The sequence below is a fragment of the Psychrobacillus lasiicapitis genome (genome assembly GCF_006861795.1).
Lineage (GTDB): Bacteria > Bacillota > Bacilli > Bacillales_A > Planococcaceae > Psychrobacillus > Psychrobacillus lasiicapitis.
In genome coordinates this window covers 1-57,671 of record NZ_VDGH01000005.1, presented here as the reverse complement: position 1 = coordinate 57,671, position 57,671 = coordinate 1, and the positions used below count along the sequence as shown (strand labels likewise).

Here is a 57,671-nt window from a genome sequence, read left to right as displayed (position 1 = left end):
AATGGGCAACCCTTAAAAGGCGAGCATGTCATTTTTACTGGAATACTAAGATCCTCAGACGCAGTCGATTTAACATTTCGATTAGGAGGCAATCCAGTAATAGCTCCTTTAATCACGACACAGGAAATCGTTGCGGTAGATGACAAACAGAAATTACTTGCGTGTTACGAATATGATTGGTTCATTTTTACGAGTCAAAGTAGTGTGCATGCATTCTTTTCAAAAATAAAAGAATATGAATTAGATGCATCTTCCTTTAAATCTAAAATTGCAGTTGTTGGTTCAAAAACGGCATGTGCAATAGAAAGTTTAGGTTTTCAAGTAAGTTTTACACCCACTGTTTTTAGTGCAGATGTATTTGTACAAGAGTTTCCTGCAGTTTCTGCAGCACATGAAAATTGTCTGTTCTTTAAAGGCAATCTGGCAAAAAATACGATAGTTGATGGGTTACCAAATGTAATTGATACATGGACAATATACGAAACAGTGGAAGTAGATGAAAACTCGGAACAAGTACGAGCACTACTAGAAAGCGGTGAGGGATGTTCGATTATCTTCACAAGTCCGTCTACTGCAAGTGTATTTCATCGAAGTATAGGCATTCATACAGGTTATGATCGATTCACCATATGTACTATTGGTCATATTACGAAAAACTATTTAGAATCATTAGGGGCGACTGTACAAGTCATGCCAAAGACATATACGTTATTAGATGTAGTAAATAAATTAGCAGAGTGGAAAGGAAGAGCACAATGACAGAATTAGTATTTCAACGTCACCGTCGTTTAAGAAAAACAGCTGGTATAAGAGCAATGGTCAAAGAAACATATTTACATAAAGAAGATTTAATCTACCCGATTTTCGTAATGGATGGGGAAAATATTAAAAACGCAGTAGCTTCTATGCCTGGTGTTTTCCAATTTTCTTTAGATCGTCTAGGAGAGGAAATAGATGAAGTAGTATCACTAGGTATCCCCTCTGTTATTCTATTTGGACTTCCTGCAGAAAAAGATGCAGTTGGAACACAAGCGTATCACGATCACGGCATTGTTCAAAAAGCAATCCGTTTCATAAAAGAACGTCATCCTCACTTGGTAGTCATTGCGGATACTTGCCTATGTGAATTTACAGACCATGGTCATTGTGGTGTAGTGGATGCAGACGAACGAATTTTAAATGATCCTTCTCTTGATTTATTAGCTAAAACAGCAATAAGCCAAGCAGAAGCAGGTGCAGATATTATTGCCCCTTCAAATATGATGGACGGATTCGTTACGGCTATTCGTCACGGTTTAGATGCTGCTGGATTCGCAGATGTGCCAATTATGTCTTATGCGGTGAAATATGCTTCAGCATACTATGGTCCATTCCGTGAAGCAGCAGATGGAGCGCCAAAATTCGGAGATCGCAAAACGTATCAAATGGATTATTCTAATCGTATGGAAGCAATCCGTGAAGCATCATCTGATATCGAAGAGGGTGCGGATATGTTAATCGTGAAGCCAGCACTTTCTTATCTAGATATTATCCGTGATGTGAAAAATAACTTTGACTTACCGATCGTTGCTTATAATGTAAGCGGGGAATATGCGATGGTCAAAGCAGCTGCGATTAACGGCTGGATTAACGAAAAAGAAACAGTACTAGAAACGTTAACAGGAATGAAACGTGCCGGAGCAGATATCATCTTAACATATCATGCAAAAGACGTTGCACGATGGTTGGAGGAGAAATAATGACAAAATCATATGACTTATCTAAACAAGCGTTTACAGAAGCAAAAGAATTAATGCCAGGTGGTGTTAATAGCCCAGTACGTGCATTTAAATCCGTTGATATGGATCCAATTTTCATGGAAAGTGGAAAAGGTGCCATTTTAACAGACATCGATGGCAATGAATACATCGATTATGTATTGTCATGGGGACCACTTATTTTAGGCCATACAGAGCCAAATGTAGTGAAAGCGATTCAAGCTGTTGCAGAAACAGGTACAAGTTTTGGTGCTTCGACTTTAATCGAAAACAAGCTTGCTAAACTTGTAATGGACCGAGTTCCTTCTATCGAGATGGTTCGTATGGTTTCTTCTGGTACTGAAGCGACAATGAGTGCACTTCGCCTAGCTCGTGGATACACAGGGAGAAATAAAATATTGAAATTTGAAGGTAGTTATCACGGTCATGGGGATAGCCTACTTATTAAAGCGGGTTCTGGAGTCGCTACGCTTGGTTTACCAGATAGTCCTGGTGTTCCTGAATCGATTGCGAAAAACACGATTGCGGTACCTTATAATGACATAGAGAGCGCGCGTCACGTATTCGAGAACTTTGGTGATGATTTAGCAGCAGTTATTTTAGAGCCTGTAGCAGGAAATATGGGTGTCGTACCACCAGTAGAAGGATTTTTAGAAGAGCTTCGCGAGTTAACAGAGCAAAATGGTACTTTGTTAATCTTTGATGAAGTAATGACTGGATTCCGTGTTGGTTATAATTGTGCGCAAGGTTATTTTGGAATTACACCAGATTTAACATGTCTTGGAAAAGTAATTGGCGGCGGTCTGCCTGTTGGTGCTTTTGGTGGTAAACGCGAAATTATGGAGCTAATTGCTCCAAGCGGCCCTGTATATCAAGCGGGTACACTTTCTGGGAATCCACTTGCAATGACAGCTGGTTATGAAACACTTTCTCGTTTGAATGAAGGATCCTATGAATATTTCATTAAACTGGGTGACCAATTAGAAAAAGGATTCCGAGAAGCAGCAACCAAATATAATATTCCACATACTGTGAATCGAGCAGGTTCGATGATTGGGTTCTTCTTTACAAATGAAAACGTCATTAATTTTGATACAGCGAAAACATCTGATCTGGAGCTATTCGCTAAGTATTTCCGTCTAATGGCAGAAGAAGGAATTTATCTACCACCTTCTCAATTTGAAGGTTTATTCTTATCAAGTGCCCATACAGAAGAGCATATCGAAAAAACAGTACAAGCATTCCATACAGTATTTGAAAAATTAGCTAGATAATAACGAGGGGCCTTGCAATGCAAGGTCCTTTTTTATCTTATTAGGGATAGAAAGCGGATGGTCTGTTATTATATAGAGATACTGTGACGTAGATAGTTGATGAAGTGTCCACTGGATTTCTGCTATAGGGCGGACGCTTTCCACGGGGTGAGTGTTGAGCCATCGCCGACGCTAGCGATGTTTCATCTACTCACTCATCCCGTAGGAGTCGCCGCCCCTCCGCTACAATCCATTAAGAATAACGCTATCTAATTGATGTCCCTGTTTAACAAATCAAACTTCTTGAGGGATTTTCCAACTAAACTTATGTTATGAAAAAATGGTTGCTTTCAGGGATAATTTGGTTGTTTTTAGATTGCTACTGGTTGCTCTTAGACTAGAATTGGTCGCTTTCAACAGTCGTTTGGTTGCCCTTATCCATTTATTGGATTCATACACTCAAATAACGTTGATGTTTTTGTTTTTTAGCAAGTCGATGCTAAATATATAAACTATTACCATTGATTTTCGCTACAGACGGCGGGGATGGCTCATCGCTCACCCGGCGAAAAGTGGACGACTGCAGTGAAAATCGCGGTCGACACCTGCTAAAGATTTACCAAACAGTTTCCCTATAATGCGAAACAAAGTTAGCCCGTTAGTTTTTTAGTCTAACTTATTTGACATAATATGATTACTAAAATATAATTGCTTACGAAAAGTAATCAAAGAAGAATACTATAAATGATAATGCATTTTAGTTACGAAGAAAAGAGGAATTAACATGGTTAATATACAAACCGTTACAAACGATGCTATAAATGTTTTAAAAGATAAAATACAAGTACTTAAGGCAACGGAAGGGTCTATCTACTTAGTTGGTCCGATTCGCCTGCCTGTTAACTTACACGGAGAAACAGTTATTTTTAAATGGTATTGCTGGTTAAATAGCAAGGAAGAAACAGAAGATATCGGACAAATTATAGATAACTTATCTTCTGCTAATTTGGCTGAATATCAACAATCGAGTGTTCTCGTTTATGGGGATTTCCAGCAAGATGAAGAGGCGTTAATTCGTATGCATTCCATTTGCCATACTGGCGATATTTTTGGAAGCAAACGTTGTGATTGTGGCTTCCAATTGAAACAATCCATGCAAATGATTGTGGACAATGGATCAGGCGCATTATTTTATTTAGCAAATCACGAAGGTAGAGGAATTGGCTTGTTTAGTAAGGCAATGGCTTATATCCTTCAAGAAAATGGTTCGGATACAGTTGAAGCAAACGAAAAACTAGGTTTTGTCGATGATTCAAGAAATTATAGCGATGCAATTGAAGTGTTAAAAGCATTGCGTTCTAAACCAGTAACATTAATCACAAACAACCCGAAAAAGTTAAAAGCATTGCAAGATGCAGGTCTTCCAGTTTCTGGCCGTACTCCTTTATGGGGCGATGTTTCGGAATATAATGAGTCATACTTACAAACGAAAATCAACCGCTCTGGGCATTTGGAGGAAGCAGGTACATTCCTACATGACTAATCATACGTTTTATATGAATTTAGCGCTTCAAAATGCACAAGCGATGAAAGGACAAACAGATCCGAATCCACTCGTTGGAGCAGTGATTGTAAATGATAATCGCATCGTTGGAGTAGGGGCACATATGAAGGCGGGCGAACCTCATGCGGAAATTCATGCGATTCAAATGGCAAGAGACAAAACAAAAGGGGCTACCATATATGTAACGCTTGAGCCTTGCTCTCATCATGGGCGAACTGGCCCATGTGCGGAGGCAATCGTAAAAGCTGGTATACAAACGGTAGTCATTGCAACGCTCGATCCGAATCCTATCGTATCTGGACGAGGAGTCAAAATCTTGGAAGATGCGGGTATTGAAGTTCTTGTTGGTGTAGAAGAAGAGTCTTCTCGCAAGATGAATGAAGTGTTTAATAAATTCATCGTAGAAAATAAACCGTTCGTTACACTAAAATCGGGTATTACATTAGACGGGAAAATTGCTTCTCACACTGGTCATAGTAAATGGATAACATCAGAAGAGGCTAGACACGACGTACATCATTTACGCAATGAGCATATGGCCATATTAGTAGGGGTTAACACGGTAATCGCAGACAATCCTGAACTAACTACTCGAATCCCAAATGGACGAAATCCACTTCGAATTGTACTGGATTCTTCCTTGAAAATACCCCTAAAATCGAAATTAGTTACTGATAAGCTTGCAGATACGTGGATTTTCACAAGCGCAAGCTATGATGAAGAAAAGAAAGAGGCTTTAGAAAAATTAGGTATTTCTATATTCCATACTTCTAATCCAAAGCACGTAGATCCACTTGAAGTCGTTACCATCTTAGGAGAAAAATCGATTTCTTCTTTACTTATAGAAGGTGGAGGCACGATTAATGCTGCATTTTTGGAAAACCAATTAATCGATAAGGCCATTATTTATATTGCCCCAAAATTAATTGGTGGTATAAATGCTCCTTCGTTTATGGGAGGCACCGGTATCGAAAGTATGGGCGATGCAGTAGAACTAGTGGATACGGAATTTTTTAAAATCGGAAAAGATTTTAAGTTTGTCGGATATCCAGTTTATAAAAGAGGGATTACAGAATGAGATTTGGATTTGATATTGACGATACATTGATTAACCTTCGGGAGCACGCTTTCCATGTTTATAATAAAAAACTCAATCAAAACATTGCGCTTGAAATTTTTCATGCGTTAAATAAAGTGGAAATACACGAGCCTTTTGGTATGACTGCAGAGGAAGGCTCCAAGATGTGGAACAGCTCTTTAGAAGAAATATATTATACTAATTGTCCACCTTATTTAGGTGCAGTAGAATTGTTACAGCAATTAACGAAAGAAGGACATGAAATTTTTTATATTACTGCTCGTCCGCCTGAACATCGGGAACGAACAAAAAAATGGCTAGAAGAACAAGGTTTTCCGGTGAAAAATGAAAATTTCTATTGTGGAATGAAAGATCAAGAAAAAGTAAATATTATTAAAAAATTGCAGTTAGATTATTATTTCGATGACAAACCAGATGTATTAAATACACTGGCTAACTGTGAAACGAAAGTATTTGTGAAAACTCAATCCTATAATGAGCATCTAACCATTCCAAGATTTTCGGATTGGTCCGAATGGAAACAGCTAATAGGGGAAGCTGAAAATTTAAGATAATTGCTAAAATATCGCTGTTCTATTCGTACCTTCTTTTTCATAAGTTGTCCTATATGAAGGAGGATGACAAATGGAAGTGAAAAATTGGGATGTAAAAGAACAGTTTCTTTTTCCTGCAAGCTTCGGTGTGCCAAAAGATATAAGAACGGTGGCAGTTACTCCACAATTTGAACAACAAGAAACAGAAGAATCGATCCAAATAGTGGGGATCTATCATATTACCTGTCATGTTGAGTTCGAAGAAGGTGAACATGCACATCATGCAACAAGTGAAATTACAGAAATTGAAGATTTAGATGTACAAGGCGAAGTTGGTTATTTTGAATATGCCGTACCTATGAGTATAGATATTCCAAAAGAAAAAATACGGGCGGGCAGTTCACCTACTTTGAATGTTCAACATGTGAATGCGAAAACCACAGAGCATGCAGCAATTGAAATTGCATGGTCTGTTAATTGCGAATTTGAAGGTCCCAATGAGGAAGCAGTAGAGATCGAAATTGAGATTGAAAAGAAAATAGAATTGGAACCTATATCGGAAGAAAAAGATGTAAAAGAAAAAAATACAGAAGACACGAAAGAAAACGAAAACACTGCAAGAGAAGAGTCTGAACTTCAATTCATTTTAGATTTAGCTGATGGCTACTCCAAGGTTTCCTATCCATCAAATTATGTCTCTGTAAAACAGAAAACAGATGAGGAGTAGTAAAACAAGTAATAGAAAATCCCAAGTGGTAGGTACGATTAATACACGTATTAGCTGAAAACCACAAATAGGAATAATGAAACCTTTGCAATAAAACCGTGTTTTGCGCAACCAATCAGGTAACAAATAAGGGTTATAGCCTTTTCTTTTCATAATATTCTCCTTTCACGAGACTTGACTTGACGACATATGATAAGATTAGGTACAATATTGACATCTAAATAATGATGCAATGATTGGGAAGAGTAAAATGACTTGGTTATCAAAAGAAAGGAAACAACTTGCTGAAATGTTTCTGTTAACTACCATTTGAAGGTAGCCCATGAGCAGCATTTGTGAACTTACAGTAGCAAATGCCGGTTTGAAGCCGTTATCGAATTGAGAGCGTGATGCGCATTTTTTGGCATCTGCGAATAAAGGTGGTACCGCGAACAAACTCCTTCGTCCTTTAATGACGAATGGAGTTTTTTTATATTCTTTTAATTAGGAGGAACAACAGATGACAAATGAAACGACGATGCCAACTAAGTATGATCCACAGTCGATTGAAAAAGGTCGGTATAAATGGTGGCTCGAAGGAAAATTCTTTGAAGCACACCCGGAAAGCGACAAAAAACCTTATACAATCGTAATTCCACCACCAAATGTAACTGGAAAATTGCATTTAGGGCACGCTTGGGACACTACTCTACAAGATATTCTAACGCGTATGAAACGTATGCAAGGATACGATACACTTTGGTTACCTGGTATGGACCATGCAGGTATTGCTACACAAGCGAAAGTAGAAGAAAAGCTGCGTTCAGAAAATATTTCTCGCTATGATTTAGGGCGTGAAAAGTTCGTCGAAGAAACATGGAAATGGAAAGAAGAATATGCTGGTCATATCCGTGCACAATGGGCAAAGCTTGGTCTTGGTCTAGACTATTCACGCGAGCGTTTTACATTAGATGAAGGCTTATCAAATGCTGTAAAAGAAGTTTTTGTTAAGCTGTACAATAAAGGACTCATTTACCGTGGTGAATACATTATTAACTGGGATCCTGCAACTAAAACAGCGCTTTCTGATATCGAAGTAATTCATAAAGATGTACAGGGTGCATTCTATCATATGCATTACCCCCTAACAGATGGTACTGGTTCTATTGATATTGCAACAACAAGACCTGAAACAATGCTTGGTGATACTGCAGTTGCCGTACATCCTGAAGATGAACGCTATAAACATTTAATCGGTAAAACAGTTAAGCTACCTATCGTTGGCCGTGAAATTCCAATCGTTGGAGACGACTACGTAGATATGGAATTTGGTAGTGGAGCAGTAAAAATTACACCTGCACACGATCCGAACGACTTTGAAATCGGAAATCGTCATAATTTAGAACGAATCTTAGTGATGAATGAAGACGGTACGATGAATAAAAACGCAGCATCCTATAACGGAATGGATCGTTTTGAATGTCGTAAGCAAATCGTCAAAGATTTACAAGATGCAGGTGTTTTATTCAAAATTGAAGAGCATCTTCACTCTGTAGGACATTCAGAACGTAGTGGAGCAGTTGTAGAGCCGTATTTATCCTTACAATGGTTCGTTAAGATGCAGCCACTTGCAGAAGAAGCAGTTAAGTTACAACAAGCAGAAGAAAAAGTAAACTTCGTACCTGACCGCTTTGAAAAAACATATTTAAATTGGATGGAAAATATTCATGATTGGTGTATCTCTCGCCAATTATGGTGGGGACATCGAATTCCAGCTTGGTACCATAAAGAAACAGGCGAAGTGTATGTTGGACACGAAGCCCCAGCAGACGCTGAAAACTGGGATCAAGACGAAGACGTACTAGATACTTGGTTCTCTTCTGCATTATGGCCATTCTCAACACTCGGCTGGCCGGACGCTGAAAACGAAGAGTTCAAAAAGTATTATCCAACAAATGCACTTGTTACCGGTTATGATATTATATTCTTCTGGGTTTCTCGTATGATTTTCCAAGGGGTTGAATTTACAGGAACTCGTCCATTTGATGACGTTTTAATCCACGGACTAGTTCGAGCAGAAGATGGACGTAAAATGTCTAAATCACTTGGTAACGGTATAGACCCAATGGATGTAATCGACCAGTACGGTGCCGATTCTCTACGTTATTTCTTAAGCACTGGTTCATCTCCAGGGCAAGATTTACGATATTCTACAGAAAAAGTAGAAGCAGTCTGGAACTTTGCTAATAAAATCTGGAATGCATCTCGCTTTGCATTAATGAATATGGACGGCTTAAAATTTGAAGAAATCAATCTAGATGGTAAAAAATCAGTTGCCGATGCTTGGATTTTAACTCGCCTAAACGAAACCATCGAGCAAGTAACAAGACTTTCTGAAAGATATGAATTCGGTGAAGTAGGGCGTGCGCTATATAACTTCATCTGGGATGATTTCTGTGACTGGTATATTGAAATGTCTAAGCTCCCATTAAACGGAGACGATGAAGAAGCGAAGAAAATGACTCGCTCTGTATTAGCATATGTTTTAGATAATACAATGAGACTTCTTCACCCATTCATGCCATTTATTACAGAAGAAATTTGGCAAAACCTGCCGCATGAAGGGGAGTCTATTACAGTAGCTCCTTGGCCAACTGTAAATGAAGCCCTTTCCAATAAAGAAGAAGCAGCTAGCATGAAACTACTTGCAGAAATTATTCGTTCTGTACGTAATATCCGCTCAGAAGTACAAACGCCAATGAGTAAAAAAGTGCCGTTATATATTTCTGCAAAAGACACAGAAACGCTAGCAGTACTAGAAGCAAACGCAAAATATTTAGAGCGCTTCTGTAATCCAGAACCGCTTGTAATCGGGCAAGATTTAGAAGCACCTGGTCAATCGATGTCTGCTGTTGTAACTGGAGCAGTTTTATATCTTCCACTTCAAGGATTAATCGATATCGATGCAGAAAAAGCTCGACTAGAAAAAGAATTAGAAAAATGGGCAAAAGAAGTGAAGCTAGTTCAAGGAAAACTATCCAATGAACGCTTCGTATCCAAAGCTCCAGAAGCAGTTGTTGCCGAAGAACGTGCAAAAGAACAAGATTATCTAGAAAAACACGCAACTGTGTTAAAGCGTTTGGAAGAACTGAAGAATTTATAAGAAAAAAGAGTGAGTGGGCGTAAAATATGCCTGCTCACTTTTTTTGTTGGAACTTAAGCTAGTTTAGTTGGAAAATTTGGAGGTTTTGTTGGAATTTTGGATCATTTAGTTGTAAAAATGGCGTGTTTAGTTGTAATTTCCATAATCCCGGAAAAAAGAGCGCAGCCAATTATCAATTGGCGCGCTCTTTTTCAGTTAATTTTTTATTTATATGATTCATAATCGGTATAGCAATGTCCTCACCGGTCGTTGCGAAATAGGACCTTGCTCCAACCGGATCTTCGATTTCATTGAACAGCCAAGTGCCATCTGGTAGCAGTAGAAAGTCTATTCCGATGTAATCACTTTTCAATGCTTTAGCGATTTTTTGAACATCTGCAGCTTGTTCACTATTTAGTATATATTTTTCGACTGTACCGCCAAGTGTAAAGTTAGATTTGAAGCTATTTTCAGCACCGATGCGTTTCACTGCACCAACAACTTCATCGCCTAACATAAATACACGCACATCTGTTGCGTTTGTTTCGATATAGGTTTGTGCGATGATTGTTTGGGCCTCGTGTTTTTCTAGGAAGAGCAGCGCATCTTCTTTTGTTTGACTAAGCTCTACTTGTGTTCCACCGTATCCATCAACCGTTTTTAACACAGTTGGGTAATCGTTGATATCGGAAATACTGTGTATTCTCTTTGTTGGGACAGTGGCTATTCCTAGAAGCTGGACGAGCTGAATGGCTTTTAATTTATCGTTAGCAATCACGTTAACTTCTGCACGATTAAACATTGGGATCCTGCGTTGTTCTAATTTCTTAGCAAGCTTTGGATTCCTGGTTCTAAAAAAGATGAAGTCAGCTTCCGGAATTGCTGGATTTTGATCATCTATAACGGTTAGAGTAATTCCATGGCTCTTTGCAGCCGTTATTAGTCGATCTATAAAACTTTTATTTCGCTCTATTTCTTTTAATTCATAAATCAATAAGCCGTTCATATTGTAACCGCTCCAACTTTCGAAAGTATATAACTAATCATATAATCTCCAACATTAATACCGGTTACATTATAAAGATTACGAATATGGGCAACGCCGTTTACTTCACATACTAATGGCTCGTCATCGTCGCCAAATAACAAATCGACTCCCGCAAATTCCGCATTTAATGCAGCAGCAGCTTGAATGGCTACTTCTTTTTGTCTTTCCGTCAAAATAATAGGAGAGGCAGTTCCACCGTTTGTTATGTTGGCACGGAAATCTGTTTCAGATTGGCGATGCATGCAAGCGACAACTTGACCGCCTACAACATTCACGCGTATATCTCGTCCACGACTATTCTCTATAAATTGTTGGAATACATACTCGATTCCTCTAAGTTCTTCCACTTTCTCGTAAAATTGCTCTCTAGTTTCGATTAGGTAGACACGCATTCCAAATGATCCATGTGCTTCTTTTATGATCATAGGAAGCTTTAATTTTTCTATCACTTGTTCATAATAACCTGTATGCACAATCGAAAATTCGGGATACACTTTCGGTGCGATAATTGTTAAGGGCATTGGCACCAATGCTTGTGCTAAAGCAAGATATTGCTGCGCTTTATTGTCACAAATTTCAATGACATTCGGATCATTAAAAACAGGAATGCCTTGGTTTTTCAAATATTTGGCCAGCAATATATCTTTATCAAGAAAGACGACAAAATCTGGTCTCGTTGATAAGTATTCCTGGACATTAATAAGCAGCTCATAGTTCTTCACTAATATTGCTTGGATTCCTTGTTTTTCAGCAGCTTCTTGAAGGAGGAGCGCTTGTTCGATAAATTTATCATGAGTAAGACTACCGTTGTATACAATCCAACATGTTTGCATAATGAAAGACCCCTTCGATTGCGTGTTATAATGGTGTTCATAAGAAGTTTAGCACGAAAAGAACAAAGACGAAAGTAGGGTAATGTACGTGGAAATAACTAATTTTAATATATACAAAAAAAAGTGGGATATAGAGAGTGAAACAGTGATAAAACCAGGGCTTGCATCCATACAAAAAGCATTAAAAAAACTCGGAAATCCACAAAATAAGCACCGTGTTATCCATGTGGCTGGTACAAATGGTAAAGGATCAACCATTGCCTTTTTAAGTGCACTTGCAAAAGAACATGGTCTGACTTATGGAAGCTTTAATTCACCAAGTATCGTGGATGTGCATGATCAAATTCAGCTAAACGGGCAAAACGTAACGGAGCAACAGATGGATGAGGCTTTCCGGAAAATGCAAGCGGCGGAGATAAGTGGCATGTTAACTGATTTTGAATTATTAACTGTCGTTGCATTTCTCGTTTTTGAACAAATCCAGCTAGATTTTGTTTTTATCGAGACGGGCATGGGGGGGAGATGGGACAGTACAAATGTTATGGACCAATCTATCGCCGTAATTCCGAGCATATCCATCGATCATACGAATTTTTTAGGAGATACAATCGAACAAATAAGTTGGCATAAAGCAGGAATTATAAAACCGAACAGCAAATTAATAATAGGTGCACTTCCAGAAGGTGCAAAACATATTGTTCAGGAAGTTGCTAGTGAACAAAACGCACGTATATTGGAGCTTGGAAAAAACTTTTCTGTACAAGAAAATACGTATACATTTGGCAAGATTACTTACAATGATTTACAACCTCAAATGTTAGGTAAACATCAATTATCGAATATGGCATTAGCAATCACGGCACTAATAGAAAGTGATGTCCCTTTAAAGGAAAGCATTGTTCAACAAGCGGTAAAAAAAGCTAGCTTACTGGGTAGAATGGAAAGAGTAGAAGAAGACATCTATTTTGATGGTGCACATAACGAGGCAAGTATAGATGCATTAGTAGAAACAATCAAAGATGTATTTCCGAACAAAAATGTCCACTTTGTCGTTGGCATCTTGAAAGACAAAGATTATATATACATGCTAAGAAAATTAGAGGGAGTTGCCACTTCTTTTCAGTTTGTGGACTTTCATCATGAACGGGCGCTTCCGGCTAACATTTTATACAGCCACAGTCAACATAGTGAAAAATGTATTACTAAAGATATAAACAAAATACATTTTAAAAATAAAGACAATTCTGATATAACTATTGTCACAGGTTCTCTATATTTCCTTACAGAAATAAGAGCAAAAATAGTTAATTGGTAATTTAAAAATTCTATAAATTCCGTGGTACAATAATATGCAAGTAGTAGATGTGCTATTTGGATTAGTTAAAATATACTAATGAGGTGGAAAATAGTTCTATGAATATTTCGGATAAGGCAAAAAAGAATATTTATATTTTATGGCTATTAGTGGTGCCTCTTGGGACATATTTAGCTTTTGAATACGCACCTATACGGCAAATCGATTGGGGAACTTTGTCTTTATTAATTGTTTTGGGATTACTGACGACTATTTTTCCTTTTTTTATTTCTGGAACTACTATGTTTCTTGTGCAGTGGGTTACGTTAGTAGTCTTTTTGAATTATGGTATATTTGCAGAATTGCTAGTTATGCAATTATTTTTAATACCAATTGCTTATCATATGAAAACGAATCGAGAGAATGCGTACCGGATCGTTTATAGTTCCTTTATGTTTTTTTTAGTTTCTATTCTATGTGGGACCATTACTCATGTTCTCGGATTTGATTTAGGCTCGCTAGTAGTGAAGGATGTATTAATTTACGGTTCTATTTATGCTTTTTTATACGTACTTCTTAATCATCTATTTTTATATGTGCGCGATGTAGTGACAGGTCTTAAGCCTAAATTTTTCACGAAAGATTTTGGATGGGATCTAATAGGATTACTGATGACTTTGCCTTTTGGCTTAAGCTTATATTTTCTTCAAAGCTATGTAGGGACAAGTGCATTTGCACTGCTCGGAATCCCCTTTATATTAATCACTCTATTAATAAGGCTTTATAGCGATTCGGAAAAAGTGAATAGTGATTTGAACAAAGCTAGTGAATTTGGACATGAATTAGCGGAGCGGATGACCAGTAAAGAGATTATCGATATGTTCATCGAAAGAATTGCTAATATGTTCCCCATAGATGCTGCTTATATAGTGGATGATTTATATGGAAGCTTTGAAATTTTACGAGCTATTGAAGATGGAGAAAACAAAGACCTACATTTTGCTCATGAAGAGCTGGAACAAAGCCTTGCAGGAATTGTTTATGAAAAAGGGGTTCCTACCTTGTACAATAAACAAAGTGAATGGCTTCACATAAAACCTCCATTTCTAAGTTTAGAGATGCAAAGTGTGATGTGTGTGCCAGTTTATCGCAATAAAAAAATAGAAGGTGTCTTAGTCTTAGCATCTCGCAACAAATATTCATTTGAAGCATATCAGCTTAAAATCGTACATTTACTCTGCTCTTATTTTGCTGTTTCTGTAGAAAAGGCGAAATATGTTAGAGAAGCACTTGCTAAAAGTGAACGTTGTGAATTAACGAAATTGCATAATTACCGATACCTAGATAGGCAACTAGAATCAGATATGGAAAAATTATCACTCGGTCAGCATAGTAGCTTGTCTCTCATCATGATGGATATCGATAAATTCAAGGCAGTCAATGATACGTTTGGCCATCATAGCGGAAATCTCATATTAAAAGAATTTGCCCAAATTATAAAAAGGGAAATAGGTAGTAGCGGTACGGTTGCAAGATATGGTGGAGAAGAATTTGTCGTCTTACTTCCAAATTATACGAAAACAGAAGCATTCCATGTCGCCGAACAGCTTCGACTAAAAATAGAACAAACTCCATTCATCGTCCAATCGGATTTAGACCAAACGGCTGGTGAGCAAATCATTTTCATTACGGCTAGTATCGGAATTTCAACTGCACCAGAAGACAGCGACGAAGGCATGTCACTTCTACGAAATGCGGATCGGGCGTTGTATACGGGTGCTAAGCAGGCGGGTAGGAATCGAGTTGCGGAGTATGTAAGGTAAATGTTATAGTGAAATAGAACCAATAACCAATTAGATTATGCTAATTGGTTTTTTTTAATACCTATAAATGCAAACCATAGGAAAAAGGAATGAAAACACAATGAAGTTTAGTGCTCGTTTAAATACAAAGGGATTAACTCTTATTGAAATACTAGTATCTATTATTTTAATTACTATTATTATCACTACATTCTTTTCATTATTTATACAGTCTGCTAGAACCAGTAAAACTTCAGAAGAAGTGGTGGATGCAACTTATGTAGCACAATCGGAAATGGAACAAATATACGAGATTAGTAGAAATGGAGATTATAACTCTGGTATTGATGAAATAAGAAAAAATCTAAGATATAAACAACTTACATCTACTAATCCTGGTGAACAGAAGTTTACAAAAACGATTGATGGTTTATACATTTATTTAAAATTAAAGAAGCATACTTATCCTGGAATGTCTTATTTAGTAATAGAAGTTTTTGAAACAGAGAATGGAACACGTCCTAGAGCTAAAATGGAAACGATTTTAGAATGGGGGTCATAAATTATGCGCAAACACTTGAATAATGGTAAAGGCATCACGCTCGTAGAACTTCTTGCAGCTATTGTGCTTGCTAGTATAGTAATGTTGATAGTTTATAGTGTGTTAATGTCTGGCACCAAACAATACAAAAGTCAACTTGAGAAAAACAATCAACTAACCGATATATCTTATGCTTTAAAAATGATTACAAAAGATATAAGAAAAACTGAAGATCCTCAAATAATCAATAATAGTAAAATAGAGTTAAATGGTATCAACTACTCTCTTGATGGTAATACAATTAATAGAAATGGTGTTGTCATAGCTAGTTCCATTAAACGCTTTCATGTGACAAGCGAAAACAATAAGTGGATCATCGAAATAGAAAGTTCTAATGGAGTAGGAGTAGAAAAGACTGAAAAAACTGAAGTTTATCTAAGGAAAGGTGATGAGTAAGTTTGAAATTCATAAGTTTCAAAAAGGCTTGGAATTTAGATTCAAATGGTTTTACACTTTTAGGTGTATTAATGATATTAGTTCTTTTTAGTGTTTTAGGGGTAAGTATATTAGTAGTGACTAATAATAGTTTGAAATTATCAGGGAATGAACGCACTGATCAATCCACTTTTTATATAGCTGAAGCCGGAATTGTTGTAACTAGGAAAGATATGGAGGATAAATTGCAACAGGCATACGAATATGCATATCAAAAAACTATAGACGACTATAAAAAAGCACAAGATGAATATTATAAACGCCCTTTAAAAGATCAAACAGGATTTAATTTTAACTTTGCAACTACATTAGAAGATTACTATTTAGCTAAGATAAAAAAAGACTTGCCCGAATCTTGGATAGTAAAATCGGATAGCATTAACTTTAAAGATAGATTCAATTTTGAGGAGAACTACAATGAAAATGATGTTAAAACCAATCAAACCGCAACAGTAACCATCACCAGAGAAAAGGAAAATAGTGAGGCTCTTGAGTATAAACTCACATCGGTTGGTTCAATCGGTGATAAAGAGCGAACCGTTAAACAAAAACTAATCGTCAATTTAAAAGTTGGAAATCTAGGAGATCCTGGAACTCCAGAGATACCGGGCACCCCAGGAACACCAGGACATGGGGGAGGCCTAGTTGAAGGTTTGCCCGAAAATACAGCAATAATGGTGAAAAATGAAATTAAGATAAAAAGTTCAACTGTAACAGGGAATATAGCAACTTTGAAACCAGGTGCAAAAAGTATAACGATTGACTGGGGTGTCCCTACTATCAATGGCTCCTTTTACGTACCTAGCGGTTCAGAAACGACTGCTTTAACGCAACCCGCCTATATGGGATTTTCCCCTCAAGTAAATGGTACTAATATGGGAAGCTTACCGGAACTACCTACGTTTCCGGCCATTCCAAGCTATAAGCTATCTAGTAACTATATTTCGCCTGACTACGGATCTTCTAATTTGAAAGTGCAGAACAATACTTCGATGGGAACTTTAAAAGTATCTGGAAGTCATATATTGACCATAGATATAGGTGATAGCGATAAAGAAATTGTACTAGATAATTTGGATATTAGTGGTAGCGCTCAAGTAATAATAAAAGGAACCGGCAAATTAACTATGTATGTAAAAAATAAATTTTATGTAACAGGGAGTGGGAAATTTAATGTGGAATCTTCTAATAAAAACACAGAAATCTTTTACTCAGGAAGTGAAGTGTTGGGGAAAAACTTTGGAGGAGGGGCAGAAATATATGCTTCTCTATATGCCCAAAAGGCCAATGTAGAAATTGCTTCTAGTACTCGAATTTTTGGAAATATTCTCTCCGGTGGTAACTCATTTATTGTAAGAGGTGAGGGGAAAGTTGGTCCTTCTTTATACTTCGCTCCTAATGCACATTTCGAAGTTAGAAATAGTGGAAAAGTGACCGGAACAATTATTGGTAATTCGATAAGCATGGAAGGTGAGGGTTTAATACATTTTGGTGAACCACAATATAATACATGGGTTCCTGGAACTCCGGGTACACCAAGTACCCCTGGTACGCCTCCAACCCAAGCTACGAATCCAGATTTAACCAAAAGAGAGCCTTTGATTGAAATTTAGTCAGAAGCTATTTCATGAAATATAAAAAACATTTATTGGAATTAATATACATGTTAAATAGGTATATAAGACTTATTTCCATTAAGTTTATACCTCTAAAGTGCTAAGTAGATTTTATTTATTTATAAATTTTATGTTAATGTATGAAAAAAGTCATATACAATGAAGGTAGCATTATTGTATTATAATTACAGCGTTTGAAAAATAAAATTCAATAAAAGAAAAGGTCTTGATCGGAGGAATGATGATGAAAATACTTACGAAAATTATTACTCTTATCTGTTTAGTTACGCTCTTTTTCTATTTGTTTTTGTCAGAAAGTAACATTGCATTTTTAAAAGTAGATGCAAAATCAGATGGTTCAACGATCGGTGGAATAGAAATAGAAGATTTAGATAAAAAAGAAATAACAAGTCGTTTAGGACTAGCGATTGAAGATTGGAAGAGAGACACTAAGTTAGTTTTAGAAGGTAAAGGAATTAATTTAACTTTAGATACTAATTATTTCATTTTTGATGTAGAAGCTTCTGTAAATCAATACCTAAACGCTTCGCAAAAGCCTTGGTATGCATTTTGGAAAACAGATTCAATAGTACATATTCCTCTTCAAATAACAATAGATCCTAAATTGTTAACATTGATTGAAGAAAACTCGTTATTAAACAAAGAAAAAACTATTGAAAACATAAAAGCCCAAGTTGCTGTACTATCTAAAATACCTATTGAAGCAGTTTTAGTAGATTTAACAGCCTTAGAATCAGAGCGTATTGCATTTTCACTTGAAGAAGTCTCTATTAATACAATTGGTTTATCAGAAATTATTGCAGCATTAAATGAACAGGTTATTTCTACAGGTGATGTCTTTTCTTTTTTTGAAGAAACGTTGGAAATAAGTGGTGTATATAATGATGAAACTGCAGATTTTGTCGCTTCATTGTTGTATAGCACAATTTTACAAACTGATTTTGAAATTGTAGAGAGACACTCTCAAGGAGTTGTGCCAACATATTTAGAACCGGGAATAGAGGCAAATATCGACTTAAATGCTAACAAAGATCTAAAGTTTATAAATAAGAGTAACCCGGCAGTATTAAAAGTGAGTTTAAAGGATTCAAGCTTATTAGTTGAGTTATACTCTCTTCCTGCTGAAACGGTGGGTAAGTATGAAGTTCGTGATACTCAAGTTGTGAAACCAAGAACAATTTATCGATATTCTTCTGATTTAAAAGCCGGAGAAGAAAGTCTTATTCAAGAAGGTAGCCCAGGATTGAAAGTAACTGTTTATCGAATTATATCTGATAAAAAAGGACCTTATGAAAATGAAGAAATTGTTAGTCAAGATTATTATTCGCCGACTCACCGAATAATATTAAAATCTTCGTTAACACCTGAACTAACTCCTGTAGTCGACCCTGATTTGGAAATCGATTTAAATGCAGATGGTTTACCAGATGTGGAAAACGGTAATTCCGATAGTAATAAATCAGGTAATAATAACCCTGATAACAAAAGCTCAGATAATAGTGGCGCTGATGAAGATATCAATACAGGTGAAGGATCAGGAAAAACTAATTTAGAGGATGATTTGGATTCGTTACCAGAGGGTAGCTATTATGATAAGGCAGGAAATATCATTACACCAAAATAAATGTATCAAATGGTTAGGATGAGACGTCGTGAAAACTAATACTCGTAAACTACTTGGGGATCTACTAGTTGAGTCAGGAATTATAGACAATGAGCAGCTGCAATTTGCATTGTCCCATAAAAATAAAAATGAAAAATTAGGAGATTATTTAATCAGTGAAAACTTAATCACCGAACAGCAGCTTATCGAGGTGCTTGAGTTCCAGCTAGGTATACCCCATGTCAATCTAAATCAGTATTCTATTGAACCGGAGCTTATACAGTTAGTTCCTAAAGAATTGGCTAAACGTGCAAATGTAATGCCACTTAAGAAAAATAAAAATAGACTTTTGATAGCGATGGCTGATCCAATGGATTATTTTGCTATCGAAGAAGTGCGAATGGCTACAGGTTGTCAAATAGAAACTAGTATTGCTGCAAAAGATGATTTATATCGAACGATTACGAAATATTATGATTTACAAGAATCAATGGATCAAGCGTTGGTAGATATGACACCAATTGAAATAGAAAATGACAACCAAATTACTGATGAAGATTCACCGATCGTTCGCTTAGTGAATCAGATAATCGCAAATGGTGTAGCGCAACGGTCGAGTGATATCCATTTTGATCCACAAGAAACAGAGTTAAAGGTTAGATATCGCATAGATGGAATGCTCAAAACGGAACGTGCATTACCAAAATATATGCAAAATGTCATAATTGCTCGTATTAAGATTATGGGCAACCTCAATATTACTGAAAATAGAATACCTCAAGATGGGCGTATTAAAACGACGGTAAATATGAGAGCCATTGATATCCGACTTTCGACACTTCCTACAATTTATGGCGAAAAAGTAGTTATGCGTATTCTGGATATGGGTAATGCGTTAAATGATTTAAATAAATTAGGCTTTAATGAAAAAAACTTATTAGCATTCAATAAAATGATTGAACATCCAAATGGAATCGTGTTACTGACTGGGCCAACAGGATCCGGTAAATCTTCCACTCTATATGCAGCTTTAAATAAACTAAATAATGAAAACGTCAATATTATCACAGTCGAAGATCCAGTCGAATATCAATTGGAAGGTATCAATCAGATTCAAGTGAGAGAAGAAGTTGAGCTTACTTTTGCTGCTGGTCTTCGATCCATCTTACGTCAAGACCCTGATATTGTAATGGTAGGAGAGATACGCGATTTAGAAACAGCACAAATTGCTGTCCGAGCTTCTTTAACAGGACATTTAGTTTTAAGTACACTTCACACAAACAGTGCTGTTGAATCGGTTTCTAGATTAAGAGATATGGGTATTGAACCGTTTTTGCTTTCTTCTTCATTGGTTGGAATAGTTGCACAACGATTGGTAAGAAAAGTATGTAGAGACTGTGGGGAATATAGGGAACCGAATGAACGCGAAAGAGAGATTTTCGAAGAGCACGGTATGACAGTAGAGAAAGTTCGACGTGGAAAAGGTTGTCCAGCTTGTAATAAAACAGGATATCGTGGAAGAATCGCTATTCATGAGGTATTAATGGTAGACGAAGTTGTTAAGGAGACAATTTTAACTGGAAAAAGTCCAACTCATCTGAGAGATTATATGAAAGAAACAGGGTATTTAAGTTTACTAGAGGATGGGTTATTAAAAGTAAAAGAAGGGCTTACGACAACAGAAGAAGTGCTTCGTGTAGCTACAGTTAATTGAGGTGAGTAATATGGAATTGAATATCATTCAATTATTAGAAAAAACCTTTCATGATAAAGCTTCTGATCTTCATTTAACAGTAGGAGTAACGCCAGTTTTTCGCGTAAATGGAAAGCTAAAATCATATGGTGAGTATTTATTGAAAGATATAGATACGAAAAGAATGTTAGAGGATTTATTATCTTCTGTCAAAATGGAAGAGTTTGAATTAAAGGGAGAAATTGATTTTAGTTATGCCTTGCCAGGACTATGTCGTTTTCGGATCAATGCCTATCATCAACAAAATAATATTGCAATTGCCATTAGGATGATCGAATCTAAAATTCCTTCTATTGAAGCGTTAGGTATGCCAAATGTACTTTACACACTTGCAGGTAAACCTCAAGGGCTTATTTTAGTGACAGGTCCAACTGGTTCTGGTAAATCAACAACACTAGCTTCGATGATAGATTATATTAACTCTACTACATCCAAGCATATTATTACGTTGGAAGATCCGATTGAATATGTGCATACACATAAAAAGTCTATTATCAATCAGCGTGAAGTTGGTTCGGATACACAAAGTTTTTCAAATGGTTTAAGAGCAGCCTTACGACAAGATCCAGACGTTATTCTTGTTGGAGAAATGCGAGACTTAGAGACAATCTCCACAGCAATTACAGCTGCTGAGACTGGACACCTAGTAATGGCGACACTCCATACAAGTAGTGCGCCTACTACAATTGATAGAATAATTGATGTGTTTCCGCCTCATCAGCAAGGGCAAATAAGAATACAGTTGGCAAATGTCCTGCAAGGAATTGTATCACAACGTTTGTTTATTAGAAAAGATGAAAAAGGTCGTGTAGCTGCTACAGAAATTCTGATGCAAACACCATCTGTTGCTAATCTTATTCGAAATGAAAAAGTACATCAAATACAAAATGTCATGCAAACGAGCCGAGCTCTCGGGATGCACACACTAGAATCATCTATTCAGCAATTAGTCTCAACAAGCAAGATTTCGCTAGAATCTGCCCGACCTTATATGAACGTTGGTGAATATTAATGGTTGTCTATAAATATGTCGGTAGAACCTCTAGAGGGACAGTAAAAAAAGGAATTGTGGATGCGACCAACAAACAAACGGCGATCACCAGACTTCGTTCTCAAGGTATAAATCCGCGAGAAATAGAAGAGTCGAAAAGCATCCTTCATAAAGAGTTAGCTTTAGGTGGTAAAGTTAAAAATCAAGACTTTGTTATATATAGTCGACAATTTGCCACGCTTATTAGAGCAGGGGTTTCGATACTAGAATCTACTAAAATTTTAGCAGAGCAAACTTCTAGTAAACCATTAAAAAAAGGACTGCAGGATGTAGAAGAGGATGTTCGGTCAGGATTATCTTTTTCTGATGCAGCAGCTAAAAATCCAAAGGTCTTTCCAGCTTTGTTTGTAAATATGATCCGCGCCGGAGAAGCGACCGGTAACTTGGATGAATCATTAGAGAGACTAGCTTTTTCTTATGAAAAACAGTTTAAACTAAAGAAAAAAGTTCAATCAACGTTAGCTTATCCTGTTGTTTTACTTTTTTTAACGATAGTAGTTTCCGTATTTTTGATGCTAACAATTGTTCCACAATTTGTTTCGATGTTTGAGGATATGGGCGCTGAATTACCAATGATCACAAAGATAGTAATGGGGATAAGTGAATCACTACAGTCATCTTGGTATATATATACAATTCTTTTCTTGATTATAGTTATTGTTTTCAACTACCTATATAAGAAAAACGAACAATTTAATTATTCGGTTCATTTACTACTTTTAAGGCTACCTGTATTTGGAAAGTTGCTGCAAAAGTCAGCAATTGCTCGTATGACAAGAACCCTATCATCTTTATTTAGCAGTTCCGTTCCTATTTTACAGGCACTGACTATTGTAGAAAAAGTAATTGGAAACCCAGTTGTAGGTAAGGTAGTTAAGGATTCAAGGACAAGCCTGGAAAAAGGGAGTACATTATCCGCCCCACTAGCAAAAAGCTGGATTTTCCCCCCTTTAGTTACACAAATGACTTCCATAGGGGAATCTACTGGTTCTCTCGATTATATGCTTGAAAAAATAGCGGATTTTTATGAGGATGATGTTGACCGGACTGTAGATACGTTGAAATCGTTAATCGAGCCTTTAATGATTGTCTTCCTCGCTGCAATTATAGGAACAATTGTAATGGCTATTATGATACCAATGTTTAGTATGTATGAACAAATCTAATATTTTTCATTTGAAGGAGGTGAAATTTGTGATAAATGAGATGAAAGAGCCAAATGAAATGACAAATAAAGGAGCTAATTATATGAAAAAAATGAGAAAGTTATTAAAAAATGAAAAAGGTTTGACACTAATTGAATTACTTGCTGTAATCGTAATACTTGCGATTGTGGCTGCGATCGCTGTACCGGCGATAGGGAATATTATTGAAAATAGTAAATTTAATGCTGTGAAGGCAGATGCAACTAATGTTTTAAGTGCTGCTCAATTATATTTTACTGATGATCAGACGAAAACGACTGTTACAGTAGCCGAATTAAAGACAGCGAATTATTTAGAATCTGAAGGGAAGATTCCTACGGATGCTAAAGTTGATAAGGCTAACCCTAATAAACTTACTACTCCTACGGCATTCGTTTATTCCAATAGTAAAAAGATAACTTTTACAAACGCAACACTCAAAATGATTAATGATGATACTCAAAAAGGTAGTGATGCAGGCGATAAAACTATTCCAAAACCGGGTGCATAGAAAATTTGAACCATCTAATTTTATATCTTCTACAGCAGCTTACCGCTGCTGTAGTCCCTTAGTTTTATCTTTGAGCAAATGAATACTTCATTTTCTGAACCATAAAACTAATTACAGCTAAATATGGGGGAGAAGAATATGTTTAAAAAGAAAGTTAAGCGGTATGTTGCTTTAGATTTAAATGAATACATACTAAGAGCAATAGTGATGACTGGTAACGATATTGCGCAGTCAGCTGTTTATGAGTACCCTTTGGAGAAAGGTATTTTTGATGGGGATATTTTAGAAGATGAAATGGCGTTGTATGAAACGTTGAAGACACTCATCCATGAGTGGGGTATTAAGCGTTATGATGTCCGCTTTTTTGTGCCAGACAGTACTGTGATGATGAAAACTTTTGAGCATCCTACCGATGTAACGTCAGCGAAATTAAAAGGATATGTGGAGATGGAGCTGGGACAAACGATTCACTTGCCTTTCTCTCAACCTCTAATTGATGTTTATGATTTTAAGCCTAATGATGGAGAGGCGGTTTTGTTTGCTGCACCTTCCGAAGAAATTAACAAATTAGCTGGATTATTAGACGATCTACATTTAGAACCAGTTACAGCAGATGTTAGAGCATTAGCTACAATTCGTTTTTTAGACAAGACGATTGATTTGGAAGAAAATAAGAGCTATTTAATAACTGAATGGTCTATTTCAGGTGTTTCGATCAGCATATATACGGGAGGAAATGTTGAATTCCTTCGCTATCAATCTATTGATACATTTAAAGAAAAGTGGGAAAGTAGAAGTGAAAAGGATGAAATCAGTTTTGTTTATGATGGAGAGATTGAAGAGTATCGCACGCAATTGATCGATCAAATTGCTGAGATTGAAAGAATTCTAAACTTTTATCGTTTCTCTTTATATAAGGGAGAAAAAGCGGTAGATGAAATAATTACAATGGGAGACTCGCCGGAAATGGATTATATTGCTTCTGAGATGTCGGCAAATTTTGTCACACCTGTTACATATATAGATGATTCTCAAGTACAAAAATATCATCCTAATTTGAAGTCTAAGCATATTCCACTTATTGGACTTATATATAGGGAGGCTTGATGATGGTTCCAGAGATAAATTTATTGCCTAAAAGGGAGCGGCAAAAGTCCAATTCTATTTTATTGCTCGTTATTAGTTCAATATTAATTCTTACAATTCTTGTGTTGTTCTTTATTCAATATTTAACCGTAAAGAGAGATATAGAAACCCTTATTGCTGATGAAACTTATTCGACGGCAGAAAGAGATGACCTCACACAGGTAGTAACCGATTTAAAAGTGTCCGGACAAGGGGATCTGCAGACCTCTGTGACTTTTGCTGAACGTGTTTCCTATCCTGTGAGTCCTTTACTTATAGAAGTGAATGCATTACTCGAGCCACATACATATTTACGGCAATATGAATTTGTAGAACGAAGTATCCATATCTCTGTAGATGTAGAAACGATGAAGAGTCTGTCTTTATTCGTGGATAAACTACTAATTAGCGATTATTTTTCGGATGTAAAGGTAGAGAGTGTCACGAACTTTGAGCTATCTAACTCGGAGGAAAATACAGAAAAAAAATATGAGATTATTCCACGCTACTCAGCAATCTTAAATTTAGATATTGATCAAACTTACTTGGAAAATGGAGGTGTCACTCCATGAATGAACTAGTTAGCAATAAAAGAACGGCCTTTATATTAATCGTTGCTCTTGTGGTCGTTTTGTTAGGGGCAGTTTACTATTTTGTCCTGCAACCGTTAAAAGATGAAAGAGCATCGAAGGAAATAAGTGTACAGGTTTTACAGGGTGAGGTTGCTGCTTTGAAGGAAGAATATTCTTCTGCTCAGTTGGAGGAAGATTCCTCAGAGAATACATTCTTCTTAAAAACGCAGGTTCCATTGACCCGTGAATTAAATGAGCTTATTCGTTCGATAGAAGAGGTCGAATTACTAAGTGATTCGAAAATTCTCTCTGTGGAGTTTAATAATTATGATGGAACGCTAGAAGAGTCTCAATTGTTACCGGAAACTCCAGAGGAAAACGCGGAGACTGAAGTAGAAGGCAATGATGTATCAACAGAAGAAACAACAACCGAAGGAACGACCGAAACAACGGAAGAAATGACAGATGAAGCAGCATCGGATGAAACTACAACAGATGAAACGTCCGAAGAACCGCCCGTTTCTCCTGTTGCTGAAGTTGTTCTTCCTGAAAAGTTAAAATTGATTACCTTCAATATTTCTATTTTAGCCAAAAATTATGATCAGCTTGTTTTGTTCGTAGAAGAAGTAGAGAACTTAAAACGAATCTATCGCGTTGATCAGATTATTTTGTCAGCACCTGGTGAGGAACAGCTTTTAAATGAGGATCAAGAGGACGATATAGCTGCTACGATACAGCTGACTACTTTTTATCATGACGAACAAGCAGCAATAGCGGAGAATGGGAATGACTAGTCTGTACACAATATTATTTTTCATATACGGTCTAATATTCGGTTCCTTTTTCAACGTAGTTGGCCTCCGTGTACCAAAAGGGGAATCGATTGTAAAGCCACCTTCGCACTGTACGGTTTGTGATCGAAACTTAACTGCTGTGGATTTAGTTCCTGTGTTTTCTTATCTATTTTTGAAAGGGAAATGTAGAGGGTGTGGCACAAAGATTCATTGGATTTATCCGGTGATGGAACTGGTGACTGGTTTATTATTTGCATTTGCATATAGTCAGTTAGGCTTTTCTATAGAGCTAATTGTTGCGATATTATTTATTTCTATGCTTGTTATTATAACTGTATCTGATTTAGCGTATATGCTTATTCCAGATAAGATATTGCTTTTCTTTTTGATTCCTTTGATCATTGCCCGCGTTTTTTCGCCGTTAACTCCTTGGTGGGAGAGTTTGTTAGGAGCTGTGGTCGGTTTTGGGGTATTGTTTTTAATCGCCGTGCTGTCAAAAGGCGGTATGGGCGGCGGGGATATTAAATTATTTTTTGTTATAGGAATGGTGTTAGGGTTTGTTCCGACTTTATTGACATTATTTTTAGCTTCTATTATTGGAACCTTTTTTGGTATCATTGCTTTGAAAAAAGCGAAAAAAGGACGGAAAACGCCGATCCCATTTGGACCATCGATTGCGATTGCCGCAATTATTTCTTATTTTTACGGAGAAACGATTGTCGATTGGTATGTGAATTTGTTTTTTTAACACGATAAATTTTTAGGACGAGCCGACATAGGTCTCGTCTTTTTTTAGGTTGTTCGTGATATGGTTGTGAAAAAAGAGGTGACGTTATGCCGATTAGAAGGCGAAATCCAAGAAAGAAGATAATATTAGCTGGTATTCAAGGGCTTGTCATTGGGGTTGTTGGTGTTTTACTATTTGGTTTTATTCTTAATTTAGCAAATGATAAAAAAGTAGAGGTTGCCAAGGAAGAAGATACGACACCGGCAGGGGCACAAGCACAAGGAGAAAAAGTGGAGGTTGCTGCAGATGGCGTATTATCATTTCATGTAAAACAATATGGTATGTTTTCTTCAAAAGATAGTGCAATCTCCTTTATGGCAACGCAGCCTTCTTTAGAAAAAGCAGGGATCGTTCAGGTCGAAAACCAGTTTTTTGTGTGGAGTGATTTGTTTTTAAATGACGTGCCTACTCCACAATCGGAGTCTCTTCCTAGTTTCAACAAAACGGTGCATGTTTCTACTAGTGGTTGTGAAAATCCCAAAGTAAAAAAACTTGTTAATATTTTACAAGAAGATAATATTTCGAAAAACTTTTTTGAGTCGATTGCCAAAAAAGAAGATTATCCTGATGATCTAATGACGATAGTGCAAGCTGTATCAGCAATTTCGGATGTTTCTTCTGTTATGAGATTACATGTTTTTACTCATTATGCAGAACAGAACACATGTGTAAAATTGAGTTTCTAATCAAAATATCGAGCAACTCTCTCATTGTTCTATTTTTAAAACAATTTCCCTTTTTCCAATTTTTCTGTATGCTAATGGAAAGGAGGAATTTAAATTGAAACTAACAACTGATTATTCATTTATACTAGCGAGTGAGTCGCCAAGAAGAAAAGAGTTATTTAGTAGATTAGCTATTCCGTTCGACGTACAGCCTGCCAAAATTGAAGAAGTGGCAGAAGGGAAACTTACGCCGGAAGACATGGCAATTTCTATTGCGTATAAAAAAACGGTGCCAATTGTTGAAAGTAATCCAAATGCTATTGTTATTGGTGCTGATACGATTGTCTATTTAGAGGAAGAAGTATTAGGGAAACCGGCTAGTAAGGAACAAGCAAAAGAATACTTACTAAAGCTTTCGGGTCGCACGCATCATGTAGTGACAGGCGTCTCCATTCAGGGAGCAGGGACAAGTATCAGTTTTGCAGAAACCACGCTTGTGACATTTTATGAACTAACAGAGGAGCAAATAGATGCTTATGTAGCTACCGGAGATTCAATGGACAAAGCAGGTGCATATGGTATTCAAACGATGGGTGGATTATTCGTTCAAATAATCGAAGGCGATTACAATAATGTTGTAGGTCTTCCGATAAGTCGCCTGTTTCAAACGTTATTGACACTTGAAGTGCTTACGTTTGAAAAGGAGTTGAGCAAATGACTCTTGATGTGCCATCCTCTTTAATGATTCGGGATGTTCATATAGCCGATAGACCTCGTGAAAGACTTGTGAGACAAGGTGCACAAAGTCTATCCAATCAAGAATTAATAGCAATCTTGCTTCGTACTGGTACGAAGCAAGAGTCTGTTCTCCATCTAGCTAATCGAGTCCTCAACTTTATCGAACAAATTCAAGAACTTAAAAACACCACATTAGAAGAAATTATGTCTGTAAAAGGTATAGGAGAAGCAAAAGCTGTACAGCTTCTCGCAGCAGTAGAATTAGGTAGAAGACTATCTCTACAACAAACAGATGAAAAGTTTACAATACGTTCTCCGAAAGATGCCGCTACTTATTTAATGCCAGAAATGTCTTCACTTAAGCAAGAACATTTCGTTGCTCTTTTCCTTAATGTCAAAAACCAAATTCTTCACAAACAAACTATTTTTATCGGATCACTTAACGCTTCTATCGTACACCCAAGAGAGGTGTTCCGTGAAGCTGTAAAACGCTCTGCCGCCTCGATAATTTGCGCACATAATCATCCCAGCGGAAACGCTTCTCCTTCTCCAGAAGACATTGATGTGACAAAACGATTAATAGAAGCAGGGCTTATAATGGGCATCGAGATTATCGATCATTTGATCATTGGGGATCATCAATTTATAAGTCTTAAAGAAAAGGGGTACATGTGACACTGTGCTTTTTTCTTTCTATCCGTTATAATGAGAGTTATGACTTTAAAACAATTAAGTGAAACTTGTTGGAGATAGAAAGGGAGTAAAAAAAGTGTTTGGATTTGGAGCTAGAGATTTAGGGATTGACTTAGGAACAGCAAATACGCTTGTCTTTATTAAAGGCAAAGGAATTGTATTAAGAGAGCCTTCTGTTGTTGCGAAAAATGTACAAAATGGTTCTATTGTGGCGGTAGGTAATGATGCAAGAAATATGATTGGTCGTACGCCTGGTTCAATCGTAGCGATCCGTCCGATGAAAGACGGAGTTATCGCAGATTTTGACACGACATCTGCTATGATTGAATATTATTTAAAAAATGCGATTAAAGCATCTGGTATGTCATGGAGCAAGCCAAATGTTATGATCTGTGTGCCTTTTGGTATTACTTCAGTAGAACAGCGTGCGGTGATTGATGCAGCGAAACAAGCTGGTGCTCGTGATGCGGTAACGATTGAAGAGCCTTTTGCAGCTGCAATCGGTGCAAATTTACCTGTTTGGGAACCTACAGGAAGTATGGTCGTTGATATAGGTGGAGGAACAACTGAAGTGGCTGTTATTTCACTTGGCGGTATCGTGACAAGCGAATCTGTCCGTGTAGGTGGAGACGCAATGGATCAAGCGATTACTAGCTATGTTCGTAAAACGTATAACCTAACAATCGGTGAACGTACGGCAGAAGCTATTAAAATGGAAATTGGTTCTGCACGAGTAACTGGTGCAGAAGAAAAAATGGACATCCGTGGACGTGACTTAGTAACTGGATTACCGAAAACAATTGACATTACATCAACTGAAATTGCTAATGCATTGCGTGAATCTATCGCTTCTATTATTGACGGCGTTAAGAAAACGTTAGAGCAAACTCCGCCAGAATTGTCTGCGGATGTAATGGAACGCGGTATTATGCTTACCGGTGGGGGAGCATTACTGAAAAATTTAGATAAAGTAATTAGTGATCAAACAAATATGCCAGTATTTATCGCAGAAGATCCATTAGATTGTGTGGCTATCGGAACAGGAAAAGCACTTGATCACATGGGCTTATTAAAGCGTCAACAAACTAAAAGTTAAGGAGAACTGAGCTATGCCACAATTTTTTTCAAATAAGCGATTAGTTTTGCTGCTTGTAGGGATGATATTTCTTGTGGCACTCATCAGCTTTTCTTTGCGAGATCGAAATCATGCATCCTTGCCTGAGCAATTAATCAAAGATGTGGTCGGTTTTGGACAAACTATGTTTTCCAAGCCGACCCAGTATGTTACGGGGATTTTTAATAATGTCGAATCTTTACTTAATACATATGATGAAAACAAACGGTTGAAAGCAAGATTAGAAGATTATGCCACCTTACAAGCTAGTGTGAATGACTTGCAATTAGAAAATGAAGAATTACGAGACATTGTCGATAAAGAAGAAAATATTCGTGATTTTAATCCGATTCAATCTACTGTTATCGCACGTAATCCGGATCAATGGGAAGAAAAGATTATTGTTGATAAAGGGGAAATACACGGTGTAGCTGTTAATATGGCAGTGATGACATCCCAAGGATTAATAGGGAAAGTCATTTTAACAACTCCATATACATCTACAGTAGAACTTTTATCTACCCAAAATCCAAATTATCGTGTTTCGGCGGTTATTGCAGATGAACAGGAAGTATTTGGATTAATTGAAGGATATGATATAGAGCGTAAAGAACTTGTGCTAAAAAGAATAGATTCCGAATTTGAAGTGAAAAAAGGTCAAAAAGTAACTACTTCTGGTTTAGGTGGAATTTTTCCTAAAGGTATCTTAATCGGAGAAGTTACAGAAGTGACAACGGATGATTATGGTTTAACCCAACTTGCGTATGTAAAACCTGCTGCAAGCTTTTCGATTTTAGATCATGTCATTATATCAAAACGTACGATTAACCCCGTAGACGGGACAGATGGTGGAAATACGGAAGCTGATTTAACAGAAGGCGCAGGGGAAGAATCATGATTCGTTATGTAGTAATCATTATTTCGGTTCTATTATTTTATATGGAACCGATTTTTGGACTTTTTTCGCCTATTGAATTGAACGGCCATTTTTATGTACTAGTTCCTCGTTTTTTAATCATCTATTTAATCTTTATTGCTATTTATTATGATCGAAAACGAGCAATGCTTTATGGATTGATTTTTGGACTCTTGTATGATGTCTTTTTCATTGATATTATTGGATTATATTCTTTTATTTTTCCATTAATGTGTCTAGTAGCTAGCTTTATCGTAAGGTTTATACATCATCACTTATTAGTTGCGACTGTTTTGACGCTTCTACTAGTAGCTGCAGTGGAAATTATATTATTCGTATTTTATACATCCATTGGTATTAAATCGCTGACGTTTGCGAATTTTTATCAATTTAATCTTATTCCAACGATGATTGCTAATGGTGTATTTGTTTTAATGTTTGGATGGTTGTTTAAATATATTCTTCTAAATCGGTTTAATCAAAAATTATTACTGCTTCAAAAATAATCATTTTTGGTTAGACAGTAGATCTGAGGTGACTTGATTGACGAAAAAGCAGTTAATATCGATTAAAGGAACAAAAGAAGGGCTTGTCTTACGTCTAGATGATCAGTGTTCATATACAGAGCTTTTAGAAGAGTTGGTGAAAAAGGTATCTGATGAAGGATTTGAAGGTCAAGCAGAAGTGCTATTGCATCTAGGATGTCGGTATTGCAATGATGAACAGGCCAAAGAAATTATCAATTGCGTGCAACAGACGGAGCATCTTCGCGTGACGAAAATTCAAAGTGATGTAATGACCGTCGAAGAATGCAATAGAAGATTACTAGAAAATCAGTCCGAGACGTATGTGGGAATCGTTAGGTCCGGCCAAATAATTACTGCCGTTGGGGATCTGGTTGTCATAGGAGATGTCAATCCAAATGGACGCGTTATTGCTGGTGGTAATGTATTTGTGCTAGGACGACTAAAAGGAATTGCCCATGCAGGGGCAAACGGCAATCGAAATGCGGTTATTGCTGCCTCATGGTTAGAAGCAACACACTTGATAATTGATAATGTCATAGAAACGATGACAGACGAGTTAACCGTTCTTTCCGAGCAACCGGAAATGGAATGTGCTTACTTACATACAAATGGGTCGATCGCAATTGATCGCCTGCAAGAACTACGATTATTAAGACCAAATCTATCGACATTTAAAGGAGGAAGCTAATGTGGGTGAAGCAATCGTAATAACTTCTGGGAAAGGTGGGGTCGGTAAAACGACTACAACTGCAAATCTTGGAACTGCATTGGCTCTACAAGGAAAAAAAGTTTGCTTAATGGATACAGATATCGGGTTACGAAACTTAGATGTTGTTCTTGGGCTTGAAAATAGAATTATTTATGATTTAGTAGATGTTGTGGAAGGACGCTGTAAAATACATCAAGCACTTGTAAAAGATAAACGTTTTGAAGACAAATTATATCTATTACCAGCTGCCCAAACAACAGACAAAAATGCGGTAAATCCAGAGCAAATGAAAGACCTTGTAAATGAGCTGAAACGAGATTATGATTACGTGTTAATCGATTGTCCGGCAGGTATTGAGCAAGGCTATAAAAATGCGATTGCTGGTGCAGATAAAGCGATTGTCGTAACGACACCGGAAATTTCTGCTGTTCGTGATGCGGATCGTATTATTGGATTGCTGGAACAAGAAGAAGCTATCGATCCACCGAAGTTGATCATCAATCGCATTCGTCAGCATTTAATGACAAAAGGCGAAGCGTTAGATATCAATGAAATCACAACGCATTTATCTATTGATCTATTAGGTATCGTAGCGGATGATGAAAGTGTCATCACTTCCTCCAATAAAGGAGAGCCTGTTGTAATGGATCCATCCAATAGAGCAGCACTCGGATACCGAAATATCGCCCGTCGTATTTTAGGTGAATCGGTGCCATTAATGTCTATGGACACGCCTAAAAAAGGTGTAATGTCTAAACTAAAATCTATATTTGCTAAATAAGCATAAATATAATTAAATAATTTCAAAGATTGATAGTGCATACCAGGTTGTCTAGCAGTGCTAGTAACAACCTGGTATTTATTTTTATCCAAATTAAAAGAGCGTATATAAGTATATGTCTAAAAAATGGCGTTATTTTCCCTTAAAAGGTAGGGAAGATAGGTTTATTTCGTCCAAATCGAAAAGAGGCTTAGAATTGAAAGTAACGGGTTAATATATTTAGTGTTCGCCACTTTTTTGTTCATGATTTTGTACTTGCCATCATACATTCCTACTAGGGGGAATGTTATGCTTTCAAAACGAAAATGGGCGCTTGCGTTACTATTTGTATCAGTCTTTTTTATAGTGGCATATCTAGAGGATAATAATACGTTATCGACCAACTATACAACAACGTTATTAGAGCCTCAAAAGCCAGCTGAGATGTATAAAAAAGTTAAAGCATGGGTGGACCAATCGGATAAAAAAATTAAAGTGAGTGCACCTGTGGCGAACCCTCCTTTAATCCAATATGAATCCATTCAACCTTTTGGTGACGGAGCCATTTTAGCTGTTGAACAGTCACAGGATTTGTATGCTTCAGAAAATGGACTGATTATTTTTACTGGATATAAAAAAGATACAAGTAAAACGATGTCTATTTTATATGATACAGGGGAGACTGCTACATTTGGTTTTGTAGCTGAATTTCACCAGCTACCGTATACAACAGTGAGTCCAGGAGATATATTTGCGACAGTTGAAAACGAATTACTATATATTGAAGTGGTCAAAGACGGAAAAAAATTAGAGATGAGCGAGCTTGTTGATTGGCTAGCAGCAACTTATGAATAAGTCAGTATATAAAGTGCATCCTATTATGATTCCGTTTTTCCTTTTTTTTTATTTGTCCGGAGAAATAGCTATCTATTCGATCGTCTTCGGCTCCTTGCTTATTCATGAAGCTGGTCACCTTATTGCTGCAAAATTAGTAGGGATAAAAGTTCGATCTTGTACGATATTACCGTACGGCGGAGAGATTAAGATGGAACAATTTTCAAAAGTACCAAAAAGTGGACAGCTTCTCGTTATTTTTGGTGGTCCCTTTTGTACCCTTTTGGTATTGGTTTTCAGTTATTTCATTGACTTTCCGCAAGATCGACTTGTTTTTTTTACACAATTAATTATTTTATGTTTAAATTTGCTTCCAATTTATCCTCTAGACGGTGGACGGGCTTTAGATGCGCTTTTTCCGGATAAGTATGAGATGCTAATAGGCTATTCCATTTGGATTAGTAGCCTAATTTTTTTCATTAGCTTAGCTTATTTTCCAAGAGCTGTATCGGTTTCGTTCATTTTTTTGTTTATCGTTTTGCAAAATATTATTTATTGGAGATTTCGAAAGTATAAGTTAGCATTTGATAGAATAACGAAAACTGCTTGACGCGGAGTTTTATATATGATAATATTCAAATGTTATTGTTTGTAGCAGCACCCGTTGCTACAACCGCACTGAGAAGGTTTAAGTACTCGATTGATCGAGTCACCTATTGAGGGCGAGTCTTAGTCTAAGAGGAGGTGCAAGTATGTACGCAATTATTGAAACTGGTGGTAAACAAATCAAAGTTGAACAAGGGCAAGAAATCTACATTGAAAAATTAGATGTGAACGCTGATGAAGTTGTAACTTTCGACAAAGTTTTATTCGTAGGTGGAAATGATGTTAAAGTTGGTGCTCCATTCGTGGAAGGTGCTAAAGTTACAGCGAAAGTTGTAAAAAATGGCAAAGCTAAAAAAATCATCGTTTTCAAATACAAAGCGAAAAAGAATTACCGTAAAAAACAAGGTCACCGTCAACCATACACTAAATTAGTAGTAGAATCTATTAGTTTATAAGATGATTAAAGTGATCATAACGAAAGATCAATCAGGTCTGATTCATTCATTTGAAATGAAAGGACATGCTGATTTTGCGGAACACGGAAAAGATTTAGTATGTGCAGGAGCTTCTGCTGTATCATTTGGTGCAGTGAATGCCATTATTGCACTTACAGAAATTACACCAATAATTTCGCAAAAAGGGGACGGCGGCTATTTATATGTCGAAGTACCGAGCATTTCAAATTCTGAAAAGGCAGCGAAAGTGCAGCTAATTTTAGAGTCAATGATTGTTTCTTTACAAACGATTGAGCAAGATTATGGTAAGTATATAAAAATAACCTTCAAAAAGTAGGAGGTGGAACATATGTTAAGATTAGATCTTCAGTTTTTCGCATCCAAAAAGGGAGTAGGTTCGACTCGTAACGGTCGTGACTCTCAAGCGAAACGTCTAGGCGCTAAACGTGCTGACGGACAATTCGTATCAGGCGGATCTATTTTATACCGTCAACGCGGTACTAAAATTCACCCTGGTGAAAACGTTGGACGTGGTGGAGATGACACACTTTTTGCGAAAGTTGACGGTGTAGTGCGCTTTGAGCGTTTCGGCCGCGACAAGAAAAAAGTAAGTGTATATCCTGTAGCTCAAGAAGCTTGATGATAAGAAAAGGACTGCATTTATGCGGTCCTTTTTTTAGGTTAGAGCAATAACAAGTCATTCCTGTTATACTTATGAGACAACAGCATAATAGGAGCGTGGTAAAATGAACGATAAAGAGATAACGATAAACAATGTACTGCGCCATTCTATGCATGATTTTCTAAATAGCTTACATTTAATACAAATGAATTTAGATATGGGCAGGGTTGAAGAGGCCAAAAAGTTAATAAGTAATTATTCTTCCAAATGTAATCAGTTTTTTGATATCAATAATATCGGTCTATCTCAAACAAACGAATGGTTACAAACGTTTAGTATGAGATATAATAAAATGACTTTAGTTGTTCAAACATCTCTTTTAAGTAGCGGAGCAAATAAATATGATGCTGCACTTCGGGAATACTTAGAATGTTTTCTTCAATCCATTTACCCGAATCTTAGAGGATATCAAGAGCAATTACTTAAAGTTCATATTAAGATGGATGAACAGCTAGAAATACAAATTGAAGTTCAAGGTGATTGGTCTTCTCAACCTTGGATGGAAGAATCATTTACAACTCTTTTCCAAATAGAGAAACAGGTAAATACAGAAAACGAACTTAAATTGAAGTTAATTGCAAGTGAAAGATTGGAGTGAAATAAATGTTTGTAGATCACGTGAAGATTTATGTAAAAGGTGGAGACGGCGGAGATGGAATGGTAGGATTCCGTCGTGAAAAGTATGTTCCTATGGGCGGTCCTGCTGGTGGGGATGGAGGAAATGGTGGAGACGTTGTTTTTGTCGTAGATGAAGGTTTGCGTACATTAATGGATTTCCGCTATAAACGTAATTTTAAAGCAACTCGTGGGGAACACGGAATGAGTAAAAATATGCATGGTGCAAATGCAGATGATTTATTTGTAAAAGTTCCACCGGGTACTGTCGTAACGGACGAAGAAACTGGAGTTGTTATTGCAGATTTAGTCGAGCATGGACAAAAAGCGATAATTGCAAGAGGTGGACGAGGCGGTCGAGGAAATTCCCGATTTGCAACGCCAGCTAATCCAGCGCCGGAGCTTTCTGAAAAAGGGGAGCCAGGCTTCGAGTTAAATGTTATATTAGAACTAAAAGTATTAGCTGATGTTGGATTAGTAGGTTTTCCAAGCGTTGGGAAATCCACTTTATTATCCGTTGTTTCTGCAGCTAAACCGAAAATTGCTGAATATCATTTTACAACAATTGTCCCGAATTTAGGAATGGTCGAAACAGAGGATCATCGTAGCTTTGCGATGGCCGATCTACCAGGACTAATCGAAGGAGCATCAGAGGGAGTAGGTTTAGGACATCAATTCCTACGTCATATAGAACGTACGCGTGTAATCGTACACGTAATCGATATGTCGGGAATGGAAGGTCGAGACCCATACGAAGATTATTTAACGATCAATGAAGAGTTAAAGCAGTATAATCTACGTCTAACGGAAAGACCTCAGATTATTGTGGCAAACAAAATGGACATGCCTGATGCGGAAGAAAATTTAAAAGCTTTTAAAGAAAAAGTGGGACCGGATTTGAAAGTTTTCCCAATTTCAGCAATTTCACGCCAAGGATTGCAAGAGCTATTATTTGCTGTAGCAGACTTGTTAGAAGTGGCACCAGAGTTCCCATTAGAACATTTAACAGAGGAAGAATCGGAAACATCTGTTATGTACAAGCATGAATCTACAAAAGAGAATTTCGAAATTTCAAGAGATGATGATGGAGCATTTGTATTATCTGGTGGATCAGTTGAGAGACTATTTAAAATGACTGATTTCAGCAGAGAAGATTCAATCCGCAGATTCGCAAGACAACTTCGAGGAATGGGAATCGATGATGCACTTCGCGAGCGCGGTGCAAAAGATGGCGATACGGTACGACTATTACAATTTGAATTTGAATTTATCGAGTAGGGAAAGAAGGGGAACCGCATGAAAGATGTAACTGGCCAGCGATTTTATTTAGTACGAGAGGATGTTTTAACCGAAGCAATGCAAAAAACTTTGGAAGCAAAGTATCTTCTCCAATCTGGGAAAGTATCTTCGATTTGGGATGCAGTAAAGGAAGTCGATTTATCCCGAAGTGCTTTTTACAAATATCGTGATGCGGTTTTTCCTTTCCATTCGATTGTTCAAGAACGCATTTTAACGGTGTTTTTACAGTTAGAGGACCGAGAGGGAACCCTTGCAAGGTTACTTCAACTTGTAGCAGGGTCATCGATCAATATACTCACGATTCATCAAACGATACCGATTCAAGGAAGAGCTAGCGTTACATTATCTCTAGATGTAACCGCAATGACTAAAGAATTAGATGAGTTTTTAAATGAAATGAAGCGACTAGATTTTGTAGAATCAGCAGAAGTGATTAGCTCCGGCGCATTATAAGAAAAGCGCTAGCGCCTTATAGAGGATTACAGTCTAAATTCGCGACATCGTGTCGCAACGACTGCATGACCTGCATCCTACAGGCCTTCGACAGGCAAATGTTCTTCCCCAAAGAAGTCGCACTTTGACTTCATTGGGGGAAGGTTATTTGACCCCGAGAGGCAAGGCGCTGGAGCTAGACAAAGAAAAGCGCTAGAGCTAGACATAAGGGGGATTTCAAATGGCAACTCAACAAGTGGCTTTCCTTGGACCGGAAGCTTCTTTTACCCATTTAGCATCGCAAGTTTTATTCCAACATGAAAAGTTAGTGCCGCTGCGGACGATACCAGAATGTATTGAAGCTGTTACAAGTGGAAAAGTTGATATTTCTGTTGTGCCGATTGAAAATGCTTTAGAAGGCACCGTACCACTTACAATCGATTATTTATATCATGAAGCAAATGTATCCGTTATCGCGGAAATACTTGCACCGATTCAACAACATTTAATGGTGCACTCATCTAATGCAAACAAATGGGAAGACATTCAGACGATCTATTCTCATCCACATGCATTAGCGCAATGTCATAAATATTTGTCTTATCGATTTGGCAAAGTTCCTCTTGAACAATCGACTTCGACTGCAGCTGCTGCAAAATATGTTTCGGAAAATAAACAGAGTTGTATTGCAGCGATCGGAAATACATCCGCTGCAACGGAATATGGCCTTCAAATTATGGAGCACAATATTCATGATTTTCATTTTAATCATACGAGATTTTTTGTACTCTCTAAAAAGAATGATAGTATCCAACGAGCAGGACATACAGAACAAGTAAAAACGACTATCATGCTTACATTGCCAAAAGATGATCGATCCGGATCATTACACCAAGTGCTTTCTGTTTTTGCATGGAGAAAGCTCAATTTAAGTAAGATTGAGTCAAGACCACTGAAAACAGGTCTGGGCCAATACTTTTTTATTATGGATATATTAGAAGATGATCAGGTTCCTATGATGCGAGGTGCGATGGAAGAGTTAGCGGCTCTAGGATGTGAAGTGAAGTCACTTGGATCTTATTATACATATGAAACGAAAGAGTCTGCAGACTAATATACAATAGAGAAAACGCAAGGAAGAAAATAATCCACTTTCTTCCTTGCGTTTTTTATTATCACTTAAAAATATAGACTGGTGGATAACTTTTTTCCTGCGGGCTTGCTGCACTACCGTAACATTTCTATTTTTTAGAATTGGTTGCTTTTATCCACATATTGGATTTTATATATAAAAGTGCCGCAGAAAAGCGTTCGTCCTGTAGCGGAATTTCAAGCGGTTACCACCTTGGGCCAGGCACTAGAGTTTTTACGATTCTTCTATTAAATACCCTTTCTTCCTAAGTGCTTCTATTCCTCGATTTAATATTTCCTCTGAGGGGGCAGAAAGGAGATGTAGGTGAACACCAGAAGTAAGTTCTAATAAGAAAGAGGCTTCTGTTTCTCTTACCTTTTTTAAAAACATCTCCACATCATGACGATTGGATACCATGATAGAAGAAGTGATTTCTCCGTATACAGGATGCTCTACTGTTACATTTTCTACTGTCACACCAACGTCTACCAACGTTTGAAGCTCATCTTCTGAATCTTTTGATTGGTGATTACATGCCACTTTTTTTTGAACATATGCACCAGCTTCCTTGTTTTGCATGAGCATATATCCTTGGCTTGTCGAAACAATTGGGACATTCGTTGCCTTTAACAACGTAATATCATTTACAATCACTTGTCGACTGACATTTGCTTGTTTAGCAAGATCTGAACCCGTAACTGGTTGTTCCTGCTCTACTAAATAGGAAAGTATCCAACTTCTTCGTTCTGCACCTTTTAATTTTTTCAATAATAACTCCTCCCAACTTGCATAACGACCTAGCTTCTATTCATAAGTTTATCATGAAGGGAAGTGCTTTTTACAAAAAATCTGTGTCCAATTTAGGTAGTTGCACATAGTTTAAGGAGAAGGGAAGGAGGAAGACTGTGCAAATTCATATTGTCGAAAAAGGTGACACGCTATGGAAAATTTCTCGAAGTTATGGTGTTTCTTTTGAAGAACTAAAGAGATTAAATGCACATCTTGCAAATCCGGAATATATCGTTCCGGGTATGAAGATATTTATTCCAGATACAAAAAGCATGGAATCCGTCAATCATCCATATAGCGAGAATCGCCCAGTTAAAAAAGAAATGGTGAAGAAGGAGGAAATGAAACCGCACCCTGTTCCACCAAAAGCACACCAGGTACCACCGAAGGCACAACAAATCCCGCCAAAAGCGCAACATGTGCCACCAAAAGCACAGCCGGTACCGCCGAAAGCACAACAAGTCCCGCCAAAAGCTCAACCTGTTCAACCGGTCCCGATTGCACCGCCGCCAGCACCACCTGTTAGGCCGCAACCGATGCCATCTTATTCATTGCCATATCACATGATGCCAGTTCCAGACTTAGATATGACCCCATCTCCGCAAGGCTGGAGACTAGTGGAATCAACATCTATTCATATTCAAGCGAATTTTACAGAGCGTGAAAAACCAGCACCACCGCCGCCAGCACCACCAGTTCAACAACAAACGCAACCAATAGCGCAAGAGCCGTCCCCTGTATTCGAAGAAATGTATCCATGCCCGCCAGAACAAGATTTTTCCTATATGTACCAATGTATGTACCCACAAATGCATCCTGGCATGCACCCACATATGCAAGCACATTTTGGTGGTTGCCCATGCGTACAGATTTGTTATGTACCGGTATATCCATGCCCACCATATCACCATCACCACCACTTTTAATAGTGAGTTATTATATTAAACAAATTAAAAAAAACGTATGGAAATGGAGAAATGAAAATGGGGTATTTTCTGTTAAGAAATATCCTTCGGAACAACAGGCGGAAAAAATTCGTTTTATTCACGATAAATTACAATATATAGAAGATCCATTTGTCTTGCCGGTAGTAGAATCTCCTCAACTGGATTTCATTATACAACCATGGTTTCAAGGGACACATACGGTAAATTACAGTAATGAGGAAGATCGGAAAGCTGTATACTCACTTCTTACTCGTTTGCATGAAACGAACGAAATAATTGATTGGGAAGATAGTAAGGTTCTTTATGCATTTAATTTGATATCTAAATGGCAAAATCGTTTATTAAAAATGAAAGAAATTTCTTTTTTCGTTGAATCCTTTATAGGAGTTAACAACACGAAAATACTATTGATGTATGGTGATATGGCATTAAAGGATATGAAAGCATTCGATATGAAGGACCGGACATTATTGCATGGAGATGTTGTACATCATAACTTCTTATCGGACGGTTCTGCTTATAAAATAATTGATTTTGATCTTGCCGTAATTGGACCAAAAGAAATGGAAAGTATTTTGTGGATGCATCGTGTCTTATCGGAAATAGATTATGATATTCATTTTTTAATGAGTGAATTTCCCATGCTCGAAACAATCGTGCATCAGCATAAAGAAGCGATGATGTATCCAAATGAATTATATCGAGAGTGGTTATATGCGTTTGCGTTACCTGTAGAACGAAAACAAAAGTTTATCGAACAGTTAGTACCATATACGAACAAAGCGTTAACGGAATGGCCTAATTTGTGCTATAATTTGAGTAAGCTTTGAGTCAAATCTAGTTGGAGTTGGTCGCTCGTTTTAAGAGCGGCCTTCTTTGTTTGTACATTTTGACTCCAGCTCCTAGCCAGTAGCTTATATTCCCTTAAGACAAAGGTTATCGCTTTGGATCCTTATGGTATACTAGATGTATTGATTGTGAGGGATTTTAGTATGTATGATTACATAAAAGGACAGGTTACACGAGTGACGCCTGAGTATGTTGTGTTGGAGCAACAGGGGATAGGATATCAGCTGTTTACGCCAAATCCATTTGCTTTTAGAAAGAGCGAAGAAATAATCCAAGTATTTACACATTTTCATGTGCGAGAGGATGCACAGCAGCTAATGGGTTTTTCAAACTTAGCGCAGCGAGAGTTGTTTCGAAAGCTTATTCTTGTTTCTGGAATTGGGCCAAAGGGAGCGCTTGCCATATTAGCAAGTGGTGAACCAACCCATGTTATTCAGGCAATCGAACGAGAAGATGAGACATTTTTGGTGAAGTTCCCGGGAGTAGGAAAGAAAACAGCTCGTCAAATGATCTTAGACTTAAAAGGAAAATTACATGATCTCATAGATTTGGAACACATCGAATTTGTAGACGATGAACCAACCTTATTTGTGGATAGCTCTGCTGACCATGAACTAGAAGAAGCCATGCTTGCACTTACGGCACTTGGCTATTCAGAACGTGAACTATCTAAAGTTCGTCCCAAGTTAAAAGACAATAAAGAACTTCAAACAACAGATGAATTTATGAAAAAAGCATTGCAATTATTATTTTCTGGGAAATAAGTAAAGCGCATGACTATGTCGCTAAAGAAGGGAGATTCTTGGCATGACGGAACGTGTGATTTCGAGCGAGATTTCTAATTATGATGAACCGTATGAGCAATCGCTTCGTCCACAATTATTAAAACAATATATTGGACAAGATAAAATAAAACATAATTTAGAGATTTTCATCGAAGCAGCAAAAATGAGAAGTGAGAGTTTGGATCACTGTCTTTTGTACGGGCCTCCAGGACTTGGTAAAACGACTCTTGCCTCTGTTATCGCGAACGAAATGGACGTTCAAATTCGGATGACAAGTGGGCCCGCTATAGAGCGACCTGGTGATTTAGCGGCTATCGTTAGTTCGCTTGAACCGGGAGATGTATTATTTATCGATGAAATACATCGACTGAATCGTTCCATAGAAGAAGTGCTATACCCTGCAATGGAGGATTTCTGTTTAGATATCGTAGTAGGAAAAGGTCCAGCGGCAAGAAGTGTTCGGTTAGATTTACCACCATTTACGCTAATAGGTGCAACAACAAGAGCAGGTTCATTATCTGCTCCACTTAGGGATCGCTTCGGTGTCTTGCTTCGATTAGACTATTATGATGAATATGCATTAACGTCGATTGTGGAAAGAAGCGCAGAATTATTTAATGCATCTATTGACTATGAATCTGCTGGTGAAATTGCAAGACGCTCGAGAGGGACGCCCCGTATTGCAAACCGTTTATTAAAACGTGTACGTGATTATGCACAAGTACGCGGCAATGGTCATATTTCATTAAATCTAGCAACAGAAGCACTGGAGCTTCTTCAAGTGGATCCACGTGGATTAGACCATATCGATCATAAGCTATTAATGGCTATGATTGAAAGGTTCAGAGGTGGTCCTGTTGGCTTAGATACGATTGCAGCAAGCATTGGAGAAGAATCGACAACGATAGAAGATGTGTACGAGCCTTATTTATTGCAAATCGGGTTTATACAACGATCTCCTAGGGGAAGAATAGTAACGCCGTCAGCTTACGAGCATTTAGGAATGCCGTTACCGATAGAAAGAAACGACTGATAAAGGATGTACGCCATATGAGAGTAGAAGATTTTGATTTTAATTTACCAGAAGAATTGATTGCACAAACACCATTACTTGATCGAACAAGTAGCAAGCTGTTAATCGCAGATTATCCGAAGAATACGTTTACACACACCCATTTCTCTGCTATTTTGGATGAGTTAAACGAGGGAGATTGTCTTGTATTAAACGACACGAAGGTAATGCCTGCACGTTTAATGGGAGTAAAGGAAGAGACTGGCGCAAATGTAGAAGTGCTATTATTGACACAAATTGAAGGAGATCATTGGGAGACGCTTGTTAAACCGGCAAAGCGTGTGAAAATAGGGACGACCATTGTATTCGGTGATGGGCTACTGCGTGCAGTTTGTACCGACATAAAAGAGCATGGCGGACGTATTTTCCGTTTTGAATATGATGGTGTGTTTTTTGAAGTATTGGACCAACTTGGGGAGATGCCTTTGCCACCATATATTCATGAAAAGCTGGAAAACAAAGATCGTTATCAAACAGTTTATGCAAAAGAACAAGGTTCGGCCGCGGCACCAACAGCTGGTCTTCACTTTACTGAAAACTTATTAGAGGAAATTCAAGCAAAAGGTGTTAAAATAGCGTTTGTGACACTTCATGTAGGTCTTGGAACTTTCCGTCCAGTAAGCGTGGATTCTATCGACGATCATGAAATGCATTCGGAATTTTATCGTCTATCGAAAGAAACTGCGAATACGATAAATGAAGTGAGAGCTGCAGGTGGAAAAATAGTTGCAGTAGGAACTACTTCTACCAGAACACTTGAAACGGTTGCAACTAAGTTTGATGGAGTATTGCAGGAAGATAGTGGTTGGACATCTATTTTCATCTATCCAGGATACGAATTTAAATGTATTGATGGAATGATTACTAATTTCCATTTGCCGAAGTCAACGCTCGTAATGCTTGTGAGCGCACTTACTTCAAGGGAATTCATATTGTCAGCATACAAGGAAGCAATCGATTTACGCTACCGATTTTTTAGTTTTGGAGATGCAATGTTTATAAAAGGAAGGAATTATTAAATGTCAGCAATTACGTACGAATTAATAAAAAAAGATAAGCAAACTGGTGCCCGCCTAGGTATCGTGCATACGCCACATGGTTCATTTGAAACGCCAACGTTTATGCCTGTAGGAACACAAGCTACAGTAAAGACGATGGCACCAGAAGAAATAAAAGAGATGAAAGCAGGTATTATATTAAGTAATACGTATCACTTATGGCTTCGTCCAGGACATGATATTATCCGAGAAGCTGGCGGACTGCATAAATTTATGAACTGGGATCGTGCTATTTTAACCGATTCTGGTGGATTCCAAGTATTTAGTTTAAGCGATATGCGTAAAATTGAAGAAGAAGGTGTTCACTTCCGCAATCATTTAAACGGAGATAAATTATTTTTAAGTCCCGAAAAATCAATGGAAATTCAAAATGCATTAGGTTCAGATATTATGATGGCTTTTGATGAATGCCCCCCGTATCCAGCTAGCTTCGAATATATGAAAGCATCTGTAGAGCGTACATCTCGCTGGGCAGAGCGTTGTTTAACAGCACATACAAATACGGATAAACAAGGTCTATTTGGAATTATTCAAGGTGGAGAGTACGAGGAGTTACGTCGCCAATCTGCACAAGATGTAATTTCGATGGATTTTCCAGGATATGCAATTGGGGGACTATCGGTCGGCGAGCCAAAAGATGTGATGAATCGTGTGCTTGACTTTACGACGCCTTTAATGCCGGATAATAAGCCGCGTTACTTGATGGGGGTTGGATCTCCGGACTCATTAATCGATGGTTCTATTCGTGGTGTAGACATGTTTGACTGTGTGTTACCAACTCGTATAGCTCGTAATGGTACATTTATGACTTCGAAAGGTCGTTTAGTTATTAAAGGAGCGGCATTTGCTCGCGACTTTGGACCGATTGATGAAAAATGTGATTGCTACACTTGTAAAAACTATTCTAGAGCGTATATTCGTCATTTATTTAAAGCGGATGAAACATTTGGACTTCGCTTAGCTTCTTATCATAATCTTCATTTCTTGATGAAATTAATGGAGAATGTACGACAAGCGATTCGTGAAGATCGTTTACTAGATTTTAAAGAAGAGTTTTTTGAAGAATATGGGTATAACAAACCAAATGCAAAAAACTTCTGATTCTTGTATACTATAAAGAGGTACGAAGGAGGGGAATTAATTTATGGATTTAGTAGGCTTATTACCGATAGTTGCGATGTTTGCCGTGATGTGGTTTTTCATCATTCGCCCAGCACAAAAACGTCAAAAAACTACAGCACAAATGCAAAATAATCTAAAACGTGGAGATCAAATCATTACAGTTGGTGGTTTACACGGAAAGATAGATGCAGTGGATGATCAAACAATCTTCGTAGTAGTTGCAGATGGCACTCGTTTACAATTCGAGCGCGTTGCAGTTGGACGAGTTGTATCAGAAGCAAAATAAAAGTAAAAGAACTTACTCAAAATATATGAGTAAGTTCTTTTTTTCTGGGCACAGTAAGGATGAGGTGATCATGTGCAAGATATACTTATCATCATGCTACGTACGATTATGCTATATTGGATTATACTGGGTATTTTGCGTGTAATGGGAAAAAGAGAAGTTGGAGAGCTAAGTATTTTCGATTTGGTTGTTTTCTTGTTAATAGCAGAGGTCGCTGCCTTTGCTTTAGATGATCCACATAGCAATTTTATTCATGCGCTAGTGCCAATGCTTATATTATTGATTATCCAAATTGGTGTTTCTTATTTTTCACTAAAAAGTAAAAAGTTTCGAGATACCATGGAAGGGGAACCTTCGATTATTATGAAAGAAGGAATCATCAATGAAAAGGAAATGCGAAAGCAACGATATAATTTAGATGATTTATTGCAACAATTACGTGAACAGCAAATTGGATCTATCCGATCTGTTTCGTATGCGTTTTTAGAGCCTTCTGGAAATTTATCTGTATTTAAAAAAGAGGAAGAACAGTACGTTTTTCCGCTCATTATTGATGGAGAAGTCCAGCAAGAGCACTTAGAAAGAATCGGAAAAAGTGAAAAATGGTTAATGGAAGAGCTAGAAAAGCAATCAATCAAAAGTGTAGAAAAGATATTCTATTGCAGTTATGAAGAAGATGCGCTTTATATCCAGCTTAAAACTTCCTTTTAGTTGTCCGAGCAATTTTCAGAATCACGGCTATTTCTTTTCGCTTAATCTGTCTAGATAAAACTAACCCGATTGTTAAAAATAGCAATGTGTACAAGCAATCAACTATCAAGGATCGATCGCCTATAGAAATAAGAAGTGGTCTTGCAATAATAGTGATCAAAAAAACTACGTAAGGTAGCACAAAAAATGAGAAACCAATTTGTGCTTCTTTTTTTTCTTTTAAAGAAGCGATATGTAAAAACGACGTGATTAATACGCCAAAACCAATCGCAACAATAGCCCCTTTTTCTTGGATAGAAACCTGGGATGCCAGAAAAAACAATAATAATAATTTTCCAACACCGCCATATAACGAATTTAAAAAGGCGGCTTTTGAATTATCTAATGCTTGGAGAATGGAAAATAACGGACTCTGAATATAATAAAAGAAAAATATTGGTGCCAATATCTTCATGTAAACAGTGGAATCCTCTACATGGAAAAGAGTCGAAACTAACTCACCACCATGCAAATAAAACAAAGTGGCAGCATAGCAGCCGGTTAATGTAGAAAATTTTAATGATAAATGAATTCTTTCTTTTAATAGAGAATGATCCCTTCTAGCAAACGCATCACTTACAGCTGGGATTAATACTATAGAAAGCGCATACGGAATGAAAGACGGAAACAGTAATAAAGGTATTAATACTCCAGAAATGACCCCATATAATGTAGTTGCGGCAATACTTGTAACACCTGTTACAGCAAGAGCTTTGATGAAAATAATCGGCTCTAAAAACCAAGTGAAAGATCCGAATAATCGACTCCCTGAAGATGGTAGAGCAATCGAGAATATAGGGGATAATGGATAATGCTTTTTCTCTTTTTCATAATGTTGCTTTGCTTTCCATTTATTATACTTCCACTGTAAATAGAGTAACGAAGCAACTTCAGCAAGCAGTGTCATACCCATTGCATAGGCTGCAGCTTCTTGAGGTGTAGAGGAAGTGAGTAATAAAGGTAACAAAAAGGTGATGAGCAAAATTCGAATAATTTGCTCCAACAATTGCGCTACAGCTGTTTCTTCTAAACGGGCAATACCTTGGAAAAAACCTTTAATGACACCACTTGCTGCTGCGAATGGAACAATCGCAATCGATACATACAAAGTCATCGTAATGGCATCATTTTTTAATAATTCACCAGAAATAAAAGGCGTGACAAATAAAAAAAATGGTGTAAAAATTAGGATAGAAACAACGGTAATAATTACAGAAGTCCGCATGACGGTGAAATACTTTGAAATTGCATTTCGTGTACGTAATTCAGCAATTATTTTAGCGATGGCAATGGGAATACCTAGCTGAATGAGCGATAAGAAAAAGATAAAAGCTGGGTATGCAGTCATATAAATCCCAACTGCCTCTTCGCCCGTTAACCGGACAAACTGCATTCGATAAACAAATCCTAAAAACTTAGACAAAAAAATGGAGAGCATTAACACAAGAGAACCTTTTAAAAAAGTCGACAAATAAACACTTCCTTCTCAAATACAGGAACATAGTTTACAATAACAATATGCTTCAAGTCTCGTATATTATTCGTTAAAGGGGTGCGGTATTTTGGAAAACATATATAAAGATATTTATACGCACGTGCTACCTGCTTTAGAAAGTAAAAAAAGTGAATTTGAAGTATATCAATATGCCACAGTAACGGAAAGTGACATTTGGAAATATTGCGTCTCTAAAAAATGGCGGAAAAAAGATATTGCCAAATTGCCTTTATACCAAATTGTCAATGATGTGCTTTCTGTTTCACCAGCAGAATATATGACGTATGAACAAATTGATCAGTTTAAAACGGAAAATTGGTTCTCAGAGATCAATCAAGAAGAACTTCAATTATTATTAAAGCCAAAAAATGTCGATGCATAAGTAACCGTTATTTGACAGTGAGCGCATCGTGTTTCATAATAAACTTGTTGCGTTTTTTTGAGGAGGAACATACATATGAAAACTAGAGGGCGTATAGTTGCGTTTTTATTACTCTTAGTTATTTTTGCAGGGACAATCAGCCCTACTGTTAGTGGAGTATTAAATAATATTAAACTTGGTTTGGACTTGCAAGGTGGATTTGAAGTTCTTTACCAAGTAGAAGAGTTAAAAGAAGGACAAGAAATTACAGATGAAGTAGTATCAGCTACTGCAGCAGCTCTTTCGAACCGTATTGATGTATTAGGTGTAAGTGAACCTAGTATTCAAATAGAAGACGGACATCGTATTCGTGTTCAGCTTGCTGGAGTAGAGGATCAGAACTCAGCAAGGGAAATTCTTTCTACGCAAGCGAATCTAACTTTCCGTAATTCAGATGATAACATTATGCTAGATGGAGCAGATTTAAAAGAAGGTGGAGCAAAGGATGCTTTTAACCAACAAGGGCAACCTATTGTTACATTAGAACTTAAAGATGCTAGTAAATTTGCGGATATAACATCCGAAATTGCTGCTAAACCAGCGCCGGATAATGTATTAGTAATTTGGATGGATTTTGAAGAGGGTGTCGATTCATACGCTGCTGAAGTGATGAAGCCAGATCCGAAATTCACATCGAATCCTAGAGTTTCTCAGCGTATTAATTCTAATAGCGTAGAAATTTCAGGTTCTTTCACTGTAGAAGAAACAAAGAATTTAGCAGGTGTTTTAAATGCAGGTGCTCTACCGGTTAAGTTAAAGGAAATTTATTCTACATCTGTTGGTGCACAGTTCGGTGAAGAAGCATTAAATAGTACAATTCTTGCTAGTATTATCGGGGTTGCCGCTATTTTTATTTTCATGATTTTCTATTACCGTTTACCAGGTGTAGTAGCAGTTGTATCTTTAGTAGTTTACATTTTCTTGATTTTGGTCATTTTTGATTGGATTAATGGTGTTTTAACGCTTCCAGGTATTGCAGCGATTGTGCTCGGTGTCGGGATGGCGGTAGATGCCAATATCTTGACGTATGAACGAGTAAGGGAAGAATTACGAGTTGGTAAGTCCGTTAAGAAGGCATTTGACGCCGGAGCAAAAGAGTCATTTTCAGCGATTCTTGATGCTAACATTACAACTCTCCTGGCAGCAGCTGTATTGTTCTACTTTGGTACAAGTTCTGTTAAAGGATTTGCAACGCTGTTAATCATAAGTATATTAGTTATCTTCATTACTGCGGTTTGGGCATCACGTATATTATTAGGTTTGCTCGTTCACAGTGGTTACTTTGATAATAAACCAGGTTGGTTTGGCATTCCGAAGAAACGTATGCACGCTCCGGAAGAAGAAGTGGATACACTTGACTTAACGACGAAATTTGATCGTTTTGATTTTGTTCACAGTCGTAAAATTTTCTATATTGCTTCGATCACTTTAACGATTGCGGGAATTATTATCTTAAGTGTATTCAAGTTAAATCTCGGAATTGATTTCTCAAGTGGAACTCGTGTAGATATTCAGTCTACAGAGCCATTAACGAAAGAAATTGTTTCAGAAAAACTAGATAAAATCGGTTTATCTTCTGATGATATCGTTCTTTCTGGAGATAACAATGAAATAGCAGTAGTAAGCTATAATGAGGATTTCACTCAAGAAGAAGTTAAAACAATGAAAACGACAATGACCGAAGAGTTTGGTATCGATCCAGCTGTCAGCAGTGTATCTCCAACGGTTGGTCGGGAGCTTGTGAAAAATGCGATTCGTGCGCTTCTTTTTGCAGCAATAGGAATTGTTATCTATGTTGCATTCCGTTTCGAATGGAGAATGGGTTTAGCTTCCATCGTCTCGTTATTACATGATGCATTTTTAATGGTTTCGATATTCAGTATTCTACGCTTAGAGGTAGATATTACATTTATAGCCGCTGTACTGACGATTGTCGGTTATTCGATCAATGATACGATTGTTACGTTTGACCGTATTCGTGAAAATTTACATCGTAGCAAGAAGATTACTAACGAAGATGAACTTGCTTTAATTGTAAACAAATCATTACGCCAAACGCTTGGACGTTCTGTAAATACGGTGTTAACTGTTATTTTAGTAGTTGTGGCGCTTCTACTATTTGGGGCAGGTGGAATTCAAAACTTCTCCATTGCTTTATTAATAGGATTAATCGCAGGTACGTATTCTTCTATTTTTATCGCTGCTCAGATATGGTTCGATTTGAAAGCGAAAGAGTTACGTAAAACAGGCGGACTTGATGTGAAGAAAGATGAGAAAAAATGGGGTTCTGATGAGCCGGTAGTTTAAGGTTTAACTATTTTCAGGAACAGGGTATATGTTATATATACTCTGTTCCTTTTTGTTTTAAAATTTGCGGAGATAGGCTCATGCGCTTTTTTATGGTAAAGTAAAAAATAAAAGGGGTGTCGAGATGAAATTTCAATGGTCGTTATTATTTGGATTAATATTTGCAGTAGTTATTGCATTATTTGCGGTATACAATGTCGATGCAGTACCTGTCAATTATGTTTTTGGTACAGCTGACTGGCCCCTTATTTTAGTAATATTAGGCTCTGCATTACTAGGAGCACTTTTAAGCGGTACCGTTGCAATCTATCGTTCTTTTATGCTATCAAGAAAAGTAAAACATCTTGAAAAAGAGCTAGAGAAGAAAGAGGCATCTATCAGTGCTTTGCAAAATGAAATCGTTGTTCATCAAGAAAGATCACTAGAAGTAGTAGAAAAACCAACAGAAGTAAAAAATGATTTAAGTTGAATCAGCAAAGGAGTTGTTCCAAAATGTTCTTTTGGAGACAACTCTTTTTTAAGTTATAATAGATTATAAGGAAGTGAGTATATGATTCAATCTCAAAAAAAGTGGAGTATTTCGAGACCAGACGAACAACTAGTTTCCGCACTAGAGCGTGAACTCTCCATCCCTAGTGTATGTGCAAAAGTGTTAGTATCTAGAGGTTTTGAAAGTGTAGAAGATGCAAAAGAGTTTTTATATATAACGGAAGAACAGATACATAATCCATTTTTGCTGACTGGAATGGATGCCCTAGTAGCGCGCGTTCATCAGGCAATAGACGCAGATGAGCGTATTATGGTGTACGGTGATTACGACGCGGACGGCATTACAAGTACGTCAGTTATGATGAAAACATTGGAGGCACTAGGTGCTGATGTGTTGTTTAAGATTCCTAACCGTTTTGTCGATGGTTACGGTCCTAGTGAAAGACTATTTCAAGAGGCTTTTGATGAGGGAGTCACATTAATCATTACAGTAGATAACGGCATTTCTGGCCATACAGCCATTCAATTTGCAAAAGATTTAGGAATGGATGTGATCGTAACAGACCACCATGAACCAGGAGAAACGTTGCCGGCAGCAGATATTATTATTCACCCAGGATTACAAGATACATTGTATCCATTTCCTCATTTGGCTGGTGTTGGGGTTGCTTTTAAAGTGGCACATGCTCTAATTGGAGAAATACCGAAAGAATTCTATTACTTAGTAGCAATCGGAACAATTGCGGATTTGGTTTCATTGACTGGAGAAAACCGTTATTTTGTCCAACAAGGAATAAAACAAATGCAACGAACCGATTCTATAGCAATAGAGGCGCTTGCAAATGTGAGTGGTGCAGATATATCGACGATAAATGAAGAAACGGTTGGATTTATGTTTGGTCCCCGCATTAATGCAGTAGGTAGATTAGGTGAGGCAGCACCTGGTGTTGAATTATTTTTAACGGAAGAGCCGAACTATGCATTAGCGATCGCCAATATGTTAAACGAAAAAAATAAAGAAAGACAAGCAATTGTTAAAGAAATCACTGATGAAGCAGTAGAAATGATTGACGAAGCGAATGTGGTAGATGGTCCTAGTGTGATCGTTGTCGGTAAAAAAGGTTGGAACCCTGGAGTACTAGGAATTGTAGCTTCCAAACTGGTAGAAAAATATTACCGACCTGCCATTGTTCTTGGCTTTGATGAAGAAAAGCAAATAGCAAAAGGTTCAGCTCGTAGTATTGCAGGTTTCCATATGTATAAAGAGATTGCCAAAAACAGCGACATTGTACCCCATTTTGGTGGGCACCCAATGGCAGCTGGTATGACTTTACCTCTGGAGCACGTAGAAACGTTTCGTAAACGACTAAATGAACAGGCTATACTAGTTCTAACGGAAGAGCAATTAGTCCCGATTGTTTCTATAGATGTTCCGCTGGAAATGGATGAAATTTCAACCGAATCTATTGAATCGTTAAAACAACTTGCCCCATTCGGAATGGATTTTACAAAGCCAGTATATTGTATAGAAAATGTAGAAGTTTCCTCCATACGTAAAATTGGGTCTGCACAAAACCATATCAAAATGGAACTGAAGCAAGGTGTTACGTTATTAGATGCAATTGGATTTGGTAAAGGAGAACTAGTAGATGAAATTGCTCCTGCGACCAAACTATCCTTTATAGGCGATTTGCAAATTAATGAATGGAATGGACGAAAAAAGCCACAGCTGATGATTCAAGATGCAAAAACAAATGAATGGCAGCTTTTTGATATCCGCGGGATACGTCAAGTGAATCGTTGGCTACCTACGATTCCTCTTGAACAAACTGTGTTTGTTGCATTCCATGAACAGACGGTCGCTCACTATAGATCGGTTATTCCAAAAGATATATGGCTAAGCGCAGAATTGATGGAACAGCAAGTCCATGCTCAGTTTATAACTATATTAGATTTGCCATCTACTGAAAAAGAGCTAACTCAATTGCTAGATTACCAAGAGTGGCAAAGGATATATGTACATTTCTATGCAGATGAGTCTACGTATTTTGAAGGTTTACCGACACGAGAACAATTTAAGTGGTACTTCTCCTTTTTATCAAAACGCAAAACATTTGCATTAAAGCAACATATACATGAATTATCTAAGCATACTGGCTGGAGCCAAAAAACAATTAATTTCATGTCAAAGGTGTTTTTTGAACTTAATTTTGTTAGAATAGAGGGTGGGTCGTTGGTTATGAATGAGCATCTTACTAAACAAGATTTATCGGAAGCACCAGCGTATCAACAGCGTGCAAATGAAATTGAGCTTGAACAGAAGCTATTATATGCGCCATACATTGAACTGAAACAATGGTTTGAAGAGCGAAGAGCAGGGCAAACCGTTCCTGAGGAGGAGCAAAAATGGATTTAAAGCAATACGTAACAACTGTTGAAGATTGGCCAAAACCAGGTATTAGTTTTAAGGATATTACAACAATTATGGACAATGGGGAAGCATACAAATATGCAACCGACCAAATTGTAGAATATGCCAAAAAAGTAAATGCTGATATTATCGTTGGACCAGAAGCACGTGGATTTATCATCGGATGCCCGGTAGCATATTCACTTGGAATAGGTTTTGCTCCTGTCCGAAAAGAAGGAAAGCTTCCAAGAGAAGTAATCCGTGCAGAATATGGCTTAGAATATGGCAAAGATATTCTGACTATGCATAAAGACGCGGTTAAACCGGGCCAGCGTGTACTAATTGTCGATGATTTACTAGCAACTGGTGGTACAATTGATGCAACCATTCGCTTAGTAGAAGAATTGGGTGGAGTCGTAGTAGGATGTGCTTTCTTAATCGAACTTACATATCTGGAAGGACGAAAGAAGCTAAAAGATTACGATATTTGCACATTAATGCAGTACTAAATAAGGGCGGACTTTACAAGTCCCTCTTTTTTTTTATAGAATATAACTTATATATCATTTTTAGTAAAACGCCTTGGCGTATTTGATAAATTTTAAACGAAATCAGGTGAGCACAGCTTGGCAAAAGATCAAGTGAAGACAGCAGAAGATGTTTTCGAGACACTTTCCACTTATATGAACGAAGAGCATGTAAATTTTGTGAAAAAGGCATATGAACTTGCAGAGCATGCCCATCGAGAACAGTTTCGTAACTCTGGCGAACCGTATATTTTACATCCCATCCAAGTAGCCGGAATCTTAGCTGATCTTCAGATGGATCCAGAAACCGTTGCAGCTGGTTTTCTACATGATGTGGTAGAAGATACCGAATATACACGAGAAGATATTGTCCGAGAGTTCAATGAAGAAGTTGCACTTCTAGTAGATGGAGTAACTAAACTCGGCAAGATTAAATATATGTCCAAAGAAGAACAACAAGCAGAGAATCATCGTAAAATGTTTATCGCCATGGCACAAGATATCCGAATAATACTTATCAAGCTTGCGGATCGTTTACATAATATGCGTACATTAAAACACCTACCAGAGGCTAAACAGCGTCGAATTTCCAATGAAACATTAGAAATTTTTGCACCACTAGCCCATCGACTAGGAATTTCTGCAGTGAAGTGGGAATTAGAAGATACGGCGTTACGTTACTTAAATCCACAGCAATATTATCGTATCGTTAACTTTATGAAGAAAAAACGTACGGAGCGTGAGGCTTACTTAAAGGATGTCATGAATGATATTCGTAAGCAACTCAATGAGATGGAAGTAGTCGCAGATGTATCTGGTCGACCAAAGCATATTTATAGTATTTATCGCAAAATGGTTGTACAAAATAAACAGTTTAATGAAATTTACGATTTACTCGCAATGCGAATTATTGTCAAAAGCATTAAGGATTGCTATGCAGTTTTAGGGGTTATCCATACATTATGGAAACCGATGCCTGGACGATTCAAAGATTATATTGCAATGCCAAAGCAAAATCTGTATCAGTCTCTCCATACTACAGTTATTGGTCCTAATGGAGATCCGTTAGAAGTGCAGATCCGTACAGAAGAGATGCATAATATTGCTGAATACGGGGTTGCAGCTCACTGGGCATATAAAGAAGGTCGTAAAGTAGAGGCAAAACCAACGATCGATTCTAAACTGACGTGGTTTAGGGAAATTCTCGAATTCCAGCAAGAATCTTCGAATGCCGAAGAATTTATGGAGTCCTTAAAATTCGATCTATTCTCCGACATGGTATATGTGTTTACACCAAAAGGAGATGTTGTCGAGCTGCCCGCAGGATCAGTGCCGATTGACTTTGCTTACCGTGTGCATTCCGAAGTTGGCAATAAAACAATTGGCACGAAAGTAAATGGTAAAATGGTTCCACTCGATACAAAGCTAAAAACAGGCGATATAATTGAGGTATTAACTTCTAAACAATCCTTTGGACCAAGCAAAGATTGGTTGAAAATTGCGCAATCCTCCCAGGCAAAAAACAAAATCAAACAGTTCTTTAAAAAACAACTGCGAGATGAAAACATTATAAAAGGGAAAGAACAAGTAGAAAAAGAAATTAAAGCGCAGGAATTTGATATAAAAGAAGTATTAACCTCTGAAAATATTAAGCGTGTTTGTGAAAAATATGCCTTTGCAGGAGAAGAAGATTTATACGCAGCTGTTGGCTTTAATGGTATAACAGCTCAGCAAGTAGTGAACCGTCTAGCTGAAAAAATGCGGAAAATTCGTGATCAAGAAGAAGCACTTGAAAAAATTACAACAGAAATGAAAGCACCCGTTACTAAAAAAACAACCGAATCAGGCGTTATAGTAAAAGGAATCGAGAATTTGCTAATTCGTCTGTCACGTTGTTGTAGTCCTGTTCCTGGAGATGATATTGTTGGATTCATCACGAAAGGCAGAGGCGTGTCTGTTCACCGTGCAGATTGCCCGAACTTACAAAGTGATGATGCGCATTCTAGAATTATTGAAGTTGAGTGGGAACAGTCGGATGTACCGATGAAAAAAGAGTATCAGGTGGACATTGAAGTTTCCGGTTTTGATCGACCAGGTTTATTAAATGAAGTATTACAAGTGGTAAATGAATCGAAAACAAATATTGCAGCTGTAAATGGCAAAACGGACAATGATATAGCGAGTATCCATTTAACAATCCTAATTTCAAATATTGCCCATTTACACAAAGTAGCGGAGCGGATTAAACAGTTACCAGATGTCTATTCCGTTCAACGGATTATTAACTAAAGGAGTCACCGTATTATGAAAGTGTTGCTACAACGTTGTCAAAATGCCAGTGTTACTGTGGATGGACAAGTGACAGGAAAAATAGATCATGGATATGTATTATTGGTAGGCATTACATCAACAGATAGTGAAAAAGAAATAAATTATTTAGTAGATAAGATTGCTGGCTTGCGTTTATACGAAGATGATGAAGGAAAGATGAATCATTCAATCATAGAAGTAGGTGGCTCGATTCTTTCTGTTTCTCAATTTACATTATATGCAGATACACGAAAAGGTAGAAGACCTAGCTTTATAGAAGCAGCCCGCCCAGAAATAGCGAAACCATTATGGGAGTTGTTTAATGAGAAGCTTCGTGATAAAGGATTCACTGTGGAAACAGGTGTTTTTGGGGCAATGATGGATGTGACACTCACCAACGATGGCCCTGTGACGATTATGTTAGAAGCATGATGGCGAGCTAAGTATCCAAAGTACAAAATATTAATGCAGAATGTTTAGTTAGTACTATTACCGAGATATTTAGATACGATGGGGCGCTAGCTAGGCTAGCGTCCCATCGTATTTTTCGGTAATACTATTACTAACTTTCCGTCGGACTGCAAAAAACCTTAATAAACAAAATGCTAAAGCTTCAGGCTAATGAGAGAATAGATAACCTTCTAATACATTAAAAAGCAGCCAAAGATGTGATCTGACCCAATAAAGTTAGACAAATATTTTAAGAAGCTTCAAGGACCTGAGTTCGGTATTCTACTGGACTTAGGTCTTTTAATTTTGCCTTCATTCGTTTATGGTTGTAATACTCGATATA

General features: G+C 37.3%; 60 protein-coding genes and 2 other annotated features (2 of these 62 only partly in view). Of the genes, 55 read left to right on the top strand and 5 right to left on the bottom strand.

Annotated features, from left to right (window positions below; all coding sequences use genetic code 11):
• Window positions 1-2, top strand: partial view of a hydroxymethylbilane synthase gene (hemC, locus tag FG382_RS09460; RefSeq protein ID WP_142538664.1) — a 2-nt sliver only. It extends 928 nt beyond the left edge of the window; only 2 of the gene's 930 nt are visible here; its start codon lies beyond the left edge, outside the window; the stop codon is cut by the window's left edge — 2 of its three bases fall inside, at window positions 1-2.
• On the top strand, window positions 1-759 hold the 3' portion of the coding sequence (locus FG382_RS09455) for a uroporphyrinogen-III synthase (RefSeq protein WP_142538663.1). The gene continues 6 nt to the left of window position 1, outside the view; 759 of the gene's 765 nt are visible here — the last part of the coding sequence; its start codon lies off the left edge, out of view; it ends in the stop codon at window positions 757-759. Before hemC ends, FG382_RS09455 begins: the two co-directional genes overlap by 8 nt.
• Window positions 756-1,739, top strand: coding sequence for a porphobilinogen synthase (gene hemB / locus FG382_RS09450; protein ID WP_142538662.1), 984 nt, complete (start codon window positions 756-758; stop codon window positions 1,737-1,739). Before FG382_RS09455 ends, hemB begins: the two co-directional genes overlap by 4 nt.
• A complete protein-coding gene (hemL, locus tag FG382_RS09445) occupies window positions 1,739-3,031 on the top strand; it encodes a glutamate-1-semialdehyde 2,1-aminomutase (protein ID WP_142538661.1) in 1,293 nt (430 codons plus the stop codon). Before hemB ends, hemL begins: the two co-directional genes overlap by 1 nt.
• Window positions 3,032-3,794: 763 nt before the next feature.
• Window positions 3,795-4,553: a GTP cyclohydrolase II gene (locus FG382_RS09440; RefSeq protein WP_142538660.1), complete on the top strand. Its 759-nt coding sequence runs from the start codon at window positions 3,795-3,797 to the stop codon at window positions 4,551-4,553.
• The gene (gene ribD, locus FG382_RS09435; RefSeq protein ID WP_142538659.1) at window positions 4,546-5,652 is read left to right on the top strand and encodes a bifunctional diaminohydroxyphosphoribosylaminopyrimidine deaminase/5-amino-6-(5-phosphoribosylamino)uracil reductase RibD; all 1,107 of its coding nucleotides are present in this window, start codon (window positions 4,546-4,548) and stop codon (window positions 5,650-5,652) included. Before FG382_RS09440 ends, ribD begins: the two co-directional genes overlap by 8 nt.
• Window positions 5,649-6,227, top strand: coding sequence for a 5' nucleotidase, NT5C type (locus FG382_RS09430; protein WP_142538658.1), 579 nt, complete (start codon window positions 5,649-5,651; stop codon window positions 6,225-6,227). Before ribD ends, FG382_RS09430 begins: the two co-directional genes overlap by 4 nt.
• 70 nt (window positions 6,228-6,297) lie before the next feature.
• Window positions 6,298-6,933, top strand: a complete 636-nt coding sequence (locus FG382_RS09425) for a hypothetical protein (RefSeq protein WP_142538657.1) — start codon at window positions 6,298-6,300, stop codon at window positions 6,931-6,933.
• Between the two features lie 223 nt (window positions 6,934-7,156).
• Window positions 7,157-7,385, top strand: a binding site (T-box leader).
• A gap of 47 nt (window positions 7,386-7,432) precedes the next feature.
• On the top strand, window positions 7,433-10,075 hold the full coding sequence (locus tag FG382_RS09415) for a valine--tRNA ligase (protein WP_142538655.1): 2,643 nt from the start codon (window positions 7,433-7,435) through the stop codon (window positions 10,073-10,075).
• Between the two features lie 172 nt (window positions 10,076-10,247).
• On the opposite strand, the gene FG382_RS09410 is transcribed toward FG382_RS09415, so the two are convergent.
• Together FG382_RS09410 and FG382_RS09405 are read right to left on the bottom strand one after the other, a co-directional pair.
• Entirely contained in the window at window positions 10,248-11,060 is an 813-nt protein-coding gene (locus FG382_RS09410) for an ATP-grasp domain-containing protein (RefSeq protein WP_142538654.1), read from the bottom strand.
• The gene (locus tag FG382_RS09405; RefSeq protein WP_142538653.1) at window positions 11,057-11,935 is read right to left on the bottom strand and encodes an ATP-grasp domain-containing protein; all 879 of its coding nucleotides are present in this window, start codon (window positions 11,933-11,935) and stop codon (window positions 11,057-11,059) included. Before FG382_RS09405 ends, FG382_RS09410 begins: the two co-directional genes overlap by 4 nt.
• Before the next feature lie 88 nt (window positions 11,936-12,023).
• On the opposite strand from FG382_RS09405, the gene FG382_RS09400 reads away from it, so the two are divergent.
• From FG382_RS09400 to pheA, 31 genes are all read left to right on the top strand, one after another.
• A complete protein-coding gene (locus tag FG382_RS09400; protein WP_229677398.1) occupies window positions 12,024-13,250 on the top strand; it encodes a bifunctional folylpolyglutamate synthase/dihydrofolate synthase in 1,227 nt (408 codons plus the stop codon).
• Between the two features lie 98 nt (window positions 13,251-13,348).
• On the top strand, window positions 13,349-15,052 hold the full coding sequence (locus FG382_RS09395; protein ID WP_142538651.1) for a sensor domain-containing diguanylate cyclase: 1,704 nt from the start codon (window positions 13,349-13,351) through the stop codon (window positions 15,050-15,052).
• 67 nt (window positions 15,053-15,119) lie between these two features.
• Entirely contained in the window at window positions 15,120-15,593 is a 474-nt protein-coding gene (locus FG382_RS09390; protein ID WP_211356384.1) for a prepilin-type N-terminal cleavage/methylation domain-containing protein, read from the top strand.
• Between the two features lie 3 nt (window positions 15,594-15,596).
• Window positions 15,597-16,028: a PilW family protein gene (locus FG382_RS09385; RefSeq protein ID WP_142538649.1), complete on the top strand. Its 432-nt coding sequence runs from the start codon at window positions 15,597-15,599 to the stop codon at window positions 16,026-16,028.
• Window positions 16,029-16,030: 2 nt separating this feature from the next.
• A complete protein-coding gene (locus FG382_RS09380) occupies window positions 16,031-17,680 on the top strand; it encodes a pilus assembly PilX N-terminal domain-containing protein (protein ID WP_142538648.1) in 1,650 nt (549 codons plus the stop codon).
• Between the two features lie 247 nt (window positions 17,681-17,927).
• Window positions 17,928-19,328: a VanW family protein gene (locus tag FG382_RS09375; protein WP_170206487.1), complete on the top strand. Its 1,401-nt coding sequence runs from the start codon at window positions 17,928-17,930 to the stop codon at window positions 19,326-19,328.
• A 28-nt stretch (window positions 19,329-19,356) separates the two neighbouring features.
• The gene (locus FG382_RS09370) at window positions 19,357-21,021 is read left to right on the top strand and encodes a GspE/PulE family protein (RefSeq protein ID WP_142538646.1); all 1,665 of its coding nucleotides are present in this window, start codon (window positions 19,357-19,359) and stop codon (window positions 21,019-21,021) included.
• 10 nt (window positions 21,022-21,031) lie between these two features.
• A complete protein-coding gene (locus tag FG382_RS09365; RefSeq protein WP_142538645.1) occupies window positions 21,032-22,072 on the top strand; it encodes a type IV pilus twitching motility protein PilT in 1,041 nt (346 codons plus the stop codon).
• Window positions 22,072-23,277: a type II secretion system F family protein gene (locus FG382_RS09360; RefSeq protein ID WP_142538644.1), complete on the top strand. Its 1,206-nt coding sequence runs from the start codon at window positions 22,072-22,074 to the stop codon at window positions 23,275-23,277. Before FG382_RS09365 ends, FG382_RS09360 begins: the two co-directional genes overlap by 1 nt.
• A 28-nt stretch (window positions 23,278-23,305) precedes the next feature.
• Window positions 23,306-23,806, top strand: a complete 501-nt coding sequence (locus FG382_RS09355; RefSeq protein ID WP_373287617.1) for a prepilin-type N-terminal cleavage/methylation domain-containing protein — start codon at window positions 23,306-23,308, stop codon at window positions 23,804-23,806.
• 138 nt (window positions 23,807-23,944) lie between these two features.
• The gene (gene pilM / locus FG382_RS09350; protein ID WP_170206486.1) at window positions 23,945-24,913 is read left to right on the top strand and encodes a type IV pilus biogenesis protein PilM; all 969 of its coding nucleotides are present in this window, start codon (window positions 23,945-23,947) and stop codon (window positions 24,911-24,913) included.
• Between the two features lie 2 nt (window positions 24,914-24,915).
• Complete coding sequence (locus tag FG382_RS09345) at window positions 24,916-25,503, top strand: hypothetical protein (RefSeq protein WP_142538642.1); 588 nt, start codon at window positions 24,916-24,918, stop codon at window positions 25,501-25,503.
• A complete protein-coding gene (locus FG382_RS09340) occupies window positions 25,500-26,297 on the top strand; it encodes a potassium transporter (RefSeq protein WP_142538641.1) in 798 nt (265 codons plus the stop codon). The genes FG382_RS09345 and FG382_RS09340 overlap by 4 nt, the downstream gene beginning before the upstream one ends.
• Window positions 26,290-27,045: a prepilin peptidase gene (locus tag FG382_RS09335; protein ID WP_142538640.1), complete on the top strand. Its 756-nt coding sequence runs from the start codon at window positions 26,290-26,292 to the stop codon at window positions 27,043-27,045. The genes FG382_RS09340 and FG382_RS09335 overlap by 8 nt, the downstream gene beginning before the upstream one ends.
• 86 nt (window positions 27,046-27,131) lie before the next feature.
• Window positions 27,132-27,770 carry a hypothetical protein gene (locus FG382_RS09330; protein WP_142538639.1) on the top strand — a complete coding sequence of 213 codons (639 nt, stop codon included), beginning with the start codon at window positions 27,132-27,134 and terminating at the stop codon, window positions 27,768-27,770.
• A gap of 94 nt (window positions 27,771-27,864) precedes the next feature.
• Window positions 27,865-28,467 carry a Maf family protein gene (locus FG382_RS09325; protein WP_142538638.1) on the top strand — a complete coding sequence of 201 codons (603 nt, stop codon included), beginning with the start codon at window positions 27,865-27,867 and terminating at the stop codon, window positions 28,465-28,467.
• Window positions 28,464-29,162: a RadC family protein gene (radC, locus tag FG382_RS09320; RefSeq protein ID WP_142538637.1), complete on the top strand. Its 699-nt coding sequence runs from the start codon at window positions 28,464-28,466 to the stop codon at window positions 29,160-29,162. The genes FG382_RS09325 and radC overlap by 4 nt, the downstream gene beginning before the upstream one ends.
• A 94-nt stretch (window positions 29,163-29,256) precedes the next feature.
• A complete protein-coding gene (locus FG382_RS09315; protein ID WP_142538636.1) occupies window positions 29,257-30,276 on the top strand; it encodes a rod shape-determining protein in 1,020 nt (339 codons plus the stop codon).
• Between the two features lie 13 nt (window positions 30,277-30,289).
• Window positions 30,290-31,192, top strand: coding sequence for a rod shape-determining protein MreC (mreC, locus tag FG382_RS09310; RefSeq protein WP_142538635.1), 903 nt, complete (start codon window positions 30,290-30,292; stop codon window positions 31,190-31,192).
• Window positions 31,189-31,716 carry a rod shape-determining protein MreD gene (gene mreD, locus FG382_RS09305; protein ID WP_142538634.1) on the top strand — a complete coding sequence of 176 codons (528 nt, stop codon included), beginning with the start codon at window positions 31,189-31,191 and terminating at the stop codon, window positions 31,714-31,716. The genes mreC and mreD overlap by 4 nt, the downstream gene beginning before the upstream one ends.
• Before the next feature lie 37 nt (window positions 31,717-31,753).
• Window positions 31,754-32,425: a septum site-determining protein MinC gene (gene minC, locus FG382_RS09300; RefSeq protein WP_142538633.1), complete on the top strand. Its 672-nt coding sequence runs from the start codon at window positions 31,754-31,756 to the stop codon at window positions 32,423-32,425.
• A gap of 1 nt (window position 32,426) precedes the next feature.
• The gene (gene minD, locus FG382_RS09295) at window positions 32,427-33,227 is read left to right on the top strand and encodes a septum site-determining protein MinD (RefSeq protein WP_142538632.1); all 801 of its coding nucleotides are present in this window, start codon (window positions 32,427-32,429) and stop codon (window positions 33,225-33,227) included.
• Window positions 33,228-33,515: 288 nt separating this feature from the next.
• Complete coding sequence (locus tag FG382_RS09290; RefSeq protein ID WP_142538631.1) at window positions 33,516-34,061, top strand: hypothetical protein; 546 nt, start codon at window positions 33,516-33,518, stop codon at window positions 34,059-34,061.
• A complete protein-coding gene (locus tag FG382_RS09285) occupies window positions 34,054-34,650 on the top strand; it encodes a metalloprotease (RefSeq protein ID WP_142538630.1) in 597 nt (198 codons plus the stop codon). Before FG382_RS09290 ends, FG382_RS09285 begins: the two co-directional genes overlap by 8 nt.
• A gap of 51 nt (window positions 34,651-34,701) precedes the next feature.
• Window positions 34,702-34,780: a sequence feature (ribosomal protein L21 leader region), on the top strand.
• A gap of 12 nt (window positions 34,781-34,792) precedes the next feature.
• Window positions 34,793-35,101: a 50S ribosomal protein L21 gene (gene rplU / locus FG382_RS09280; RefSeq protein ID WP_142538629.1), complete on the top strand. Its 309-nt coding sequence runs from the start codon at window positions 34,793-34,795 to the stop codon at window positions 35,099-35,101.
• 1 nt (window position 35,102) lies between these two features.
• Window positions 35,103-35,438 (top strand): ribosomal-processing cysteine protease Prp, encoded by a 336-nt coding sequence (locus FG382_RS09275; protein WP_142538628.1) that lies wholly within the window; start codon window positions 35,103-35,105, stop codon window positions 35,436-35,438.
• 12 nt (window positions 35,439-35,450) lie between these two features.
• Complete coding sequence (rpmA, locus tag FG382_RS09270) at window positions 35,451-35,741, top strand: 50S ribosomal protein L27 (protein WP_142538627.1); 291 nt, start codon at window positions 35,451-35,453, stop codon at window positions 35,739-35,741.
• Between the two features lie 106 nt (window positions 35,742-35,847).
• Window positions 35,848-36,381, top strand: coding sequence for a Spo0B domain-containing protein (locus FG382_RS09265; protein ID WP_142538626.1), 534 nt, complete (start codon window positions 35,848-35,850; stop codon window positions 36,379-36,381).
• Between the two features lie 5 nt (window positions 36,382-36,386).
• Window positions 36,387-37,676, top strand: a complete 1,290-nt coding sequence (gene obgE, locus FG382_RS09260) for a GTPase ObgE (protein WP_142538625.1) — start codon at window positions 36,387-36,389, stop codon at window positions 37,674-37,676.
• An 18-nt stretch (window positions 37,677-37,694) separates the two neighbouring features.
• Window positions 37,695-38,150, top strand: a complete 456-nt coding sequence (locus tag FG382_RS09255) for an ACT domain-containing protein (protein WP_142538624.1) — start codon at window positions 37,695-37,697, stop codon at window positions 38,148-38,150.
• 220 nt (window positions 38,151-38,370) lie between these two features.
• Window positions 38,371-39,243 carry a prephenate dehydratase gene (gene pheA, locus FG382_RS09250; RefSeq protein ID WP_142538623.1) on the top strand — a complete coding sequence of 291 codons (873 nt, stop codon included), beginning with the start codon at window positions 38,371-38,373 and terminating at the stop codon, window positions 39,241-39,243.
• Between the two features lie 252 nt (window positions 39,244-39,495).
• On the opposite strand, the gene FG382_RS09245 is transcribed toward pheA, so the two are convergent.
• A complete protein-coding gene (locus FG382_RS09245) occupies window positions 39,496-40,029 on the bottom strand; it encodes a transcription repressor NadR (protein WP_142538622.1) in 534 nt (177 codons plus the stop codon).
• Window positions 40,030-40,166: 137 nt separating this feature from the next.
• Here FG382_RS09245 and FG382_RS23355 point away from each other — a divergent pair, with 137 nt between their 5' ends.
• From FG382_RS23355 to FG382_RS09205, 8 genes are all read left to right on the top strand, one after another.
• On the top strand, window positions 40,167-40,976 hold the full coding sequence (locus FG382_RS23355) for a LysM peptidoglycan-binding domain-containing protein (RefSeq protein ID WP_188713332.1): 810 nt from the start codon (window positions 40,167-40,169) through the stop codon (window positions 40,974-40,976).
• The gene (locus FG382_RS09235; protein WP_142538621.1) at window positions 40,910-41,827 is read left to right on the top strand and encodes a phosphotransferase; all 918 of its coding nucleotides are present in this window, start codon (window positions 40,910-40,912) and stop codon (window positions 41,825-41,827) included. The genes FG382_RS23355 and FG382_RS09235 overlap by 67 nt, the downstream gene beginning before the upstream one ends.
• A gap of 162 nt (window positions 41,828-41,989) precedes the next feature.
• Window positions 41,990-42,610, top strand: coding sequence for a Holliday junction branch migration protein RuvA (gene ruvA / locus FG382_RS09230; protein ID WP_142538620.1), 621 nt, complete (start codon window positions 41,990-41,992; stop codon window positions 42,608-42,610).
• Between the two features lie 43 nt (window positions 42,611-42,653).
• Window positions 42,654-43,664 carry a Holliday junction branch migration DNA helicase RuvB gene (gene ruvB / locus FG382_RS09225; RefSeq protein ID WP_142538619.1) on the top strand — a complete coding sequence of 337 codons (1,011 nt, stop codon included), beginning with the start codon at window positions 42,654-42,656 and terminating at the stop codon, window positions 43,662-43,664.
• A gap of 17 nt (window positions 43,665-43,681) precedes the next feature.
• Window positions 43,682-44,722: a tRNA preQ1(34) S-adenosylmethionine ribosyltransferase-isomerase QueA gene (gene queA, locus FG382_RS09220; RefSeq protein WP_142538618.1), complete on the top strand. Its 1,041-nt coding sequence runs from the start codon at window positions 43,682-43,684 to the stop codon at window positions 44,720-44,722.
• On the top strand, window positions 44,723-45,862 hold the full coding sequence (gene tgt / locus FG382_RS09215) for a tRNA guanosine(34) transglycosylase Tgt (protein ID WP_142538617.1): 1,140 nt from the start codon (window positions 44,723-44,725) through the stop codon (window positions 45,860-45,862).
• 43 nt (window positions 45,863-45,905) lie between these two features.
• The gene (yajC, locus tag FG382_RS09210) at window positions 45,906-46,169 is read left to right on the top strand and encodes a preprotein translocase subunit YajC (RefSeq protein WP_142538616.1); all 264 of its coding nucleotides are present in this window, start codon (window positions 45,906-45,908) and stop codon (window positions 46,167-46,169) included.
• Between the two features lie 72 nt (window positions 46,170-46,241).
• Window positions 46,242-46,880 carry a DUF421 domain-containing protein gene (locus FG382_RS09205; protein WP_142538615.1) on the top strand — a complete coding sequence of 213 codons (639 nt, stop codon included), beginning with the start codon at window positions 46,242-46,244 and terminating at the stop codon, window positions 46,878-46,880.
• On the opposite strand, the gene FG382_RS09200 is transcribed toward FG382_RS09205, so the two are convergent.
• Window positions 46,864-48,342, bottom strand: a complete 1,479-nt coding sequence (locus FG382_RS09200; protein WP_244950530.1) for an oligosaccharide flippase family protein — start codon at window positions 48,340-48,342, stop codon at window positions 46,864-46,866. The two genes, FG382_RS09205 and FG382_RS09200, sit on opposite strands and share 17 nt — an antisense overlap.
• A gap of 139 nt (window positions 48,343-48,481) precedes the next feature.
• On the opposite strand from FG382_RS09200, the gene FG382_RS09195 reads away from it, so the two are divergent.
• The 7 genes from FG382_RS09195 (at window position 48,482) to dtd (ending at window position 57,310) form a co-directional block, all read left to right on the top strand.
• Window positions 48,482-48,796, top strand: coding sequence for a post-transcriptional regulator (locus FG382_RS09195; RefSeq protein WP_142538613.1), 315 nt, complete (start codon window positions 48,482-48,484; stop codon window positions 48,794-48,796).
• Window positions 48,797-48,871: 75 nt separating this feature from the next.
• Window positions 48,872-51,142: a protein translocase subunit SecDF gene (gene secDF, locus FG382_RS09190; RefSeq protein ID WP_142538612.1), complete on the top strand. Its 2,271-nt coding sequence runs from the start codon at window positions 48,872-48,874 to the stop codon at window positions 51,140-51,142.
• 124 nt (window positions 51,143-51,266) lie between these two features.
• Window positions 51,267-51,611 (top strand): LapA family protein, encoded by a 345-nt coding sequence (locus FG382_RS09185; RefSeq protein WP_142538611.1) that lies wholly within the window; start codon window positions 51,267-51,269, stop codon window positions 51,609-51,611.
• Window positions 51,612-51,692: 81 nt separating this feature from the next.
• Entirely contained in the window at window positions 51,693-54,047 is a 2,355-nt protein-coding gene (gene recJ / locus FG382_RS09180; RefSeq protein WP_142538610.1) for a single-stranded-DNA-specific exonuclease RecJ, read from the top strand.
• Window positions 54,038-54,550 (top strand): adenine phosphoribosyltransferase, encoded by a 513-nt coding sequence (locus FG382_RS09175; RefSeq protein WP_142538609.1) that lies wholly within the window; start codon window positions 54,038-54,040, stop codon window positions 54,548-54,550. The genes recJ and FG382_RS09175 overlap by 10 nt, the downstream gene beginning before the upstream one ends.
• 117 nt (window positions 54,551-54,667) lie before the next feature.
• A complete protein-coding gene (locus tag FG382_RS09170) occupies window positions 54,668-56,857 on the top strand; it encodes a RelA/SpoT family protein (RefSeq protein WP_142538608.1) in 2,190 nt (729 codons plus the stop codon).
• Between the two features lie 15 nt (window positions 56,858-56,872).
• Window positions 56,873-57,310 carry a D-aminoacyl-tRNA deacylase gene (gene dtd / locus FG382_RS09165; RefSeq protein WP_142538607.1) on the top strand — a complete coding sequence of 146 codons (438 nt, stop codon included), beginning with the start codon at window positions 56,873-56,875 and terminating at the stop codon, window positions 57,308-57,310.
• Between the two features lie 268 nt (window positions 57,311-57,578).
• On the opposite strand, the gene FG382_RS09160 is transcribed toward dtd, so the two are convergent.
• Window positions 57,579-57,671, bottom strand: a 93-nt coding sequence (locus FG382_RS09160; protein ID WP_142538606.1) for an IS3 family transposase, incomplete at its 5' end; no start/stop codon positions are given.

Coding starts and splice junctions, on each gene's coding strand:
- FG382_RS09405 (WP_142538653.1), bottom strand. CDS start 11,935: ATGCAAACATGTTGGATTGTATACAACGGTAGTCTTACTCATGATAAA.
- ruvA (WP_142538620.1), top strand. CDS start 41,990: ATGTATGATTACATAAAAGGACAGGTTACACGAGTGACGCCTGAGTAT.
- FG382_RS09235 (WP_142538621.1), top strand. CDS start 40,910: ATGCGTACAGATTTGTTATGTACCGGTATATCCATGCCCACCATATCA.
- FG382_RS09390 (WP_211356384.1), top strand. CDS start 15,120: ATGCAAACCATAGGAAAAAGGAATGAAAACACAATGAAGTTTAGTGCT.
- FG382_RS09415 (WP_142538655.1), top strand. CDS start 7,433: ATGACAAATGAAACGACGATGCCAACTAAGTATGATCCACAGTCGATT.
- yajC (WP_142538616.1), top strand. CDS start 45,906: ATGGATTTAGTAGGCTTATTACCGATAGTTGCGATGTTTGCCGTGATG.
- FG382_RS09175 (WP_142538609.1), top strand. CDS start 54,038: ATGGATTTAAAGCAATACGTAACAACTGTTGAAGATTGGCCAAAACCA.
- FG382_RS09385 (WP_142538649.1), top strand. CDS start 15,597: ATGCGCAAACACTTGAATAATGGTAAAGGCATCACGCTCGTAGAACTT.
- pilM (WP_170206486.1), top strand. CDS start 23,945: ATGTTTAAAAAGAAAGTTAAGCGGTATGTTGCTTTAGATTTAAATGAA.
- FG382_RS09410 (WP_142538654.1), bottom strand. CDS start 11,060: ATGAACGGCTTATTGATTTATGAATTAAAAGAAATAGAGCGAAATAAA.
- FG382_RS09265 (WP_142538626.1), top strand. CDS start 35,848: ATGAACGATAAAGAGATAACGATAAACAATGTACTGCGCCATTCTATG.
- FG382_RS09440 (WP_142538660.1), top strand. CDS start 3,795: ATGGTTAATATACAAACCGTTACAAACGATGCTATAAATGTTTTAAAA.
- hemB (WP_142538662.1), top strand. CDS start 756: ATGACAGAATTAGTATTTCAACGTCACCGTCGTTTAAGAAAAACAGCT.
- dtd (WP_142538607.1), top strand. CDS start 56,873: ATGAAAGTGTTGCTACAACGTTGTCAAAATGCCAGTGTTACTGTGGAT.
- FG382_RS09185 (WP_142538611.1), top strand. CDS start 51,267: ATGAAATTTCAATGGTCGTTATTATTTGGATTAATATTTGCAGTAGTT.
- FG382_RS09290 (WP_142538631.1), top strand. CDS start 33,516: ATGCTTTCAAAACGAAAATGGGCGCTTGCGTTACTATTTGTATCAGTC.
- FG382_RS09340 (WP_142538641.1), top strand. CDS start 25,500: ATGAATGAACTAGTTAGCAATAAAAGAACGGCCTTTATATTAATCGTT.
- FG382_RS09395 (WP_142538651.1), top strand. CDS start 13,349: ATGAATATTTCGGATAAGGCAAAAAAGAATATTTATATTTTATGGCTA.
- FG382_RS09430 (WP_142538658.1), top strand. CDS start 5,649: ATGAGATTTGGATTTGATATTGACGATACATTGATTAACCTTCGGGAG.
- secDF (WP_142538612.1), top strand. CDS start 48,872: ATGAAAACTAGAGGGCGTATAGTTGCGTTTTTATTACTCTTAGTTATT.
- hemL (WP_142538661.1), top strand. CDS start 1,739: ATGACAAAATCATATGACTTATCTAAACAAGCGTTTACAGAAGCAAAA.
- FG382_RS09255 (WP_142538624.1), top strand. CDS start 37,695: ATGAAAGATGTAACTGGCCAGCGATTTTATTTAGTACGAGAGGATGTT.
- recJ (WP_142538610.1), top strand. CDS start 51,693: ATGATTCAATCTCAAAAAAAGTGGAGTATTTCGAGACCAGACGAACAA.
- rpmA (WP_142538627.1), top strand. CDS start 35,451: ATGTTAAGATTAGATCTTCAGTTTTTCGCATCCAAAAAGGGAGTAGGT.
- ribD (WP_142538659.1), top strand. CDS start 4,546: ATGACTAATCATACGTTTTATATGAATTTAGCGCTTCAAAATGCACAA.
- obgE (WP_142538625.1), top strand. CDS start 36,387: ATGTTTGTAGATCACGTGAAGATTTATGTAAAAGGTGGAGACGGCGGA.
- tgt (WP_142538617.1), top strand. CDS start 44,723: ATGTCAGCAATTACGTACGAATTAATAAAAAAAGATAAGCAAACTGGT.
- FG382_RS09360 (WP_142538644.1), top strand. CDS start 22,072: ATGGTTGTCTATAAATATGTCGGTAGAACCTCTAGAGGGACAGTAAAA.
- radC (WP_142538637.1), top strand. CDS start 28,464: ATGACTCTTGATGTGCCATCCTCTTTAATGATTCGGGATGTTCATATA.
- mreC (WP_142538635.1), top strand. CDS start 30,290: ATGCCACAATTTTTTTCAAATAAGCGATTAGTTTTGCTGCTTGTAGGG.
- FG382_RS09345 (WP_142538642.1), top strand. CDS start 24,916: ATGGTTCCAGAGATAAATTTATTGCCTAAAAGGGAGCGGCAAAAGTCC.
- rplU (WP_142538629.1), top strand. CDS start 34,793: ATGTACGCAATTATTGAAACTGGTGGTAAACAAATCAAAGTTGAACAA.
- FG382_RS09330 (WP_142538639.1), top strand. CDS start 27,132: ATGCCGATTAGAAGGCGAAATCCAAGAAAGAAGATAATATTAGCTGGT.
- queA (WP_142538618.1), top strand. CDS start 43,682: ATGAGAGTAGAAGATTTTGATTTTAATTTACCAGAAGAATTGATTGCA.
- mreD (WP_142538634.1), top strand. CDS start 31,189: ATGATTCGTTATGTAGTAATCATTATTTCGGTTCTATTATTTTATATG.
- FG382_RS09285 (WP_142538630.1), top strand. CDS start 34,054: ATGAATAAGTCAGTATATAAAGTGCATCCTATTATGATTCCGTTTTTC.
- ruvB (WP_142538619.1), top strand. CDS start 42,654: ATGACGGAACGTGTGATTTCGAGCGAGATTTCTAATTATGATGAACCG.
- FG382_RS09375 (WP_170206487.1), top strand. CDS start 17,928: ATGAAAATACTTACGAAAATTATTACTCTTATCTGTTTAGTTACGCTC.
- FG382_RS09275 (WP_142538628.1), top strand. CDS start 35,103: ATGATTAAAGTGATCATAACGAAAGATCAATCAGGTCTGATTCATTCA.
- pheA (WP_142538623.1), top strand. CDS start 38,371: ATGGCAACTCAACAAGTGGCTTTCCTTGGACCGGAAGCTTCTTTTACC.
- FG382_RS09335 (WP_142538640.1), top strand. CDS start 26,290: ATGACTAGTCTGTACACAATATTATTTTTCATATACGGTCTAATATTC.
- FG382_RS09365 (WP_142538645.1), top strand. CDS start 21,032: ATGGAATTGAATATCATTCAATTATTAGAAAAAACCTTTCATGATAAA.
- FG382_RS09425 (WP_142538657.1), top strand. CDS start 6,298: ATGGAAGTGAAAAATTGGGATGTAAAAGAACAGTTTCTTTTTCCTGCA.